Raw genomic sequence first — 57,671 nt, 5'->3', positions numbered from 1 at the left:
GGAGCAGCCGCAGCAGGGTGGGCCGGGTCAGGTCACCGTGGTCACGCTGAAGCCGGAAACGGTCACCTTGACCCGTGAACTGGCCGGCCGTGCCAACGGCTACCAGGTCGCCGAAGTGCGCCCGCAGGTCAGCGGCATCGTTGCCAAGCGCCTGTTCACCGAAGGCAGTGTGGTCAAGGCCGGCGATCCGCTGTATCAGCTGGATGACGCCGCCTACCGCGCCCAGGCCAACAGTGCCCGCGCGCAGCTGGCACGTGCCGAAGCCAGCGCCAACGCCGCCCGTCTGGCCGCGCGCCGCAGCAGTGAGCTGGTCAAGTCGCGGGTGATCAGCGTGCAGGACGACGAGAACGCACAGGCCGCCTGGAAGCAGGCCGAGGCCGACGTGCTCGCCGCCCGCGCATCCTTGGATGCTGCCAACGTGACGCTGGGCTATGCCCGCATCACCGCGCCGATCAGCGGCCAGATCGGCAAGTCCTCGGTTACCCAGGGCGCGCTGGTCAGTGCCGGTCAGGCAGAGCCGCTGGCCACCATCAACCAGCTTGATCCGATCTACATCGACGTCACCCAGTCCTCGGCCGAGCTGCTGCAGCTGCGCCGCGAACTGGCCGCCGGTCGCCTCGAGGGCGCCTCGGAACTGCCGGTCGACATCGTGCTGGAAGATGGCAGCACCTTCGGCCACAAGGGCAAGCTTGAGTTCTCCGAAGTCAGCGTCGACCCGGCTACCGGCAGCTACCTGATGCGCGTGCGCGTGGACAACCCGGACCAGGTGTTGATGCCAGGCATGTTCGTGCGCGCGGTGCTGGGCAGTGGTGTGCGCCCGAACGCGCTGCTGGTGCCGATGCAGGGCATTGCGCGTGATCCCAAGGGCGACACTTCCGCGATGGTGGTGGACGCCGAAGGCAAGGTTGCCGTTCGCCCGGTCAAGGTCAGCCGCACCATTGGTGACAAGTGGCTGGTCGAGGACGGTCTGAAGGCAGGCGACAAGGTCATTGTCGAAGGCTTGCAGAAGATCGGCCCGGGGATGCCGGTGCAGGCCACCGAGAAGGGTGCCGAAGCCGCCAAGCCAGCCGCCGCGCCTGCTGCGGCGCCGGCTGACAAGCAGTAAGCGGAGAACTACATGGCACGCTTCTTTATCGACAGGCCCATCTTTGCGTGGGTCATCGCCATCATCATCATGCTTGCCGGCGCGCTGGCAATGCTCAAGCTGCCGATCTCGATGTATCCCGAGGTCGCGCCGCCTGCGGTGTCCATTTCCGCCAGCTACCCGGGCGCTTCGGCCAAGGTGGTCGAGGACTCGGTGACGCAGATCATCGAGCAGAACATGAAGGGCCTGGACGGCCTGATGTACTTCTCCTCCAACAGCTCCTCCAACGGCCAGGCCAGCATCACCCTGACCTTCGAGAGCGGCACCAACTCCGACATCGCCCAGGTGCAGGTGCAGAACAAGCTGCAGCTGGCGATGCCGTTGTTGCCGCAGGAAGTGCAGCGCCAGGGCATCAACGTTGCCAAGTCCAGCTCGGGCTTCCTCAACGTGCTGGGCTTCGTCTCTGAAGACGGCAGCATGGATGAGAACGACATTTCCGATTACGTCGGTTCCAATGTCGTCGATCCGCTGAGCCGCGTGCCGGGCGTGGGTTCGATCCAGGTATTCGGTGGCAAGTACGCCATGCGCATCTGGCTGGATCCGACCAAGCTGCAGACCTACAAGGTGTCGGTCGACGAGGTCACCGCTGCAGTCAAGGCGCAGAACGCGCAGGTCGCCGTGGGTCAGTTGGGTGGTGCACCGGCCGTCAAGGGCCAGCAGCTCAACGCCACCATCAATGCCCAGGATCGTCTGCAGACGCCGGAGCAGTTCCGCAACATCGTGGTCCGTACCGAAACCGACGGCTCCACCCTGAAGCTGGGCGACGTTGCCCGTGTCGAACTGGGCGCGGAAACCTACGACTTCGTTACCCGTTACAACGGCAAGCCGGCCTCCGGCCTGGCCATCACCCTGGCTACCGGCGCCAACGCGCTGGAAACCGCCGAGGGCGTGAGCAAGACCCTGGACGAGTTGAAGGCCAACTTCCCGGCCGGCATGAAGGCAGTGATCCCGTACGACACCACGCCGTTCGTGAAGGTGTCGATCAAGGGCGTGGTCAAGACGCTGCTGGAAGCCATCGTGCTGGTGTTCGTGGTGATGTATCTGTTCCTGCAGAACTTCCGCGCCACCTTGATCCCGACCATCGCCGTACCGGTGGTGTTGCTGGGCACCTTCGGCATCCTCTCGGTGCTGGGTTTCTCGATCAACATGCTGACCATGTTCGCGATGGTGCTGGCGATCGGTCTATTGGTCGATGACGCCATCGTGGTGGTGGAGAACGTCGAGCGCATCATGTCCGAGGAAGGACTGTCGCCGCTGGAAGCCACCCGCAAGTCGATGAGCCAGATCACCGGCGCGCTGGTTGGTATCGGCCTGGTGTTGTCGGCGGTGTTCGTGCCGATGGCCTTCATGAGCGGCTCCACCGGCGTCATCTACCGGCAGTTCTCGGCGACGATTGTGTCGGCGATGGCCTTGTCGGTGCTGGTCGCCATCGTGCTGACTCCGGCGCTGTGCGCCACCATGCTCAAGCCGCTGAAAAAGGGCGAGCACCACGTTGCACATAAAGGTATCTCGGGCCGTTTCTTCAACTGGTTCAACAACGGCTTTGATCGCACCAGCGGCACCTACCAGCGCGGCGTGCGCGGCATTCTTGCCCGTCCGGGTCGCTTCATGGCGGTGTTCCTGGCGCTGGCGGTGGTGATGGGCCTGCTGTTCGTGCGCCTGCCCAGCTCGTTCCTGCCCAATGAAGACCAGGGCATCCTGATGGCGCTGGTCAATGCGCCGGTCGGCGCCACCCAGGAACGTACCCTGGAGTCGATCTACAAGCTGGAAGACCACTTCCTCAACAACGAGAAAGACGCCGTTGAATCGGTGTTCTCGGTGCAGGGCTTCAGCTTCTCGGGCATGGGCCAGAACTCGGGCATGGCCTTCGTCAAGCTCAAGGACTGGCACGAACGTAGTGCCGATCAGGGCGTAGGTCCGATCACCGGCCGCGCGATGGCCGCACTGGGCCAGATCAAGGACGCCTTCATCTTCGCCTTCCCGCCGCCGGCCATGCCGGAGCTGGGTATCGCCTCGGGTTACACCTTCTTCCTGAAGGATAATTCCGGGCAGGGCCATGATGCGCTGGTCAATGCACGTAACCAGTTGTTGGGCATGGCCGGCGAAAGCAAGCTGCTGGCCAACGTGCGCCCGAACGGTCTGGACGATACCCCGCAGCTGCGTCTGGACATCGACGTGGCCAAGGCCGGTGCGCATGGTCTGTCGCTGGACACCATCAACAGCACGCTGGCTACCGCCTGGGGTTCGAGCTACGTCGATGACTTCATCGACCGTGGTCGCGTCAAGCGCGTCTACGTGCAGGCCGATGATGCCTTCCGCATGAATCCGGAAGACTTCAACCTGTGGACGGTGAAGAACTCCTCGGGCGAGATGGTGCCGTTCTCGGCCTTCGCCAGCCAGCGTTGGGATTACGGTTCGCCGCGTCTGGAGCGTTACAACGGTGTTTCCGCACTGGAAATCCAGGGTGAAGCCGCACCGGGCGTAGCCTCGGGTGACGCGATGCTGGAAGTGGAAAAGCTGGCCAAGCAGTTGCCGGCTGGTTTCACCATCGAATGGACTGCCGTGTCCTATCAGGAACGAGAGGCTGGTTCGCAGACGCCACTGCTGTACACGCTGTCGCTGCTGATCGTGTTCCTGTGCTTGGCTGCGCTGTATGAAAGCTGGAGCGTGCCGACTGCGGTGTTGATGGTTGCACCGCTGGGTATTCTCGGTGCGGTGCTGGCCAACACCATGCGCGGCATGGAGCGTGACGTGTACTTCCAGGTGGCGATGTTGACCACGGTGGGTTTGACCTCGAAGAACGCGATCCTGATCGTCGAGTTCGCCAAGGAGCATCTGGAGAAGGGGTCGGGCGTGATCGAAGCGACGATGCACGCGGTCCGCGACCGTCTGCGCCCGATCATCATGACTTCGCTGGCCTTCGGCCTGGGCGTGTTGCCGTTGGCGATCGCCTCCGGTGCGGGTTCGGGTGCACAGCGCGCTATCGGTACCGGCGTGTTGGGCGGCATGGTGGTGGGCACCTTGCTCGGCCTGTTCTTCATCCCGCTGTTCTTCGTAGTGGTGCAGCGCTTGTTCAACCGCAAGCAGCTGGCCAGGAACGGCGACCTGCCGCAGCAGTAAGCGGGCAGGGTAGTTGCAAGCAAAAGGCGCCGAAAGGCGCCTTTTGTTTTTTTAGCCCCTCTCCCGCTTGCGGGGTGAAAGAGGGGCGTTTACAAACCATCGGTTTGTGCCCCTGTTGAACGAACTTGCGCCAGCGCAAGGGCCGGGGCGCGGAGCGGGGGTTGGGGTGAGGGCAGCTCTGGGCCTGGGAAGCCTGAAAGCCAACCCCTCCCCAACCCTCCCCTTTGCTGCGCAGAAAGGGAGGGGGCTAGAAGCAAGGCAAAAAAAACCGGGCTGGGCCCGGTTTTTTTATGCTTCGTTGTCCGCCAGCTCCAGTAACTGAGCCTTCTCAACCGCGCCCAGGCGCTGGGCAAATACCGCCAGGCGGTTGCAGAGCTCGGCCTGATGTTCCGGATGTGCCGCTACCAATTCACGTTGAACCTGTTGGTAGGCATCCCAGAACGGGGCCGAACAGCGATGTCGTGCGTACTGCTGTCGCAATTGCTCCCCAGCACGCTGGAGGGATTGGCGACTGCTGTGTTGGATGGGCGTTGTATACATCGCTTCACCTCGATGGCAGTGCCCCTGTACCCCGAGCATACCGCTGTTTATCTTACGATCTGACTACAGCGTCTAATTTCCCTATGAGATTAATGGGGATTTGTTCAGATTACGTCACATTATTCGCCGATATCTTCATTCCAGACGTCCGGGTTCTCCGCGATGTAGCGGCCCATCATCTCGATGCAGCTGGCGTCATTCAGGTCGATGACGTTCACGCCGTTCTCGCGCAGCCAGTCGATGCCGCCGGGGAAACTGACCGATTCACCCACCACCACCGTGCCGATATTGAACTGCCGGACCAGGCCACTGCAGTACCAGCACGGGGCCAGGGTGGTGACCATGATGGTGTTGCGGTAGCCGCGCTGACGCCCGGCCTTGCGGAAGGCGTCGGTTTCACCATGGATGGACGGGTCGCCTTCCTGGATACGGCGGTTGTGGCCGCAGCCGAGCAGGCGGCCATCGTTGTGATACAGCGCCGCGCCAATCGGGATGCCGCCTTCGGCCAAGCCCTGGCGGGCTTCGGCGATGGCGGTTTCAAGCAGGGCGCGGTAGTCCGGGGTGGTGATCATGCAAGGTCCTTGTGGTGCCGTGGCGATCATCATAGCGGCCGGATTCAGCCTGCTGGCGCCGCAATCGGGCTGTCGGTGCGATAATCAGCGGCATGAGCGAATCCCCCTACAAGACCGGCACCACCCACTTCGGCTTCCGCGATGTACCGGCCAAGGACAAGCAGAAGCTTGTCGGCCAAGTGTTCACTTCCGTGGCCGACAACTACGACGTGATGAACGACCTGATGAGTCTGGGTATTCATCGGCTGTGGAAGCGTTACTTCGTCGCCACCGCGCAGGTGAAGCCGGGTGATCGGGTGCTGGATCTGGCCGGCGGTACCGGCGATATCGCGGTGCTGCTGAAGGAGCGCATCGGCGCCGAGGGCAGCGTGGTGTTGGGTGATATCAACGCTGGCATGTTGTCGGTGGGTCGCGACCGGTTGACCAACCGTGGCCAGGTGTCGGGCTTCGAGTGGGTGCAGCTCAATGCAGAAGCGCTGCCGTTCCCGGACCAGAGCTTCGATCTGGTGACCATTTCCTTCGGTCTGCGCAACGTGACCGACAAGGAAGCCGCGCTGCGCGAGATGTACCGCGTGCTGAAGGTGGGTGGTCAGGCGCGCGTGCTGGAGTTCTCGGAAGTGACGGTGGATTGGTTCAAGCCGATCTACGATTTCCACTCGTTCAAGGTGCTGCCGAAGTTGGGCAAGCTGTTTGCGCGTGGTGATGCTGATAGCTACCAGTACCTGGCCGAGAGCATCCGCAAGCACCCGCCGCAGGAAGAGCTGAAGGCGATGATGACGGAGGCAGGTTTTGGCCGCTGTCATTACAAGAATCTGAGTGCGGGTATTGTTTCGATTCACTCGGGTTACAAGCTTTGAGGCTTGGTTGCTGGGTGGGTTGAGGAAAGGGCGGCCATTGGCCGCCTTTTTTGTATGTGGGACGGTGCTGCTGGTTTTGTCTTTTGTTGTGAGGCCCCTGCCGAGCATGGCTCGGCACTACAGTGGTCCGCGCGCGCTGAGTCTTCGCGAGGATGACGGCAAAAAGGCCAAAGCGAATGCCAATGCCGCACTGCCGCATCCGCCAACGCCTTTCAGGTTTAAAATCAGCGGTTGTTCCCTGAACCGGTTCCAGATCAATGCGTTCTTCGTTCCTGATGCTGCCCCTGGCCGTGGCGCTCGTCGCCGGCTGTGCCAAAGAACCCGCAGCCCCCACCGTCGACCCCGTCGCCCAGAAGCCCGCCGCCGCCGTGAATACTGTCAGCCGCAGCCACGATGAAAGCTCCTACGCCGAACCCGAAAAGGTCGTCATCAAGGACCTGGCGCTGGATCTGAAGGTCGATTTCGACGCCAAGCAGATCGGCGGCACCGCGACCTATACGCTGGAGTGGAAGGACAAGGCTGCCAAGCAGCTGCTGCTCGATACCCGCGAGTTGACCGTTGAGAAGGTCGAGGCCGTGGCCGCCGATGGCGCTGCCACCCCGCTGCAGTTCGTGCTGGCACCGGCCGACAAGGTGTTCGGCAGCAAGCTGAGCATCGAAACCCCGGCCCAGCCGACCTCGGTGCGCATCACCTACCACACCGCGCCGACCGCCTCCGGTCTGCAGTGGCTGGAGCCGTCCATGACCGAGGGCAAGAAGCTGCCCTTCATGTTCAGCCAGTCGCAGGCCATCCACGCCCGTTCCTGGGTGCCGTTGCAGGACACCCCGAGCGTCCGCTTCACCTATAGCGCGCATGTCACCAGCCGCCCGGACGTGATGGTGCTGATGAGCGCCGACAACGACCCGAAGGCTGCACGCGATGGCGACTACGCCTTCAAGATGCCGCAGCCGATTCCGTCTTACCTGCTGGCCATCGCTGCTGGCGACCTGGTGTTCGAGCCGATCTCCGAGCGCTCCGGCGTGTGGGCCGAGCCGACCATGGTCAACAAGGCCGTCAAGGAATTCGAAGACACCGAGAAGATGATCGGTGCCGCCGAGAACCTGTATGGCGAATACCGCTGGGGCCGTTACGACATGCTGGTGCTGCCGCCGTCGTTCCCGTTCGGTGGCATGGAAAACCCGCGCCTGACCTTCGCTACCCCGACCGTGATCGTTGGCGACAAGTCGTTGGTGTCGCTGGTCGCGCACGAACTGGCGCATAGCTGGTCCGGCAATCTGGTGACCAACGCCAGCTGGAAGGACATCTGGCTCAACGAAGGTTTCACCACCTACGTGCAGGGCCGCATCACCGAGGCGCTGTATGGCGCCGAGATGGCCGAGATGGAGCGCGAGATCGACCAGACCGATCTGCTCAACGAAGTGAAGGACATGAGCCCGGCCGACCAGGCGCTGGCACTGCCGCCGCTCAACGAGCGTGACCCGGACGATGCGCTGAGCCAGGTGGCCTACGTCAAGGGCGCATGGTTCCTGCAGTTCCTGGAGCAGCGTTTTGGTCGTGCAGTGTTTGATCCGTTCCTGCGTGGCTGGTTCGACGACCATGCTTTCCAGAGCGCCAACACCGACCAGTTCGTCGAGTACATGAAGAAGAACCTGCTGCCGAAGAATCCGACGGCGGTAACCGATGCAGAGCTGAAGGCATGGCTGGAAGAGCCGGGCATCCCGGCGTTCGCCACCAAGGCCCGTTCGCGGAACTTCGCCGTGGTCGACACCGCCCGCATCGCCTTCCTGGGCAGCGACTCGCTGCCGAACAGCCAGGTAACCCGTGAGTGGAACACCCAGGAATGGGTACGTTTCATTGATGGCATGGGCGAGAAGCTGCCGGTCGAGAAGCTGGCGCAGCTGGACAAGGGCTACCACTTCACCGGCACCCCGAACGGCGAGATCGCGATGCGTTGGTACCCGCTGGCAATCCGCAGCGGCTACACCGAAGCACAGGCTGCTGCTGGCGAGTTCATCCAGAAGGTCGGTCGCCGCAAGCTGGTGCTGCCGATCTACGCTGAACTGCTGAAGACGCCGGAAGGCCTGGCCTTCGCCAAGGAAGTGTTCGCCAAGGCCAAGCCGGGCTACCACCCGATCACCACCGCCTCGGTGGAAGCGATGATCGCCAAGGCGGAAGCTGCACCGAAGCAGGAAGCTGCGCCGAAGCAGTAATCGGTTGTAGCGCGGGATAAGACAACGGCGGGCGCAAGCCCGCCGTTGTTGTTTGTGTTGTTTGTGGTTTGCTTTGCTTTGCTTTGCTTTGCTGTTGTTTTCATGCCGTCATCCTCGCGAAGGCGGGGATCGCTCTACGCTTTGGCTTTGGCCTTTGCACTGGCGCGAAGCTGGAGCAAAAGCAAGAGCGATTCCCGCCTTCGCGGGAATGACGGCATTAAGGGCGTAGAGCAAAACCCAAGAGCCTGGTGCGCTCAGTTTCCAGCCTTCCCCGAAACAACCGGCAATCCCTTCAACACCGACTTATCAATCTTCGCCGCCACACCAACACTGCGCCCCGCAAGATTGACCACGCTGTACTGCACCGCCACGCCCAGCACCTGGGTTGCCTGTGACATATCCAAACCATAGGACTGGCGTAGCCACTGCAGCATCCCCGAGGTTGCCAAACGCAGCGCATCGTCGCTGGAGCCACCTTGCCCCAAGGTCATGATCTGCGTGGGTGATTCAACGCGAGGTGTGGCGATGGACTGCTTCTTGATCAGTTCAACCTTCAGCACCACATCCAATGATGTTTCCAGCGCCCATTGGCTGGTTTCACCGTCGCCCTGCAGGGCATGACCGTCGCCGACATACAGCAATGCGCCGGGCTGCTGCACCTCAAGGTAAATCGTATTGCCTTCGACCACGGCGTTGAAATCCATGTTGCCGCCGAAGTCGCTGGTGTCGCCGGTAGAGAACGGTGGATAGCCAAAACCGGGAGCAACGGCGAGGCCGCCGAGCATCGGCTTGACCGGGATTTCAAAGTGCTTCAACGCGCCGCTGGCGCCCTGCGGTCGCGCCATGCCGCGCACGCGATCCAGTTCCCAGCGCACCGGATTGCCCAGCGCCGCGGTCTCGGTGGCGATGCGCGGTGTCTTCAAGCGGCCGACGATGCCGTCGAGGCTGTCGGCGTAGTCGCGGTTGAGCTTGAGCGAACGGATGGTGATCGCCAAAGTATCGCCTGGCTCGGCACCGGCGACGAAGAACGGCCCGACCTGTGGGTTGCCGAACAAGGCGCGGGTGATGCCGTGCTCGTCGACACCGCCGGAATCCAGGGTCTTGGTCTGTACCGAATCGCCGGGCCATATCACCAGCGCCGGGGCGCGATCGGCGCTGAAGGTGTTGGAGTAATCGCTAGGCGTGAAGTCGTGCAGGCGCGGTGCCTTGTCCGGCCGTGACGGCACCCGCCGAGCGGTGAAATCATGTGCTGCACGCGCGCTGTGGTTATTGGTGTCCGGCTCGTCGCTGCGGCCCTGCATACGGCTGCCATCGATGCGGCCATCGTAGTGATAGACCTGGCCGTCGCTGCCGGTTGCGGTGAACTTCAGCTGCGTGCCGTTCAAGCTGCCAGCAATCGGGTCACCGCCCAATGTTCCGCTGACGCGCGTGCCTTGCACGTCCAGATTCAAGGTCTGCTGGGCGCTGTTGCCCCATAGATCGGTGGCCAGGATCCATTGATCGGCAGCGAGGGCATGGAGCGGGAGTACGGACAACAACAGCGATGACCATCTCAGGGAAGTGCGCACGTTGCCTGTGTCTGCGAAGGGCCCGGTGGGCGTGTTCGCGGAGTGTACGAATGGGTGCCTTGCCGTCGCAGTGTCAAAGGTAACTACATCTGTAGTCATCCTGGCTACTCTTACAGCCGAGCGATGATCCCTGCGGCAGGCTGCCGGGGTGGGGGCGCGCCGTACTCGTACTCAGGGCGTTAGCGCGCGCACCGCCAGGAACATGTCCACGCAGTCGTGCATTACCCGCTGCTGTGCACTGTGATCCAGAGGCGCGGCACCCATCGTGATCTGCGGCCAGAACGCGAACGCCTTGACCATGCCCTGCAGCTGGTGGGCGGCATCGGCCGGGGCGATGTCGTCGCGCAGGCGGCCATCGGCCTGGGCGGCGCGGATCCAGGTGGTCAGCCCCTCTTCCTTCTCGGCCAGCTTGTCCATCATTGCGCGCGCCCGTTCCGGTGCATGCACCAGCTCGGCCATGGCCACCCGCGACAGGTCGATGAAGCTGGCATCGCTGAGCAGGCGCAGCTTCTGCGCGACGAAGGCCAGCAACTGCTCGCGCAATGGCCGGGCCGGATCGTAGGCGAGTGCGTCCAGCGACTGACTGGCTTCCCACAGCTGCCAGAGGATGGCGGTGAACAGCTCGTCCTTGCTGGCGAAGTGGTTGTAGACCGTGCGCTTGGAGACTTCGGCGGTGGCGGCGACGCGGTCCATGCTGGTGCCGGCAAAGCCCAGTTCGCGGAACTCGGCCACCGCCGCGCGCAGGATGGCCTCGCGTTTGCGGTCGGTCAGGCGGAGCGGGCGCTTTGATTCGGTCATCCATCCATTTTACACCGTTCAGTTTACTTTCCTTGAAATGGAAGTAGACTCGCCGGTGTACTTTTAACGGCAAGCCCAGCCATGAAGCGTCGCCTGCCTCGTTTTCTCCTTCTCATTACGGTGCTGATTGCCATGTCCATTGGCCTGCTGACCTGCGGTGCGCATCCTGCCGCTTCCTACGACCAGTCGCCGCAATACGGCGAGGGGCGCTTCCACAACGTGGCCAAGCAGGTTCCGCTCGGCTTCGTGCGTGGCGCCAAGGTGTGGTGGCGCTTCCTGTTCGAAAAACCGGCCGATGCGACGCCGCAGGTGGCGATTCCGGTACATGCCTTGACCCGGCAGGCGCTGCTGGACGCACCGGACGACAGCCTGTGGCGACTGGGTCACTCGACCATGCTGATGAAGCTGGATGGTCACTTCTGGCTGACCGACCCCGTGTTCTCCGAGCGCGTATCGCCGTTCTCGTTCATGGGGCCGAAGCGTTTCCATGCGCCGCCGCTGTCGATCGAGGAGTTGCCCGAGATCACTGGCGTCATCATTTCGCACGACCACTACGATCACCTCGACCACGACGCGGTGTTGGCGCTGGCACCGAAGGTGCGGCACTTTGTCACTGCGCTGGGTGTGGGTGATCGCCTGCTGGCCTGGGGCGTGCCGCAGGAAAAAATCACCCAGCTGGACTGGTGGCAGGAAACGCGGGTGGAAGGGCTGAAGATCGCGGCCACGCCTGCACAGCATTTCTCCGGTCGCGGGCTGTCCGATGGCAACCGCACCCTGTGGGCATCGTGGGTGATCGATACCGGCCGCACGCGGATCTTCTTCAGTGGCGACAGTGGTTATTTCGATGGCTTTGCGAAGATCGGTGAGCGCTACGGCCCGTTCGATCTGGCGATGGTCGAGACCGGTGCCTATGACGCGGATTGGCCGGGCGTACACATGCAACCGGAGCAGAGCCTGCAGGCGCATCTGGATGTGCGCGGCAAGGTGATGATGCCGATCCATAACGGCACGTTTGACCTGGCTTTGCATCCCTGGACCGAGCCGTTCGAGCGGATTACCGCATTGGCGGCGGAGCAGGGGGTTGTGTTGACTGCGCCGCAGATGGGCGAGCGGCTGGATATCCGTGCGCCGGCGCCTTCTACGCATTGGTGGCGGGTTGGCGAGGAGTGATGGTTGCGGTTGTTGCCGTTGCAGTTGCTGTTGCTGTTGCTTTCAATGCCGTCATTCCCGCGAAGGCGGGAATCGCTCTTGCCTTTGCTTGTGCACGAAGTCAGGGGCAAAGGCCAGAGCCAGAGCGATTCCCGCCTACGCGGGAATGACGGCATAAGAGCCAAAGCCAAAAGCGATCCTGATTCCGCTTCCCCACTCCCCAACATGCTCTAAAGTGAACCCCATCGCGCGTCCATTCCGCGCCACGTTCACTGGAGCTGTTTGATGAAACCCCTGATCCTCGGCGCGCTTTGCGTCTTCGCCCTGGCCGCCTGCAGTAACCCGGAGGCCGAGCGCCAGCAACAAGAGGCGGCTGCCGCCCAGGAACGCGCCAAACGCGAGGCCGACGCCGAAGGCATCGGCAAGCTCTACGACGCTGCGATCACCGCCACCGATTGGGAAAAAGCGCGCATCCACGGCGCCGCCTTGCTCGATCAGTTCCCCGATTCGGAAACCGCCAAGCGCATCGAGCCGGGCTTTGCCGAGGTCCGCGAAAAGGCCGCTGCAGCCGGCGAGCTGCGCCGCATGCAGGCCTTGTGGAGCTACAACCAGGTGCCGGTCAAGGGCGGTACCCAGCGCTCGGCGGCGATCCTCAGCAAGGACCGCGTGGAAGTAGACAGCACCGGCCCCAAACAGGTGAATCTGGTGTTCCGCGATCACCCGGAGTGGAAGCGCCACGCCTATCTGGTGCTGCAGTCCAGCGACTTCGCCAAGGTTTGCTACCGCGCCTGCCAGGTCAAGGTCAGCGTCGACGGCGCGCCTGCCCGCAACATGGCAGCGCATCGCCCGGATACCGATGAAGCCATCGCCATGTTCATCGATGACAACCGCGGCCTGTGGCGGCAGGCACGCAAGGCCAAGGTCATCGAGATCGAGTTCCCGGTACTGGCCGGCGGCACCCGCAAGGCGGTGTTCGAGGTTGGCGGGCTGGACGGCAGCCAGATGCCGAACTGGGATTGATGCCGGTGCTCGCTGATACGGCGGGGCGTTGCGACGTGGCCGCCAGCCGTCATTGGGTGTTTGACATGGACGGCACCCTGACCGAGCCGGTGCATGACTTTGAGTTGATCCGGCGTGAACTGCGGATTCCAACCGGCGCGGACATTCTTGAGCATCTGGCCAGCCTGCCGGCGCAGCATGCCGCGGAGAGCCATGCCTGGCTGATGCAGCACGAGCGGGAACTGGCCGAAGCGTCGGTTGCGGCGCCGGGAGCCGTGGCCTTGATCCGCGCGCTGCATGCCGATGGTTGCCGGTTGGGCATCCTTACCCGCAATGCGCGCGAGCTGGCCGAAGTGACCTTGGCGGCGATTGGTGTGGCGGAGTGTTTTGCTGTCGATGAGATCATCGGTCGCTGGGAAGTGGAGCCCAAGCCGTCACCTGCTGGATTGCAGTTCTTTGCCGAGCGTTGGGATGTAGCACCGGCAGCGATGCGGATGGTGGGTGATCATTACTACGACCTGGCCACCGCGAAGGCTGCTGGTGTGCCGGGGATTCTGATCAATGTGCCGGATGATCCGTGGCCGGGCATGGCGCAATGGCAGCTGCGCGATTGCGCGCAGTTGTTGCAGCAGTGGCAGGCCGCAGGCGGTTTGTAGGAGCGGCGTAAGCCGCGAAGCTCGCACACCATCAGATTGCCGAATTCGCCTGCAATCCAGCATCACCAGCTTCGCGGCTTACACCGCTCCTACAGGTGTCATGCGGCCGACGTATGGTGGGTGAGGCCTCTGCCGAGCATGGCTCGGCACTACCGTTTCCCGCTGAGGGCCATGCAAAAAAAACGGCGCCGAAGCGCCGTTTTTCTTAGAGGCCGTAGCCGAACTGCTGCTTGAACTGGTCGTTGAACTCGGCGAAGTCGAAGCGCTGGTTCTGCGTGCCCGGGTGCTCCACCTTCAGCGCGCCCATCAGGTTGCTCATGCGGCCGACGGTCAGCCAGTCCATGCCCTTCTCGATGCCGAAGATCAGGCCGGCGCGGAAGGCGTCGCCACAGCCGGTTGGGTCGACCACACGGCGCTCGTGCGCCGGCGGGATGTCGAAGGTCTTTTCCGGGGTGTGGATGATGGCGCCGCGCGGGCCCTGGGTGGTGATGTAGGCCTTGGTCCGGGCGACGATGTCGGTCTCGCTCCAGCCGGTGCGCTGCTGCAGCAGGTTGGACTCGTAATCGTTGACCACCACGTAGTCGGCCTGCTCGATGAACTCGCGCAGTTCCGGGCCGTTGAACAGCGGCAGCGCCTGGCCCGGATCGAAGATGAAGGGAATGCCGCATTCGACGAACTCGGCAGCGTTCTGGATCATGCCTTCGCGGCCGTCCGGGGCAACGATGCCGAAGGTGACGCCCGGCACGTCGCGCACGTGGTTGTCGTGCGAACGCATCATCGCGCCCGGATGGAAGGCGGTGATCTGGTTGTTGTCGTGGTCGGTGGTGATGAAGCACTGCGGGGTGAACATGTCTTCCAGCACCCGCACCTGGCTCAGGTCGATGCCCATGCGCTCGAAGTGCTCGCGGTACGGACCGAAGTCCTGGCCCACGGTGCCCATCGGGATCGGGCTGCCGCCCAGCAGCTTCAGGTTGTAGGCGATGTTGCCGGCGCAGCCACCCAGCTCGCGGCGCATGCGCGGCACCAGGAACGACACATTCAGGATGTGCACCTTGTCCGGCAGGATGTGGTTCTTGAACTGGTCCGGGAACACCATGATGGTGTCAAAGGCAAGGGAACCACAGATCAAAGCGGACATTGCGAACAGGCCTATACGTAAAAGGAAAAAGCCGCCGCGCACGCGCAGGCGACCCGGCGCGACTGCGCGCCAAAGTGCGTAAGGTTACCGGCTGCGGCGGTCCACGGCCACAAGCAAGGATGTACCGCAGCTGCCCGGAGTGGTCGAAAGCCCAGAATTCACTAGGATTTTCCTTGCTCGGGCGGGGGTGGGTTGATAGGCTAACTGCCCTCATTTTCTGCCCATTTTTTCGCCAACCGGCGTGGGCGCGACACCCCTCAGGATCACTTCCCAGATGTTCAAGAAGCTGCGTGGCATGTTCTCCAATGACCTGTCCATTGACCTGGGCACGGCCAACACCCTTATCTATGTGCGCGGCCAGGGCATTGTGCTGAACGAGCCGTCGGTCGTGGCCGTGCGTCAGGACCGTGCCATCGGTGGCACCCGCTCGGTGGCTGCCGTCGGCGCCGAAGCCAAGCAGATGCTCGGCCGTACCCCGGGCCATATCACCACCATCCGTCCGATGAAGGACGGCGTCATTGCCGACTTCACCTACACCGAGGCGATGCTCAAGCACTTCATCAAGAAGGTGCACAAGTCGCGCGTGCTGCGCCCCAGCCCGCGCGTGCTGGTCTGCGTGCCGGCCGGCTCCACCCAGGTCGAGCGCCGCGCCATCAAGGAATCGGCCGAGGAGGCCGGTGCGCGTGATGTGTTCCTGATCGAAGAGCCGATGGCTGCTGCGATCGGTGCCGGCATGCCGGTCACCGAGGCGCGTGGTTCGATGGTCATCGATATCGGCGGCGGCACCACCGAAGTCGCGGTCATCTCGCTGAACGGCATCGTCTATTCGGCCTCGGTGCGCATCGGCGGCGACCGTTTCGACGAGTCCATCACCAATTACGTGCGCCGCAACCACGGCATGCTGATCGGTGAAGCCACCGCCGAGCGCATCAAGGTGGAGCTCGGCTGCGCCTACCCGCAGGCGGAAGTGATCGAGATGGAAATCTCCGGCCGCAACCTCGCCGAGGGCGTGCCGAAGATGATCAAGATCAGCTCCAACGAAGTGCTGGAAGCCCTGCACGAGCCGCTGTCTGGCATCGTCTCGGCGGTCAAGCTGGCGCTGGAGCAGACCCCGCCGGAGCTGTGCGCCGACGTCGCCGAGCGCGGCATCGTGCTGACCGGTGGTGGCGCCCTATTGCGTGACCTGGACCGCCTGATCTCCGAAGAAACTGGCCTGCACGTACAGGTGGCCGACGATCCGTTGACCTGCGTGGCCCGCGGTGGCGGTCGTGCGCTGGAGCTGGTGGACATGCACGGCAACGAGTTCTTTGCGCCGGAGTGATCCGCAGGGAATGGGGGCTGGGGATCCGGCAATGGGGAGCAGGGTGTCCTGCAGCTCGTTCCACTCTCCAGCATCCGCTTCCCCAAGCCAACGGCGTGACACCAGTCGCGCCGTTTCCATACCCGATTCTTCATTCCCCATTTCCAGCCTTCTGTCGTGCCCCCTTACGCCGGTCCTCCCGTAGCTTCCCGTCAAGGGGATGCCAGCAGCACGCTGCGTCTGCTGGCGTACCTGGCCTTGGCCATCACCTTGATCGTGCTGGATGACCAGGGCGGCTGGATGTCGCGTCTGCGCGCCCAGGCCAATGTGCTGGTGCAACCGATCTGGGCCCTGGCTGGTGTGCCGGGCCGGGTAGGGGCATCGGTCAAGGACAACGCCGCCAGCCATAACCAGCTGGTCAGCGAAAACCGCGAACTGCGCAACCAGCTGCTGATCGCCAACGCGCGACTGACCCGTCTGCAGACCGCCGCGCTGGACAATGCGCAGCTGCGCGAGCTGCTCAACGTGGCCGAGCGCAATGGCCTGGACGTGCAGCTGGCGCCCATCCTCGATATCGATCTGGACCCGGTCAAACAGCGTCTGGTGCTGGATTCAGGCAGCCGCGCCGGCGTGCATGTCGGCCAGGCGGTGATCGATGCCGGTGGCCTGATGGGCCAGGTGATCGCGGTGACGCCAGCGCATTCGACGGTGCTGTTGCTGACCGATCCGGACCATGCGGTGCCGGTGGCGGTGGCACGCAATGGCGTGCGGCTGATTGTCTACGGCCGCGGCGACCGGCTGGAACTGCGTGATATTCCGCTCAGCGCGGGCGTGGAGGTCGGCGATGAGATCGTCACTTCCGGTCTGGGCGGGCGTTTCCCGGCCGGCTTCCCGGTCGGCAAGATCCTGAAGCTGCGTCCCGACGATACCCACGCCTTCCTGGTCGGCGAGCTGGAGCCGGCGGCCAAGTTGGACCGTGGCCGCAACGTGCTGCTGCTGCGTTCGGTACCGGCGCTGCCGCAACTGCCCGACAGCACTGCAATCGAATCGGCGCCGGAAGCCGCGGCCGCGGGCGGTCCATCCGCCGCCCCGGTCAACCGCATGGGCGCGGCAGCTGCGGTTGTTCCTGCCGCCAGCAACGCCACCAGTCCTCAGGCTGCGGCTCCCACGCAGGCCCCGGGCAGCGCGCCAGTGGTGACCGAGCCGGCAGTTGCAGGCCAGGCGCCCGCCCCGGCGACAACGCCAGCCAACGAATCCGCAAGCCCGGCAACACCAGTGACCACTGACAACCCGACCCCGCCGCAGGTACGGCCATGAGTCGTCTGCGCACCAAGGGCTGGGTGATGCCGGTCAGTTTCGTGCTGGCCTTGCTGCTGGCGCTGATTCCGCTGCCCGAACTGCTGTTGCCGGCACGCCCGTATTGGCTGGCGCTGGTGCTGGCGTACTGGGTGATCGAAACCCCGGACAAGGTCGGGCTGGGCTTCGCCTTCAGCATCGGCCTGCTGGCCGATGTGATGTTCGGCGGCATTCTGGGTGAGCAGGCGCTGCGGCTGGTGGTGATGGCCTTCATCCTGCAGCGCTTCCGTGCGCGTATCCGTTTCTTCCCGCTGTCGCAGCAGGCCTTGGCGATGGGCGGGCTGCTGTTCAATGACCGCGTGATCGATGCTGCCATCCACCTGCTGGTGGGCGAGCCGATGCTGCCGTGGAGCTACTGGGTGGCGCCGCTGCTGGGCATGGCCTTGTGGTTGCCACTGTATGTGCTGCTGGATGCGGTGCGGCTGGGCAAGCGCGGGCGCTGACGATGGCGTCGCGCCGCCAGCACAAGAACACGCATGCAGAGGCCGAGCAATTCCGGCGCCGTGCCGCGATCGGCTTCCTGGGTGTGCTGCTGACCCTGGGTTTCCTGGCCGGCTGGTACTTCAAGCTGCAGGTGCTGGACCACGACATCTACGCCACCCGCTCCGAGGCCAACCGCATCAAGGCGCGGCCGGTGGTGCCGGGGCGTGGCCTGATCTACGACCGCAACGGTCGCCTGCTGGCCGAGAACGTGCCAGCCTTCCGCCTGGACGTGACCGCCGACAAGGTCCAGGACATGGACGCTACCCTGGCCGGGCTGCAGAAGATCTTCTCGCTCAGCGAAGAAGACATCGAGCGCTTCAAGCAATCGCGCAAGGCGCGCCGCGGCTTCATGCCGGTAACGCTGAAGCTGCGGGTCAGCGACGACGAGATGGCGCGCTTCGCGGTGGACCGCTGGCGCTACCCGGGCGTCGAGCTCGAGCCCTATCTGACCCGTCGCTATCCCTACGGCGATCTATTCGGCCACATCATTGGCTACGTCGGCCGGGTCGATGACAAGGATCTGGAAGAGCTGGGCGAGGGCAATGCGGCGCTGACGCACATCGGCAAGTCCGGGTTGGAACGTTTCTACGAGACCCAGCTGCGCGGCAAGATCGGCTACGAGCAGGTCGAGACCAATGTGCAGGGCCGTGCGATCCGCACGGTTGGGCGGGTGCCGGCGCAGTCGGGGACCGATCTGCGGCTGTCGATCGATGCCGACCTGCAGCGCGCCATGGTGGCGGCGTTCGGTGAGCAGGAAGGTTCGGCGGTGGCGATCGATCCACGCACCGGCGAGATCCTGGCCATGGTCAGCCTGCCGTCGTTCGATCCCAATTTGTTCGTCAACGGCATTTCCCACGCCGACTTCAAGGCACTCAACGAGAATCCGTCGCGGCCGCAGTTCAATCGATTGGTGCTGGGTGGTGTGGCCCCGGGTTCGACGGTGAAGCCCTTCCTCGGCCTGGCCGGCCTGGACAGCGGTCTGCGTCGACCTGAAGACAAGATCCTGTCGCGCGGCATGTTCTACCTGCCTGGCGTGAGCCGTGGCTGGGGCGACGCCAACCGTGGCGGTCATGGCTGGACCGATCTGCGCAAATCGATCACCCAGTCGGTCAATACCTATTACTACCAGCTCGGTATCGACATGGGCATCGAGCGCTATGACGACTACATGGGCAATCGCTACGGCTTTGGCCAGCCCACCGGCATCGATCTGGCCGGCGAGATCGGCGGTATTCTGCCGTCCCCCGCAGCCAAGCTCAAAGCCAACAAGGAGCGCTGGTATCCGGGTGACACGGTCAATGCCAGCATCGGCCAGGGCTTGTGGAAAGTGACGCCATTGCAGCTGGTGCGCGGTGTTGGTGGCCTGGCTACCGGCCAGCTGCGCACGCCGCACCTGGTGATGGAGCAGCGCGCCGGCTTCGACCACGACTGGGCGCCGACGCAGCAGCCAGCGAGCCGACCGATCAGCCCCAATCCAGCCAATGTGCAGGCAGTGCGCGAGGGCATGATGGGCACCATGCAGCCCGGCGGCAGTGGCTGGCGGTCCGCCGCCGGTGCGCAGTACCGCATGGCTGGCAAGACCGGTACCGCGCAGGTCATCAGCCGCAAGGGCACGGCCGCGTTGAATCCGCGCAGCCTGCCGATGCACCTGCGCCACCGCGCGCTATTCGTTGGTTTTGCACCCGCCGAAGAACCGGTGATCGCGATTGCCATCGCGGTGGAAGGCGGCGGCTACGGCGGTTCGGCCGCCGCGCCGATCGCACGCAAGGTGTTTGATGCCTGGTTGCTCGGGGTGATGCCCGAAGGCCTGCAACCGCTGGATGCCGAACGCGGCACGGTGGCGGTGGGCGTGACGACGTTTGATACCGAAGATGCCAGCTGGCGTGCGCGCGGTGAGCTGGTAGCACCGCAGTTCGCCGATCTGCCAATCATGGTTGGCGCTCCCGCGCCGCAGCCAGGTGTGCCGCCGCAGCCTGCGCCCGACGCGCTGCCGGGCGTTGCGCCGGCAGCTGCGCGTCCGGCGGCACCAGCGGCAACGACAGCGGAGTTGCGCCGATGAGGGATTTCCTGCGCTGGGCGTTGGAGATGGGTCAGCGCCTGACCCGTGGCCTGGACTGGCCGCTGCTGTTTGCCTTGCTCGCCTTGATGGTCATTGGCCTGTCGGTGCTGGACAGCGCCGGTGGCAGTGGCCTGGTGATGGCGCAGGGCGCGCGCTTCGCGGTGGGCCTGGTGGCGATGTGGGCGATATCGCGGGTGTCGATCCTGCGCATCCGCGCGTGGACGCCGATGATCTATGCCTTGTCGATGTTGCCGCTGCTGGCGGTGTTCGTGCTCGGCACCGGCAAATACGGGCGGCAATGGTTGAACCTTGGCCTGTTCTATCTGCAGCCGGCCGAATTGTTGAAAGTCAGCCTGCCGATGATGGTGGCCTGGTATCTCAACCGCATGCCCTTGCCGCCGCGTATCCCGGTGGTATTGGTGGCAGCGGTGATCATTGGTGTGCCGACTGGTCTGGTGATGTTGCAGCCGGACTTCGGCACCGGCGTGCTGATCGCCGCCAGCGGTGCCTTCGTATTGTTGCTGGCCGGCCTGCCGTGGTGGTGGGTGGGCGTGGGCGTTGGCGGCGTTGCCGCCGCCGCGCCGGTGGCCTGGTTCTGGCTGCTGCGGCCGTACCAGAAGGACCGCATCATGATGTTCCTCGACCCCGAGAGTGATGCTCTCGGCGCGGGCTGGAACATCATCCAGTCCAAGATCGCTATCGGTTCCGGCGGCCTGACCGGCAAGGGCTGGGGGCTGGGCTCGCAGTCGCACCTGAACTTCATTCCCGAACAGACCACCGACTTCGCGTTCTCGGTACTGAGTGAGGAGTACGGCTGGATCGGTGTGGCGGTGGTGCTGGCCTTGTATCTGTTCGTGATCGGCCGCTGCCTGTGGATCGCGGTGGACTCGCGCGATACCTATTCGCGGCTGCTGGCAGGCGCGACCGGTCTGGCGTTCTTCGTCTACATCCTGGTCAACGGCGGCATGATCTCCGGCCTGTTGCCGGTGGTGGGTGTGCCGATGCCGTTGATCAGCTATGGCGGCACCTCGGCGGTGTCCTTGCTGGCCGGCTTCGGGCTGGTGATGGCGGTGCGTGCGCACCGGCCGGTGCACGGCGGCTAGCGCAACGCTGTTGCGCGGATCATCTATTTATCCGCGTCAATATTGCGAGCTTTGATCCAGATCAAACACCTGGCTTTACTAAACCTTCACACTACGCCCCGTCACCGGCGCGCTATCCGCGCTGTGGCCGCCGGCTCGCCGTATGGGGCTGCTGGCAGGTTGGCATCTGGCGGGATGACGGGGGGAGCCGTCGTCCCGGGTCCCCCGGACGCTGACGCGAGCGCCGGTCATCTCAGCGGGATGGGGAGATGACCGACGCTCCTTTTTTTTGCCCCGCCGACTTGGCTACGCGCTTTTCCATGCAGGCTTGCCGGTCTGCGGCAGGCAGCATCGCGCTGCCTATTCATCGGGTAGCGTGAATCCGAAGGATTACGGCACCGCTGGGCGAAGCGTATTTTTCGCTTCAATCTTGTTGTGTTTCATGGTGTTATTGCGGGAAATTCATCTTTGACCTGCTAATCTCGCCCGATGATTAGACGCGCCCTGGTTTGCTGCCTCACCCTCGGCATGGTTGCCTGCGCAACCCAGCCGAAGTCTCCTACACCTCTGCCGGCCCCGGCGGAAACTCCGGTCAAGCCGAGCACCGGCCCGGCCGAAGCCGTACCCGAGGCCAAGGCCGCGCTGCCGCCGGTCGACCTGACGCCGGTGCCGTTCGAAACCGCCCGCGCCAACTTCGTGCGCGATACAGCGGCCAAATACCGCATCGATCCGGCCTATATCGAAGCAACCCTGGCGCAGGCGCAGATCCGCGAGCCGATCATCGCCGCGATGTCGCGTCCGGCCGAGCGGGTCAAGCCGTGGAACGAATACCGGCCGATGTTCATCACCCAGGCGCGTATCGACGGTGGCCGTGCATTCCTGGCGCAGCACCGCGATGAACTGATGCGCGTGCAGGAACGCACCGGTGTGCCGGCCGAAGTGATCGTCTCCATCATTGGTGTGGAAACCAGCTACGGCCGCAATACTGGCAACCACCGCGTGCTCGATGCGCTGTACACCCTGGCCTTCAAGTACCCGCGTACCGGCGACCCGGCCAAGCTCGAGCGCGAAGTGCGCCGCGAGCTGTTCTTCCGTGACGAACTGGCCAAGCTGTTCGAACTGAGCGCACTGGAAAAGCTCGACATCACCTCGCTCAAGGGCAGCTATGCCGGTGCGATGGGCATGGGCCAGTTCATGCCGTCCAGCTACCTGGACTTCGCCGTGGACGGCAATGGCGATGGCCGCCGTGACCTGTTCAACAGCTATGACGACGTGTTCTCGTCCATTGCCAATTACTTCGTCAAGAAGGGTGGCTGGATCCGCGGTGGCACCGTTGCGGTGCCGGCGACGCTGCAGGCAGGTTTCGAGGAGTTCAATCCCACCGATTGGACCCCGACCTACACCGTTACCGAACTGGCGGCGCGCGGCTACCAGCCGGTCACGCCGGTGCGGGCGGTCAACGCCAAGGCTACCCCGGTGACGCTGGAAGGCAGTGACGGCAAGCAGTACTGGCTGGGCTTCCAGAACTACTACGCGATCACCCGTTACAACATCTCCAAAATGTACGCGATGGCCGTGTTCCAGCTGTCCCAGGCCATCGCCGGCAAGGAGCTTCCCCCGGCATGAACATCAAGTGGCTGGTCCCTGCGTTGATCGTGCTCGGGCTGGCCGCCTGCAGCAGCGCTCCGAAGAAGTCGTCATCCGCTACAGCGGGCGCAAGCGCTGCATCGCGTCCGGCGACGGTGGTGCACGGGCGTGGCAGTGCACGCGGTGAATGCCCTGAAGGCTCGCCTTATGCCAAGGCTCAGGAAGACCTGTCCACCCGTGGCAACTACACCGCTGGCGGCCTCTACAAGCCCGGAGTGAGCGACACCACGCCGAGCTATGTGCCCAATGTGGACTGCATTCCCGAGCCGTTGGTGACCAACGAAGCGCGCTCGGCGGTCGGCAATCGATCGCCGTATACGGTGCTGGGCAAGCAATACCAGATCATGGATCGCGTCGATAACTACGTGGAGCAGGGCACCGCCTCGTACTACGGGCAGAAGTTCCACGGGCGGCTCACCTCCAACCGTGAGGTGTACGACATGTACGCCTTCACTGCCGCGCACAAGACCTTGCCGCTGCCGAGCTTCGCGCGGGTGACCAACCTGGACAACGGCGAGTCGGTGATCGTACGGGTCAACGACCGTGGCCCGTTCCACGAAGGTCGTGTGATCGATCTCAGCTATGCCGCCGCAGTGCGGCTGGGTATCACCCAGCGCGGCACTGGCCGGGTCGAAGTGCATGGCCTGACCCCGGGTAGCGAGAATCTGCAGGCCTCCGGCGACAGCCGTCGCGCCCGTCGTGAACGCGCTGCGGCGACGGTTGTCGCAGCGGCACCGCGGCCTGCAGTGGCTAGCCCCAGCCGCATGGACCAACTGGTCGAGAAGCTGCCTGCCGCACCGGCACGTCCGGTTGCCGGCAATGCCGACCATTTCGACGCCTGGATGAAGGACAACGGTGTGCGTGTCGCCACCGGTCGTCCAGCCACCACCAGCGCTGCCAGTACCGTTTCTGCGCCGGTAAGCGTCCAGGCCCTGCCTGTATCGTCGGAGTTGCTGCAGTTCACCCCGCCGCCGGGCGCCGCGGTTGCAGCAGCGGCTCCCAAGGCCGTGGCGACGCCACAGCCAGATGCTGCTTCCCGCGCGCTGGGCTCGATCCTGCTGCAGGTGGCCAGTTTCTCCAGCCGTGACAATGCTGCGCGGGCCTTGGGCCAGCTGGCATCCGCGGGTATCGTCGGTGCCAGCCTCAGTGACATCGTCAGTGGTGGCCGTACCTTGTGGCGCCTGCGCGTACCGGCCAGCGACAGCAGCAGTGCCACGGAACTTGCCGGTCGCATTGCCGGTCTTGGATTTGGCCTGCCGCAAGTGGTCCGCGATTAACCCCAGCACACCGGGGTGCCGCCAGCTGGCTGGTGTCGCCCTACAATGACCCCCCGAATTTTTCTTCCTCGTCCATCAGGAACCGCTGTCCGATGAAATTCCGCTTTGCCGCCGCTGCACTGGCCACCACGCTCGTCGTGGGTCTGGCCTCCGCCCAGACGCCCACCCCGACGCCGACGCCCGCGCCGGCCGCAGCTGCCGCTCCGGCGCAGGTGGCCACGCCGCCGGCCCCGGTTCCGACCACCTCTTCGGCATGGGTGCTGATGGACTACGCCACCGGCCAGGTGCTGGCAGGCGAGAACATCCATTCGCCGCTGCCGCCGGCCAGCATCACCAAGGTGATGACGTCCTATGTGCTGGCCGCGGAAATGAAGAACGGCAAGATCAAGCCTGACGATCAGGTGATGATGAGCGAGCGCGCCTGGCGCGAAGGCGGCGCAGGCACCGACGGCAGCTACAGCGGCTTCCCGGTCAACCAGACCGCGCGTCTGGAAGACATGGAAAAGGGCATGGCGATCCAGTCCGGCAACGATGCGGCCATCGCTTTGGCCGAACACGCTGCCGGCAGCCAGGAAGCATTTGCTGCCCTGATGAACAGCTATGCCGCCAAGATCGGCATGAAGGATTCGCACTTCGTCAACGCACACGGCCTGAACGCCGAGGGCCACCAGTCCAGCGCCTACGATCTGGCGCTGTTGGGCCGCGCCTTCGTGCGTGATTACCCGGAGACCTATGCGTACAACAAGATCAAGGAATTCACGGTAGGCAAGATCACCCAACCGAACCGCAACCTGCTGTTGTGGCGTGACCAGAGCGTGGACGGCATCAAGACCGGTCACACCTCGGCTGCCGGTTACTGCCTGCTGAGTTCTGCACAGCGTGGTGATCAGCGTCTGGTGGCGGTGTTGATGGGCGGTGCATCGGAGAAGCAGCGTGCTGATGACAGCCTGGCGCTGTTGAACTGGGGCTTCCGTTTCTTCGAAACCCATCGCATGTATGAAGCGGGCAAGGCGGTGACCACGCAGCATGTGTGGAAGGGCGCGGCCGACGAGGTGCAGTTGGGTGTGGCGCAGCCGATGTTGGTGAGTGTGCCGCGCGGCCGTTACAACGATCTTAAGCCGTCGATGGATGTGCCGAAGCAGTTGGTGGCGCCGATTGCCGCAGGTCAGCAGATTGGTACGGTCAAGGTGTCGCTGGATGGCAAGGTAGTTGCCGAGGCGCCGTTGGTGGCCGTGCAGGCGGTGGAAGAGGGTGGTTTCTTCAAGCGGCTGTGGGATGCATTCATGATGTGGTGGAAGTCCGAGTAAGGGCTTTCACCGGCTGAAAAGCCGAGCGGCGTTGCGGTGTTCTGTCGACTGGATTTGGGTCGATGGGGTGCAGCAACGCCGCTTTTGTTTTGCCTGTTGAGTGACGCATCTCCGCTCAGCCCCCGTTCCTTTGCCAAGCTCCGCTGAGCGCCCTTCCTTTGCCAAGTGCAGCTCTGCGCCCTCCCTTTGCCGCAGGCAAGGGGAGGGTTGGGGAGGGGTAGCTTTAGGCGTTGAAGTTGCCGTTGCCGTTGCCGTTGCTTTTGACTCACCGGGCCCCTTCCGCAGCGACGGAGCCAGTGGGAAGAACCCGAAGGGCGACGTGCATGGATGCACGTTGTTTTTCGCCACGACAGGGATGTCGTGTCGAAAAATCCCGCTGGCGGAGTGAACCCGCGTCGCGTAGCGACGTGGGCGCGTAGGCAGGGTGTGCTTGACCAGCCATTCGGCTGTTGAAAAGTGCCTCTTTGGGCCACGTTTCTTTGCACAAGCAAAGAAGAGCTCTTTAACAGCCGAATGGCTGGTCAAGGTGCGCTCGCGCGCCGAAGGCGGGCGAAAGCTCTGCTCTGCTCTGCTCTAGCTTTGGCTTTGGCTTTGGCTTTAGCAACTGCAACTGCCGAAGCTTTCACTCCCCTTCGGGGAGCGAGCTACTTTTCTTTGCTTGTGCAAAGAAACGTGGCCCAAAGAAAGCACACCCTGCCTCCGCGCCCACGCCGCTGCGCGACGCGGGTTCACTCCGCTGGCAGGATTTTTCGACGATACATCCTTGTATCGTCGAAAAACGACGCACATCCATGTGCGCCGCCCCGTTCGGGGTCTTGTCTGCCAGCTCCGTCGCTGCGGAAGGGGCCCGGTAAGTCAAAAGCTGAAGAGCGAAAGCCGAAGCAAAAGCAAAAGCAAAAGCAAAAGCAAAAGCAAAAGCCGGAGCAACGGCGCCCTCACCCCAACCCCTCTCCCGCACGCGGGAGAGGGGCTAGTGCACTAGCAGCCGACGCATTGCTAGCCCCTCTCCCGCGTGCGGGAGAGGGGTTGGGGTGAGGGCGCTTTTATGCTTTTCTCTTTCCACATAGCGCAGCAACTGCGCTGCGCCGGCAGCTGCAATCAGAGCGTCCGGCTGATGGTGAAGCTGCCGAATACCGGCGTCTCTTTCTGTCCGTCGAATTCGCGGGTGCGGTGGTAGCGGGCCAACGCGAACTTCCACTTGCCGCGCATCACTGCCACGCCATAGCCGATGTCACCGACAAACGGGCGCTTGTCCACGCTGTGGCTGTTGCGGAAGGTGTTGCCATCCAGGGTGATGTCGCGCACTACCCAACGCGCATCGCTGGTGACAAACAGATGGCTTGACCAGCCTTCACTGCGACCACGACGAGTGGGTGCAGTGTTCTCGCCGGCGGGTCGCATCGGCGAGCTGCCAAAGTCATCAGGCAGTTTCCAGCCGAAACGCACTTCGCCACCAACATTGGCGTACGTCGCAAGGTTGCCGATGGCACCACCCCAGTGGCTGACCGCGTCCCAGCCCCAGCCTGCATCATTGCCTTCTGCAGGCCATCGCTGCATGCGCTCATGCAACAACTTGAACACCGGTTCGTCGTGCAACTGGTTGTCCCAGCCCATGAACTTTTCGTCGCCCAATACGCTGTGTACCGCGTCCTGCACCTGCTTGCCTTGCGCAGATGGACCAATCATTCCCAGCGCCAACTGAGTGGTGCGCAGGTGATTGCCGTTTCGCGCGTTGTAGCCGAAGTTGACCATCAACACCGCCGCATACGGGCGGTCATCTTTGATCAGATCGCTGCGGGCGCTGTCGGTCGGCGTATACAAGCCCTGGCCGAAACTGAAAATCATGTTCTGTTGCTGGAATTCTCCTGGATGCAGTCGCTCCAGGTGACGATTCATCCAGCGCGCAAGACGCGGTAGACAGGGGTCGTCGGTGTAATCCTGAAGATTCGGCGAGACCAGGGTGAACATCGCGCCATTGGTATAGCCTTGATCCTGCTGGGCACCGCCCAGCAAGTCATTATCGACGCGGAAATTGATCGCTGGTGGGTGATCGCTCAGCGCGCTTTGTGCGCACTGTCCAGCTGCCAGCGCAGGTGTGCTGACAAATCCACCTGCCATCAGCAGCAGCAATCCAACACCGGATTTCATTTGCAACTCTCAACGCCAGCAGAAGTGACACGCAGCTTAGTAGTCTGCTGTTGAGCGGCATATCGCTACCGAGCGGACAGATTGTTGTGAGTGTGGCGATGGATTTTTTCATGCGAGTGCGCACACGGTGCAATCGCAAGAGTGCTGTCAGGTGCAGTAGGGGGCTTGCAACCGATGTAGGTCAGTTGCAGGTCATCCCTATTCATTAATGTGATTTTCGTGAAATTGGTAATTGATCCTGCATGACACGCACTCGCAGATAGGAAAGCCGCTACCGACCGCTGCGGTGCCGCTGGCCGTGGCCACCGCCGTCGATGGCTCAGACGAAGCGTTCGAACCAAGTGCCGGCGTGCAGCAGCTGGCCACTGGCGGAACCTTGGTACTGCGCCGCATGGCACGCCTGTTGCCCGGTGCCAGCAACCAGGCCACGGTGGTGGCGGAACTGGAAACCGGGATGCTGTTGTTCCCCACGGGTGGCGCCGACGGCAGCATGTTCAACGTCGAGGACGAAATGGGTAACAAGGGCTGGGCGCCGGCAGCGGCGGTGGAAACCGCACAGTAGGTCAGTGGGCGAAGGTCGCAGGAGCTCCCTGTGGCCCTCTTTGAGACGGTTCTGGGCGGTTGTCTGCGCCTGTAAGGAGATCCCTCTCACAAAAACGTCATGCATCCTGAGGCCCGTCTGGGTTAGGATTCCGGCGGACCGGACCGTGCTCGTCTGCTAGGTAACATCAGGGACAGAGTCTTACCGCAAGGTCTCAAAGCCAAAGGAACGCACCTCGTAAGGTGCAGGTTAAATGGGGAAGTATTAGATGCGTAACGTTTTTTCGCCGCTCACTGCAGCGGTCATTACTCTGGGCATCGCTGCGGCTGTCAGCAGCCAGCCGGCCCAGGCAGCATTCAAGGCCAAGGGCACCCAGGCACAGGAACAGCGTCAGCAAGCTGCTGCGCAGATTCCAACCTGCCAGCGTCCGATCGGCACCTTGTCGGTGATCGAACCGGAAGATTCCACCAACTGGTGGACTGGCCAGCAGTTGCCGGCGCCTTCGCGTCTGATCAAGGCTTTCGTCAACCGTTCGCGTTGTTTCACCCTGGTGGACCGTGGTGCTGGTATGGCTGCGGGCCAGTTCGAGCGTGAGCTGGCGGCCAGTGGCGATCTGCGTGGTCGTTCCAACGTCGGCAAGGGCCAGATCAAGGCCGCTGACTACGTGATGATTCCGGATCTGGTCTCGCAGAACAGCAATGCCGGTGGCAATGCCATTGGTGGCCTGCTGGGCGGCCTGATCGGTGGCCGAGCGGGTGCGATCGTTGGCGGTTTGAATTTCACCAGCAAGACCGCTGACGTGGTGTTGACCGTGACCGACGTGCGTTCGTCGGAGCAGGTCGCAATCTCCGAAGGTTCGGCGCGCAAGAGCGATATGGGCTTTGGTGCCGGTGGTGGCCTGTTCGGCGGCAGCGGCCTGGGCGCGGCTGGCGTTGGCGGCTATGCCAATACCGAAATCGGCCAGGTGATCACCATGGCCTACCTGCAGGCCTATACCGACATCATCGCCCAGCTGGGTGGCTTGCCGGATAACGCTTCTGCCGCAAATGCGCAGCAGGCGGTGACGGTGACCCGTGCGGGTCGTCTGCTGGCCAACGCCCGTGGTACCGGCGCGCCGGTACGCACCCTGGAAGCCGGGATGATGCTGTACCCGACCGGCACCAAGGAAGGCGTGATGTGGGAAGTCGAGGATGAGCTGGGCAACCGCGGTTGGGTGTCGTCCACCTTGCTGCAGCTGTCCAAGTAAGCCGGGTTACCCCGCAGAAAGGCCGCGCAAGCGGCCTTTCTGGTTTCTGCCGGACCTGTAGTGCCGAGCCATGCTCGGCAAGGCGCTGGCTGGCAGACACAAGCGGCGTCAGCCGCGAAGCTGACCACCTGCATCAATGGCAATGCCCGCAACCTGAACATCCACGAGCTTCACGGCTGATGCCGCGCCTACAGCGAGCGTTGCTGGTAAAGCCCCTGCCGAGCATGGCTCGGCACTACAGGGGGCTTTGTTCATGGAAGGCTGTAAATCGGCTGTGGCCTTGGGTTTGTGGGCGTTCGCCCCGATAATGGCGGCATGGAAATCAAGTCCGACAACCCTGAACACGGCTTCCAGTTCCCCGGTACCTTTGAGCTCAGCGCCATGGGCGCAGCCAATATCGGTCTGGAAGCTGAACTGCCCAAGTTGCTGCAAAGCGCCGGTATCGAGGTACTGGAAGAGCGCATCAGCTGGAAAGAATCCTCCAACGGCAAGTACGTTTCGGTGCGCATCGCCTTCAAGGCGGAGAGCCGCGAGCAGTACGACGCCGCCCACGCGGTGATGCGTGACCATCCGGAAGTGAAGTGGACGCTGTAACCACCTGCGCTGCTGAAGTGCCGAGTACACCGACGGGTAAAGCGCCGCGTCCGGCGTTGCTGCGGGACCTGGGCCGACAGGGCTATGAACCTGTCTGGCACGCCATGCAGCAGTTCACAGATAGCCGTGACGACACCACCAGCGATGAGCTGTGGGTAGTCGAGCATGACCCAGTATTCACCCTGGGCCAGGCCGGCAAGCCCGAGCACGTGCTGGCGGCCGGCGATATCCCGGTACTGCATGTGGATCGCGGCGGCCAGGTGACCTATCACGGGCCGGGCCAGATCGTGGTCTACCCGCTGCTGGACCTGCGCCGGCTCGGTATTGGTGTGCGCGATTACGTGTGCCGGATCGAGCAGGCCATCATCGATACGCTGGATGAATGGAACATCGGTGCGGAACGCATGGATGGCGCGCCCGGTGTCTATGTTGGCGGGGCCAAGATCGCCGCGCTTGGCATCCGCGTGCGCCGCGGCTGCAGTTTCCATGGGCTGGCGTTCAATGTGTCGCTGGACCTGGAACCCTTCCACCGCATCAACCCCTGCGGTTACGCCGGGATGCAGGTGACCTCGGTGCTAGACTTGGGCGGTCCTTCGGGCATCGAAGCGGTCAAGTCGGTGCTGCTGTCCCATCTGGCCCAGCAGTTCGGCCTGGCCTTGCAGCCGACGCCCGAACTGCCCGATCTGACTACGCGGCTCTGAGACCGCTGATAACGCCATGACTGAAACCACCACGCGCTCCATCCCCCTGCAGGTCGTGCAGGGCGACATCCCGTCCGCGCCGTTGCAGGCCGGTGTCAAACAGCTTGGCGGCGACAAGATCAACCGCTCGCCGGTGCAGTTCGCCGACGCGCCGGTGCTGCGCAAGCCTTCCTGGATCCGCGTGCGCATTCCTTCGGGCAATGCCGTGGCCAACCTCAAGGCCAAGCTGCGTGAGAACCGTCTGGTGACGGTGTGCGAGGAAGCCAGCTGCCCGAACATCCACGAATGCTTCGGCCATGGCACCGCTACCTTCATGATCCTGGGTGAGGTCTGTACCCGTCGCTGCTCGTTCTGCGATGTGGCCCACGGCCGGCCCAAGCCGCCGGATGCCAACGAGCCGGCCAGCCTTGGCCAGACCGTGGCCGACATGGGCCTGAAGTACGTGGTGGTGACCAGCGTCGACCGCGATGACCTGCGTGACGGCGGTGCCCAGCACTTCGTCGACTGCATCACCGCCATCCGCGAAAAGTCGCCCAAGACCCGCATCGAAGTGCTGACCCCGGACTTCCGTGGCAAGGGCCGCATGGAGCGCGCGCTGGAAATCCTCGCGCAGAACCCGCCGGACGTGTTCAACCACAACATCGAAACCGTGCCGGACCTGTACCGCAACGTACGCCCGGGCGCGGACTACCAGTGGTCGCTGACCCTGTTGAAGAACTTCAAGGCACAGCATCCGAACGTGCCGACCAAGTCCGGCATCATGCTCGGCCTGGGTGAAACCTTCGAGCAGGTGCAGGCCACCCTGCGTGACCTGCGCGCGCACGACGTGGAAATGGTGACCATCGGCCAGTACCTGCAGCCGACCGCCCATCACCACCCGGTGCTGCGTTACTGGACGCCGGAGGAGTACAAGGCGTTCGAGGATTACGGCTACGAACTGGGCTTCACCCACGTTGCCTCCGGCCCGATGGTGCGTTCGTCCTACCACGCCGACCAGCAGGCGGCCGGCGCCGGCGTCGCTGTCTGAACCAGACCCCAGCATCCTGCTGCGGCCCACTGCCGCAGCCGGGATCGCGTCAAATCCAGCACCGTGACTGCAGCGATTCACAAACTGCTACGGACCGGCAGCTACTCTGCAGCTGAGCAAGGTGACAAGTGCCGAAACTTTCGGCACTGTCGGCATGTCGTACTTGCCCGCAGTCTCCCCACAACATTCGGTGCCACGAGTACTTTGATGAACTACCGAGTTCCCGTTTTCCTGCTGGCCCTCGCGCTGACCGCTCCCGCCGCCTTGCTGGCGCGCGCCGATACGGCCTTGCCCTCGGCAGCGACCATCGACCAGGCCACCACCTCCAAGCTGGTCTACGGCTTGTTGTCGGACAGCCGTTACGCCTACCGCCCGCGCCAGCTGGATGCGGCGACCTCACAGGACGTGTTCAAGCGTTACCTGGAGTCCTTGGACAGCGGCAAGCAGTTCTTCACCAAGGAGGACGTGGATCGCTTCGCGCCGTTGGCAGCTCGAACCGGCGACGCCATTCGTTCCGGTGAGCTGGACCCGGCCTATCAGGTGTTCGCGGTGTACCGCCAGCGGGTAGGCGAGCGCGTGGCCTATGCCCGCCGCCTGCTGCGCCAGGAACCGGATTTCACCATTGAAGAACGCTTCAACTACGACCGCAAGGACGTGCCGTGGGCGACCAACGCCGAGCTGGACGAGCTGTGGCGCAAGTCGGTCAAGAACGACTGGCTGCGGCTGAAGCTTGCCGGCAAGCCGGCCGCTGACATCCGCAAGACCCTGGACAAGCGTTACGACACCCTGCTCAAGACCATCAATGAGCTCAAGGGCGATGACGTGTTCTCGTTCTACATGAACGCCTACACCAGCGCCGTCGACCCGCATACCGATTACTTCACCCCGCGTACGGCCGAGAACTTCAACCAGGCCATGTCGTTGTCGCTGGAAGGCATTGGTGCCCAGCTGCAGCGCCAGGACGACATGGTGGTGATCCGCGAAGTGGTGCCGGGTGGTCCGGTGGCGATGGACGGCACGCTCAAGGCCGGTGACCGCATCGTTGGCGTTGGCCAGGGCCGTTCCGGCCCGATCGAAGACGTGATCGGCTGGCGCATCGATGATGTGGTCGGCAAGATCCGCGGCGCCAAGGACACCCAGGTACGCCTGGAGTACATCCCGGCCGCCGAAGGTGTGGACGGCAAGCACCGCATGTTGACCCTGACCCGGCAGAAGATCCGTCTGTCCGAGCAGGCCGCCAAGGGCGAGACCATGACCATTCCTGCTGCCGCTGGCCAGCAGGAGCGCCGCATCGGTGTGGTCAAGCTGCCAACCTTCTACCAGGACTTCGAAGGCCGCCGCCGCAATGCCGCTGACTACGCCTCCGCTACCCGCGACGTGGCCAAGCTGCTGGCTGGCTTCAAGGCCGACAAGCTCGACGGCGTGGTGCTGGACCTGCGCAACAACGGCGGTGGCTCGCTGGATGAAGCCATCGAACTGACCGGCCTGTTCATCGAACAGGGCCCGGTGGTGCAGGTGCGTGAATCCGGCGGCCGCGTCACCGTCAACAACGACCGCAACCCGGCGGTGGCCTGGGACGGCCCGCTGGCGGTGCTGATCAACCGCGGTTCGGCCTCGGCCTCGGAGATTTTCGCCGGTGCCATCCAGGACTACGGTCGTGGCCTGGTGATCGGTGAAACCACTTTCGGCAAGGGCACCGTGCAGAACGTGGTGCCGCTGGACCGTTGGCCGGCCAGTGAGAAGGAGCGCTTTGGCCAGGTCAAGCTGACCATTGCCCAGTTCTTCCGCGTCAGCGGCTCCAGCACCCAGCACAAGGGTGTAGTCCCGGACCTGGCCTTCCCGGCCAGCGTCGATGCCAGCGAGTTTGGTGAAAGCACCTACGACAACGCTTTGCCGTGGACCCGCATCGCCGCCGTGCCGCACACCCAGTACGGCAACTTCGCACCGATCGTGCCGCGTCTGGAAACCCTGCATGCCACCCGTATCCGCGCCGACCGCGAATTCCAGTGGTGGGAGGAAGATGTGCAGCAGTTCCGTACCGAGGCCGCCAAGAAGTACGTCTCGCTGAACGAAGCTGATCGCCGTGCCGAGCGCGACAAGCAGGAAGCACAGCGCAAGCAGCGCCAGCAGATCCGCAAGGACCTGGGCCTGCCGCTGGACCCGCTGGCCGAGGACAGCACCGATGACGGCCTGACCGGCAACGAGCGCGACATCGTCAAGGATGCAGCCCGCGAGAAGGCTGCCGAGAAGCGTCCGGACCCGCTGTTGAAGGAGTCGGCTTCGATCCTCGCCGATGCCTTGAATGTGCTTGAAAAGGACCGCCCGCTGTCGGCACAGGTATTGCCGCAGTCGACCGGTCCGGGCCGCTGGGCCGACTGAGGAAATACCGTGCTGCGCACAGCCGAGCTGAGCGCAGTGACAACAGCTTCTGCAAGCTTTAAACGCCGTCAACGTAGCCCTACGTTGGCGGCGTTATGCTGTGGGTCTATGCTGACTGTGGAGGTGCCCATGCGCCGACATCTGCTGCCTGCGCTGGCCGCCGTGAGCCTGCTGCTCACCGCCTGCGGCGGCAAGGCCGTCAACAGCACCTTGCTGCGCGAATCCTTCGATTCGGGCGATACCTATACGCGCAGCATCGATGCCGCACCGGCGCAGGCCTGCGAGGCAGCGCGGCGCGCACTGTTGGGCCAGGGCTATGCGATCACCCGTGCCGATGCCAGCAACGTGGAAGGCAACAAGAACTTCCAGCCCAAGGACGAGGTGCACGAGCAACTGGTGTTGCGGGTGTCCTGCGCCGCACAGGGTGCCGGCAAGGCGCAGGTGTTTGTCAGTGCGGTGCAGGACCGCTATGCCTTGAAGAAGTCGCCGACCTCGGCCAGCGTTGGCGTCGGTGCCCTGGGCTCGGTGTCGCTGCCGTTTGGCAGCAATGATGACTCGCTGGTGCGGGTTGCCAGCAGCACCGTGCAGGACGCGCAGTTCTACCGTAATTTCTTCGGGCGCCTGCAGTACTACGTGGAGCAGGCGGCGGCCGCTATCCCAGTGGAACAGGCACGATGACGGTTGGCTGGTGCGCTGCCCATCGGCACGTTGCCGAGCCTGCGTGGGAACACGCCGTTTGTCAGTCGAACGGTGCTGCACAAGCTGCACACCACGATTTCCCAGCACTGGTTGCAGGCCCCTCCGTGGGTCTGTCGGGCAGGACCTTTACTACCGTAGGAGGAGCTTCAGCATGCAATTGGGAATGATCGGGCTGGGTCGCATGGGCGCCAACATGGCGCAGCGCTTGCAGCGTGCGGGGATTGCAGTCACCGGTTTTGATCCGGGTGAGCAGGCGCGGGCGCAGGTGGAAGAGCACGGAATCGCCACGGTGGATGCATTGTCGGCGCTGGTGCAGGCGCTGCCGGCGCCGCGCGCGCTGTGGCTGATGGTGCCGTCCAAGGTGGTCGATGCCACCCTCGACAGCCTGCTGCCGCTGCTGTCCGCCGGTGATGTGGTGATCGATGGCGGCAACTCCTGGTACAAGCAGTCGCAGCAACGTGCTGGACGCTGCGCTGAAGCCGGGGTCGCGTTCGTGGACTGCGGCACCAGCGGTGGCGTCTGGGGGCTGCAGGAAGGTTATTGCCTGATGATCGGCGGTGCAGCCGAGGTGGTGGAGCGCTTGTCGCCGCTGTTCAAGGCGTTGGCACCGGCGGCTGACCGCGGCTGGGCCCATGTAGGTCCGGTGGGTGCCGGACACTTCAGCAAGATGGTCCATAACGGCATCGAGTACGGAATGATGCAGGCCTATGCCGAGGGCTTTGCGTTGATGGACAAGAAAGCCGAATTCGCACTGGACGTGGGCAAGGTGGCCGAGGTCTGGCGGCATGGCAGCGTGGTGCGTTCATGGCTGTTGGACCTCAGTGCCGACGCGCTGCAGAAAAACCCCGCGCTGGATGGCATCGCTCCCTACGTTGAGGACTCTGGCGAGGGCCGTTGGACTGTGGCCGAGGCCATCGAGCTGGATGTGCCGGCACCGGTGATCACCTTGTCACTGCTGGAGCGGTTGCGCTCGCGGCAGGCAAATTCGTTCAGCGACCGCATGCTGGCGGCGATGCGCAATGAGTTCGGCGGGCATGCGATCAAGCCAGCTGGTGAGGCGGGCTGAGTCTTGCTGGCAGACACGGCAGGCGCTCGCACAGGTCCTGTTAATAGGGGGTGCACGGGTACACGTATTCGTGCAATCCTTGGCCGGCAGTCAGCGATGCTGTCGTGCTGGTCACGCTGTCATCGATTGACCCCGGATCGACATTGTCGATGAACTCCGGGCCGTCGCGACACGCGCCGGTCCGTCAGCACGCAGGGGAAGCGATGGCGACACGATTGACCGACGATGACTGGAGTCGCTGGCGCCTGTTCGGGCTGGGGCTGGCAGCGTTGTTGATCATCGTGGTGCCGGCATTGACCCTGCAGCGGCTTTCCAGCGACAGCGTCCACGCTGCCAACTGGGTTGCCCATACCCAGGCAGTGGGCGCGCGCCTGTACAACCTGCAGGCGGATATCCGCGAGGTGGAGTCGGCGGCGCTGACCCTGTCCAAAGGCATCGATTCGCCGGCGCTGCAGGAGCGCCTGCACACAGCTGACCGCATCGGCATCAATCTTGGAGAACTGGCTCAGCTGGTCCGCGACAGCCCTGAGCAGCTGGTGCGTATCGGCAAGATGGAGTCGATGCTGGAGCGGCGCATGGCGCTGGCCAGGGAGATCGCCGCCAGCACCGATTCGCCCCGGCAGCGTGAGCTGATCGAGGAAATGACCTTCCAGTATCCGATCCGGCAACTGGTGCAGGAGCTGCAGCAGCATGAGGATGCGCTGTTGGTCGAGCGTGCCGCGCTGGCACAGCGCCAGCAGCAGTTGGCATCGATGGTGACCTGGACAGCGCTGGCGGTGCAGTTGTTGTTGCTGGGTCTGGTGCTATGGCTGCTGCAGCGGCAGATTGGCCGCCGCGCCGACATCGAGCGGCGCCTCAGCAAGGCCAGCGCCCGCGCCAATGCCGTGCTGCAGACGGTGCGCGAGCCCATCGTGCTGCTCGACCACAAGCTGCGTGTGGTGCTGCACAACACTGCATTCACCGAGCTGTATGGCGTTGACGATGCCGATATCAGCCTGCGCCAGCTGCAGGATATCGGTGACGGTGCATGGGAGGACCCGCTGGTGCGCCAGCGCCTGGCCGATGTACTGCTGCGCGGGCGCGAGCTGTGGGATTTCGAACACCAGCAACGCAGCGTGGATGGCATGCATCGGACCATGCTGATCAACGCCCGGCGCATGGCCTTGCCGGATGCCGAGGATGACGTGGTGTTGATGACGATCAGCGATGTCACCGTGCAGCGCGCCGTGCAGCAACACGTGGAGGAGCTCAATCACCAGCTCGAAGGCAAGGTCGAGCAGATGGCTGACGTCAACCGTGAGCTGGAAGCCTTCAGCTATTCGGTCTCGCACGATCTGCGTGCGCCACTGCGGCATGTGGCTGGCTTTTCAGACAAGTTGAAGCGGCATCTGGGCGAGGCGATCGACGGCAAGACCCAGCACTACCTTGATGTGATCAGCAGCTCGGCGCAGCTGATGGCGGCCTTGATCGATGATCTGCTGGTTTACTCGCGGCTGGGACGTGGCGCGATGCGTCTGCAGCGGGTGGACATGCAGTCGCTGGTGGCCGATACCCGCGCCTTGCTTGATTCAAATCTGAAGAACGAAGCTGGCGCGGACGGCAAGGTGCGCGAGGTGGAGTGGAAGATCGGCAGGCTGCCGGTATTGATTGGCGATGAAAACATGCTGCGCCAGGTCTGGCTGAATCTGCTCGCCAACGCGGTCAAGTACACCGCGGCGCGCGACAAGGCGGTAATCGAGGTCAGCGCCAAACAGCTGCCTGACGGCAGCCATCAGTTCAGCGTCAGCGACAACGGTGCTGGTTTCGACATGCAATACGCGAGCAAGTTGTTCGGTGTATTCCAGCGCCTGCACAAGGCTTCGGAGTATCCCGGCACCGGCATTGGTCTGGCCAGCGTACGTCGCGTACTGACCCGGCACGGCGGCCGCATCTGGGCCGATGCGCAGGTGGATCAAGGCGCTACTTTCAGTTTCGTTCTCCCCCAGGCAACCGCAACCGAAGCATCCAACAAGGACACCGTGGAATGAGCCCCCTGCGTACCATTCTGATTGCCGAAGACAGCGGAGCCGATGCCGAGATGGCGATCGACGCGTTGCGCGATGCTTCCCTGGCCAACCCCATTGTGCATGTCGAAGACGGGGTTGAGGCAATGGACTTCCTGCTCAGGCGCGGCGCGTTCGCCCAGCGCGAGGAGGGCCTGCCGGCCGTACTGCTGCTGGACATCAAGATGCCACGCATGGACGGCCTGGAGGTGCTGCGGCTGATACGCGCCGATGAGGATCTCAAGCGCCTGCCGGTGGTGATCCTGTCTTCTTCGCGCGAAGAAAGCGACCTGGCCCGTAGTTGGGATCTGGGCGTCAATGCCTACGTAGTCAAGCCTGTGGACATCGATCAGTTCTTCCAGGCGGTGCGGACGATCGGCACCTTCTGGGCGTTGATCAATCAGGCACCGGAGCACGAGTAAACACAGATGCCGAATCAGGGAGCGCCATTGGGGCCGTTGCGAATCCTGCTGGTGGAGGATTCGCCTGAAGATGCCGAGCTGGTCGTCGACCAGTTGCTCGAGGCCGGTCTGCAGATCGAGTTCGAGCGCGTCGACAACGAGCCGGCGATGCGCGACGCCTTGGCCGAGGGCGTGCCAGATGTGGTGCTTTCCGACCTGAGCATGCCGGGCTTCTCCGGCTACCAGGCGCTGCAGATCCTGCGTGAGTTGCATCCCAGGGTTCCCTTCATTTTCGTCTCCGGCACCATGGGTGAAGAGACCGCGGTGGAAGCGCTGCAGCAAGGCGCCAATGACTACATCATCAAGCACCAGCCGGCCCGACTGCCGTCGGCGGTGGCACGCCTGGTTCGCGAGACCCGCAGCGAGCGCGAGCGGCTGCGGGTTGAAGATGAGTTGATGCGCGCGCAGCGGCTGGAGAGCCTGGCGCTGCTCGCCGCTGGGCTCAGCCATGACCTGCGCAATATCCTGCAACCGCTGCTGATCATTCCGGACCTGATCCGTGACCGCAGCGACGATCCCAAGATCGTCCGCTTGGCCGATGTCATCGCCGAATGCGGACGCCGTGGTCATGAGATGGTCGAGTCGATGCTGTCGTTCGTGCGTGGCTCACGCCAGCCCAGCGAGCGGATCGTGTTGCAGCGCCTGTTCCAGGCGGTGGGCATGCTGCTCAAGAGCAGTTTGCCGCGTGATACCGAGCTGCATCTGGAAGTGTCCGACGATCGCATGGCGATCGAGGCGAACTACACCGAGCTGCAGCAGGTATTGCTGAATCTTGCACTCAATGCCATCCAGGCGATGCCCGACGGTGGCAGTTTGAGTCTGGTCGCCGAGCGGGTCGTCGGCGAAGAGGACAAGGTGCGCATCCGCGTCAGCGATGATGGCATCGGCATGGATGCAGCCACGGTACAACGCTTGTTCACCCCCTTTTTCACCACCAAGGTGGAAGGCACCGGGCTGGGTCTGGTGTCCTGCCATCGCATCGTTGAAAGCATCGGTGGGCAGATCCAGGTGCGTAGCGAGCTGGGCGAGGGCACCACCTTCGAGCTGCTGCTGCCGATGTGTGAATGCGCTGGCAGTGAAGATGTCGAGCCGCTGGAAAGAACCCGCGTCGGCCATGGTGAGCGCCTGCTGGTTGTCGATGACGAGGCCACGCGTTTGTCGCTGCTGGGCAATGCCTTGTCCAGCCAAGGTTATCGCATGCGCCTGGCCAGCGATGGGGCGGTGGCAATGCGGCATCTGCAGGAGGCGGGACTGCCGGATGTGGTGCTGGTCGACAGTGGCATTCCTTTGCTTTCGGCCGGGCAACTGCTGGCGGAGATGCAGGCAATGGGCTACCGCGGCCCGGCAATCGTGCTGGAGGATGCCAACGCGCCGGCATTCGCTGATGGCCAGGCGCCGTCGGGCATCAGCGTGCATGTACTGCCCAAGCCCTTGGAGATGCAGCGGGTGTTCCGTGCGGTAGCCGATGCGTTGGGTGTGGGCTGAAGGCAACACAAGGGGCATATGCGGGTTGGTAATGGCTGGCCTATCATGTGCGCCCCCCTCCTACGATGCGGTGCTCAAGCTCGTCCATCGTGGCGCGGGCGGGCCCGCAGGCAAACCAACTCATGACCACCGTGCTCCTCAGCCTGGGCAGCAATCTGCAACCGCAGCATTACCTGCAAGCGGCCGTTGCCGTATTGCGCGAACGTTTTGGCGCGATCAGCGTCTCCCCGGCGTACCGCACCCCGGCAGTGGGTTTCGACGGCCCGGACTTCCTCAACAACGCAGTGATGCTGGATACCGACCTGCCGTTGGGCGAGTTGGATGATTGGCTGCACGCGGTGGAAGACGCGCATGGCCGCGACCGTTCCGGCCCGCGTTTCAGCGACCGTACCCTGGATATCGACGTGGTGTATTACGGCGACCTGGTGGTTGAAGGCCCGGGTCATCTGCGCATCCCGCGCCCGGAGTTGAAGCACGCCTTCGTGCTGAAGCCGCTGGCCGACATCGCCCCGGATTTCATCGACCCGATACGCGGCCTGAGCCTGCAGCAGATGTGGCAGCAGCACCCGCAGCACGGGCAGGCGTTCGATACGGTGGAGTTGTAAGGCTGCACCCGTAGTGCAGAGCCATGCTCGGCAGGAGCGTTACCGGTAAAGCCTCTGCCGAGCATGGCTCGGCACTACGGGTGCTGCGCCCCTTTTCGCTCTTGAGCCCCTCTCCCGCATGCGGGAGAGGGGTTGGGGTGAGGGCAGCTGTTCGCTGGTAAAGCCCCTTGCCGAGCATGGCTCGGCACTACAGGTGTTGCGCCCTTTTTTGCTCTTGAGCCCCTCTCCCGCATGCGGGAGAGGGGTTGGGGTGAGGGCAGCTTTTTGCCGGTAAAGCCCCTTGCCGAGCATGGCTCGGCACTACAGGTGACGCATGTGGGGCTCAGGTCAGCAGGCGGCCGCCGTCCAGGCGCAGGGTCTGGCCGGTGATGTAGCCGGCGTCATCCAGCAGCCAACGTACCGCCGAGGCGATCTCGTGCGGGGTGCCCAGGCGGTCCAGCGGGGTGCGCTCCATCAATTTCTGCTTGGCCGCTTCGCTCTTGCCCTGTTCGGGCCAGAGGATGGCGCCGGGGGCAATGGCATTCACGCGTACGTGCGGGGCCAGTTCCAGCGCCAGCGAGCGGGTCACCATTTCCAGCGCGGCCTTGGCCGAGCTGTAGGCCGGGTGCTCGCGCAGCGGCTGGGTGGCGTGCAGGTCGGTCAGGTTGACGATGGCGCCGCGCTGCTTGATCAGGTGCGGTGCGGCAGCCTGCGCCAGAAAGAACGGTGCGCGCGTATTCACCGCGAACAATTCATCCCATTGCTCCGGCTGTACCTGCCCGAACGGGGTAGGGAAGAAGTTGGAGGCGTTGTTGACCAGCGCGTCCAGCCGGCCGAACTGGCCGACGGTCTGTTCCACCAGGTCGGGCAGGGCGGCGACGTCGCGCAGATCGGCCTCCAGCGCCAATACGCTGCCCGCGCGCTCGCTCTCCAGATCGAAGGCCAGTGACTGCAGCTCCTCGCTGGATTGGTGCGCATGCAGGGCGATGCGGTAGCCATGGGCATGCAGGTGACGGGCAATGCCGGCGCCAATGCGGCGCGCGCTGCCGGTGACCAGGGCCACCCGTTGGGATTCTGTCATCTGGGATTTCCTTACTCAGCTATCCTGTGCATTGTCCTCGCAAACCGCCGCATCATGCATTCCGACCTGCCAACCCCCGATTCAGACGCGCTTGCCCACAGCGAGCAGCTGGCCGCGCACCTGCGTGCGGACATCCTTGCCCAAGGCGGTGCGGTGCCGTTTTCACGCTTCATGGAGTTGGCACTGTATGCACCGGGTTGGGGCTACTACAGCGCCGGCGCCAGCAAGTTTGGTGCGGCCGGTGATTTCGTCACCTCGCCGGAGATCGGCTCGCTGTTTGCTGCCACCACCGCCAATGCGGTGGCGCCGGTGCTGAATCAGCTCGGCCCGCAGGCCCGCATGCTGGAACTTGGCGGCGGCAGCGGTGCATTCGCCGAGATCATGCTCAAGCGCCTGCTGGAACTGGATGCGCTGCCCGAGCGTTACGCCATCCTTGAACCCAGCGCCGACCTGCGCGAGCGTCAGCGCGAACGCCTTGAGCGCGCGCTGATTCCACCGGTGTTCGCGCTGGTGGAGTGGTTGGATCGTCCCTTCGATGACGACTGGGATGGCGTGCTGTTCGCCAACGAGGTGATCGACGCGCTGCCGACACCACGCTTCCTCGCTGATGAAGGCGAGATCTACGAAGAGACCGTGGAGCTCGACGGCGAAGGCCGCTTCGTGCGCGGTGCACAACCAGCCGACCAGCTGATGCTGGGCGCGGTACGGCACGTGGAGCGTTATCTGGAGCGCCCTTTCGCGCAAGGTTACCGTTCCGAAGTGCTGCCACAGCTGCCGTACTGGATTCAGGCGGTGGCCGGTGGCATGCAGCGTGGCGCGATGCTGTTCGTGGACTACGGTTATTCGCGCAGCGAGTTTTACCAGCACGACCGCAACGATGGCACGATGCGCGCGTTCTACCGTCACCGCGTGCACAACGACGTGTTCCTGTGGCCGGGCCTGCAGGACATCACCGCATCGGTGGATTTCACCGCACTGGCTGAAGCCGGTACCAACGCCGGTTTCGATCTGGCCGGTTACAGCAACCAGGCCAACTTCCTGCTCGGCAACGGCATCACCGATCTGCTGCTGCAGGCCGAGGAGCGCACAGATGAAGTCGGCCAGCTGCGCCTGCGCGATCAGCTCAAGCGGCTGACCTTGCCAACCGAGATGGGCGAGCGCTTCCAGGTGATGGGCTTCAGTCGCGACGTCGACATGTCGGCCGCCTTCCTGCTCGGTGACCTGACGTGGCGGCTGTAAGCACCACGCTGAAACCACTGCGTCGCACTGGATTCTGGTTGGGCCTGTGGTGTTCGGCGGTGCTGGCGGTGATCGTGGTGTGCCTGATCCCGCCACCAGAACTGAACCTGCCGCAGAACAGCGACAAGGTCGAGCATCTGTTGGCCTACTTCATCCTGTCCGCCAGTGCGGTGCAGCTGTTCGGGAGCCGCAGCGCGCTGTGTTGGGTGGCAGCAGGTTTGGTTGCGATGGGCGTCGGCATTGAATGGGCACAAGGCGCGCTGACCGCTACGCGCATGGCTGATCCAATGGACGCCCTGGCCAACGCCAGTGGTGTGCTGATCGGCATGCTGACTGTGCTGACGCCGCTGCGGGATTTACTGCTGAGGTTGCAACGGCGTTGAGCCGATAGTGCGCCGACGGGCAGTGCTGCAAGCTGCTCTGGTTGCGGCTGCAACTTAATTCTTTAGATAAATCAGCCATTTCCGCTGTTATGGCACTTACGCAGGCGGCCCTTTGGCTGCTACGTTGCGCCATCACAGGCACCGTCGAGGTGCCGGTGATTTTGCAAAGTCGGTGCGGTGCGGGACGTGGGTGGAGAGGACTCACGTACCGCACCGCGCCTTCCCGGCGATTTCTCCCCGGGCCTTACTGCTTCGGCTGCAGACGCACCTGGTCCAGCACCCACATCTGCGGACGGGTATCGCCGCTGAAGGTCATGCACAGGTCGGTGATCTGCCCGGCACCAGCTTGCAGCGGCGCCTCCAGTTCAATGAAGCCATCCTTGCCCGGCTGCTGCGGCAGCGGCACGGTGGCCAGCACGCGGCCCTCGCAGCCTGCACGCACTTCAAATTCACCGTACTGGCTCACCGGCTTGCGGAAGCCGCGCTTGGCTTCCTCGGGGCGCAGCAGGCCGAAGTTGTAGGGAATGCGGCCGGCGCGGACCTTGACCGAGGCGATGTCCTGCAACTGCGCGTCTTCCCACAGCCAGCACGGGTTGAAGATGGTGACGTCGAAGTTGTCACGCTCACCGTGCAGCGGGTTGTCGTCGACCAGGCGTAGCAGCAGACGACCACCCTGCGGGCATTGCGCCAGGGTCTTGTCGGTGCGGGTCAGCAGGGACTGTGCATCGAAGTTCCATTGGCTGGGCTTGTCAGCCACCGGCTTGCCGTTGAAGAAGGTCAACGCGGTCAGCACGGTCGGCACCGGCAAGGTCAGCGCGCCGGGATAGGCCGGTGATTGCGCGGTAGGAGTGCTGCCGTCGGTGGTGTATCGGATGTCGCGGTAGCTGAGCGGGTTGGACAGCTCGACCGTCACCTTTTCAGCTGCACGATCATCCTGGCGCTTCATCGCCACCGACAACGCGGTCTGGCCATAGCCGATGCCCAATGCCTTATAGCGCTGCAACTGCGCCGGCAGGCGTGCAAGGAAGTCGTCGTAGCTCTTGTTCTGCAGCGGCGTCCAGGCGATCTCGGACAGTGCCGCCAGGCGCGGGAACACGTTGTGCTTGAGGTCCTTGCCGGTGCGGGTGTGTTCGGTCCACATGTTGGCCTGCACGCCGATCACGTGCTTGCGCTGCGCCGGGGTCAGCTCGGCCGGCACCGGATCGAACGCGTAGACGCGCTGCATCGAGGTGAACTTGGGACGGCCGGTAGGCTCTTCCGGCAGATTGGTCTGCAGGAAATCCAGGTACAAGGTATTGCCCGGCGTCATCACCACGTCGTGGCCGTGCGTGGCCGCCTCGATGCCGCCTTCGATACCGCGCCAGGACATCACCGTGGCCTGCGGCGGCAAGCCGCCTTCGATGATTTCGTCCCAGCCGATCAGCTTGCGGTCGTGGTCTTCCAGGTACTTCTCCAGCCGCTTGAGCATATGCGACTGCAGTGCTTCCTCGTCCTTCAGCCCCAGCTCACGGATATAGGCCTGCACCTGCGGCGAATCCTGCCACTGGTACTTCACTGCCTCATCGCCGCCGATATGGATGTACTGGCCGGGGAACATCTCCAGCACTTCGGCGAGGATGTTTTCCAGGAACTGCAGGGTCTCCTCGCGCGGGTTGAACAGGTAGGGGTTCACGCCCCAGTTGGCTGACGGTTTGGTCGGGCCATCGACCACACCGTGTTCCGGATAGGCGGCAACTGCGGCCTGCGCATGACCGGGCACGTCGATCTCCGGCACAACTGTAATGTGGCGTGCGGCGGCATAGGCCACCACATCGCGGATCTGCTCCTGCGTGTAGTAACCGCAATACAGGTGCGGCTTGCCATCAGCACCGACGCCTGCTTCGCCAGCGGCGGAACGGCAGCTGCCCACTTCGGTCAGCTTCGGGTAGCGCTTGATCTCCATGCGCCAGCCCTGGTCATCGGTGAGATGCCAATGGAAGGTATTGAGCTTGTGCGTGGCCATCGCATCGAGGATCAGCTTGATGTCGTCGATGCTCTGGAAGTGCCGCGCCGAGTCGAGCATGAAGCCGCGCCAGTTGAAACGCGGCGCATCCTCCACCTGTATTGCCGGCAGCGTGATGCTGTTCGACGGTGCTGCAGCAAGCAGCTGCCACAGCGACATCGCGCCATAGAACAGGCCGCGCGCATCGCCGGCTTCGACCAGCACGCCATCGTTGTTGATGCGCAGTGAGTAGCTCTCGGCCGATGCGTCGGCACTGGGCTTGCGAAGGCGGAACTGGATTGCGCCCTTGGCATTGCCGCTGCTCGTTGCCTGCAGATGCAGTGGCGTGGTGCGTGCGAGCAGCTGGGTGAAATGGGCGGCAACGTCGCCAGCGCCTTCAGTAGCGATCACGCGGGTGGAGGCGTCCACCACGAAGCGACCATTGCCAGGCTGCACCGATACCGGCCGCGGAATGATGCTGGCACCAGTTACTTCCACCGGCAGCTGCTGTGCGGGCGCGACAGTGGAAGCGGCCAATGCATGGCCGCTGGCAGAGGCAAGTGCAAGCGACAGCGCAGCATGCAGAGCGTGGGTGGTGAGTCGGTGTCGGGTCATCGTGGATCCTTGTTGTTGAAGGCTGGCATACGGCCAGCCGCTGTTGCGTTTGCGGTTGACGTAACGGTTGCTGCAATCCGTGGGGGGAGAGAAGTCGGGGTGGGGCGCAGGGCATTGGCCTGCGTATTGCTGGTGCTGGATTGGATCATCGCATCAAGTGCAAAGCCCATCAGCACGCCTTCGATATCGGCTGCGACAAGTACGTCGGCATGATGGGCAAGCGTACCGGCGACGCCCCACTGGAAGCCACGTCCCGTTGGTAACGCATGGGTAGCGAGCAGGCGCCCATCGCGGCGATCAAGTACACCTATGCCCGCGGCGTGATCAATAAAATAGGGATGGCCAGCGGCCATGCCGACCAGCAGCTGGTCACCCAGCGCCAGCGGTGTGCCCCAGCTCCAGCCACCGACGTCGGTGCGCCACAGCACGCGCCCGCTGACGATGTCGATGGCGCTCACCTTGCGCAGGTCGGATGAGCCGATATAGAGCGTGTTGCCCTCGAAGGAAGGTTCGGATTCGATCCACGAGGTCCAGAACTGGGTAAGCCACAGCGCGTTGCCGGTGTTGGCATCGATTGCATGCAGCACGCCGCTGCGGTCATTGCAGAACACGCGGCCGCGATGCACCACCGGTGCTGCGCCTGGACGTGCTGCCAGACGGTACTGCCATAACGGAGTGCCGGTGCGCGCATTGAGTGCCTGCACCACGCCTGCTTCGGTGACTGCGAACAGTTGGGTGCCGTCGCTGGCCAGGCCATGCTGGATGCGACCAGCAAGCTGTCGCTTCCAACGGCTGGCGCCGGTGTGCATGTCCAGCGCTTGCACACTGCCGTCGTTGCCGCCGATATAGATCTGGCCGTTGCCGAGCATAGGGCGTGGGCCCTGCCATTCCCAGGCCGCCGATTGCGGTTGTGGAGGCTCTCGGCTGCTGCGCGCGTCCTGGATCGAGGAGCGCCATTGCTCGCGGCCGGTCTTGCGGTCAAGCCGATGCAGGTAGCCACCATCGCTGTTGATGAAGACCGCATCGTCGGTGACCAGTGCGGTTGCATAGACCGGGTAACCCAATGCGCTGCCCCAGCGCAGGCTGCCATCGGCAAGATCGACGGCAAACAGGGTGCCTGCGGTGGTGCCGATATAGGCAACGCCATCGGCGACAACCGGCGATGCAAAAATCTGGCCGCCAAGGTGGGCTTTCCAGCGCGGGCCGGGCAAGGCCTGCGGTGATGTGCTGGCTGCGTTTTCGGTGGGTAGCGAGGCGGGTTCGCCACGTCGCAGGCGCAGGCGTTCGCCGCTGCCCAACAGGGTGCCCGTCAGTTCTTTGTCCTGCATCCGCAGCGCCATGTGCAGGGGGCGATGGATCAGGGTGTTGCCGTCGTCTAGATCCGCCTTGCCGTGCAGGGGTAGTGAGCGCAAATGGGCAATGGGCAGATCCAGGTGCATGTCATAGCGGCCGTTCGCATCAGCCTGCAGGTTCAGGCCGATGCTGACCTTCTCGCGCGGGCTGCCGATTTCGCCCAGCCAGTAGCCGGAGAGGTCATCAGTGGCATATGCAATGCTTGCCGGCAGCAACAGTATGCAGGCCAGTAGCGCCGCGAGCAGCGCGAGATGGCGTGGAAGGACATTGGTGATTGGCTGTTCCATGCAGTGGTGCCCGGTGCGTGCTGGTTGGCTGTCAGGAACCTGGCGGGAGCACTTGCTGCTCCCGCCAGGTGAGTGGCGTTAAGGCTTAGAAGGCGAAGCGCAGCGACGCCATGTAGCGACGGCCGCTCTTGTAGGCGCCGTTGAGCAACTGCTCGGTGCCGAAGTAGCTGTGGTACTTCTCGTCCAGAAGATTCATGCCTTCAAGGCCGATGCTCAGGTTGTCGGTGACCTTGTAGGCGACGGATGCATCCAGTGAGCGGTACTCCATCGTCCACACATCACGGCCGCCGCTGACGCGGGTGAAGTATTTGTCGCGCCAGTTGTAGGTGATGCGGGCGTTCCACGTGTCGTTCTCGAAGAACGGGCTCAGGTTGTACTGGTTCTTCGAGTTGAACGGCAGTGGTCGGCCGTTGGTGGCCTCGCCGTCGGAGTAGGTGTAGTTGGCGATGATGCCAAAGCCGGCACCGAGGTTCTGCTGCCAAGCCAATGAATAGCCCTTGATTTTTGCATCGCCTGCATTCTGCGGGCGATCGACAAGGAACTGTGCATCACGCAGCTGGTTGATGTTGTAGTGGGTCTCTTCCTTGGCGATGCGCAACACGTAGTCACTCACGTCGCGGTAGAAAATGGAGGCGGCCAGGATTGCATCCGGCGAGAAGTACCATTCGCCCGAGAAGTCGAGATTGGTGGAACGGTATGGCTTCAGGTTCGGATTGCCGCCGCCACCAGTCAGTGCCTGGTCGGAGAGGAACAGGTAGCTGGAAACGTCTGCATAGTTTGGACGCGCCATGGTCTTGGCTGCAGAGAAGCGCAGCACCAGGTCATCGCTGGCGTCATAGACCAGATTCAGGTTTGGCAGGACATTGCTGTACTTGCTGCTGCGGGTGACATAGTCATAAGAGGCCTCCGCCTGGGCCTGGGTCATTGTCGCCGTGGTACAGCTGGGGCGACCGGTGTTGCAAGCGTAGGCGCTTGAGTCCACGGCGGTGCGAACGTAGCGCAAGCCGATGTTGCCACGCAGGCGGTCGAAGCTGAAATCCGCCTGCAGGTATGCAGCCTTGATGTCTTCCTCGATGGTCCAGGTATTACGGACGAATTCGGAGTTGCCTTGCGTGGTGGGTACTGGGGGGTTCTGCCAGGGAGCCAGCCAGTCGTTGCTGGCGATATAGTCGGCAAGTGCCCAGCCATCGATGGTGAAGCGATTGCCCATGTCGCCAAAGCCGCTGAAGCCGTCCAGATAATTGCTGGGCAGGTCGCGTGGATTGAACATGTCGGTGGTGGCATCGCCCCAGCCCTGCACGGAGGCAAGTACAACGCCACGTTGGATCTGCCCGGTTTCATGCGCGCGTTGTTTGTAGCCGAAACGTAGCTGGTAAACCGGAGAGTCGAGCTTGAGGCCGAAATCCACCTGGCCGTAGGTTTCCTTGTCCAGAGTTGGCTTGTCGACCAGGTTACCGCCCCAGCCGGTGTTCCAGGTGGCTTGGCTGCTCGGATCCGCACCGTAGCCGCCATCCATCCGGAACAGCGTCGGATCGGTGAACGGGTTGCGTCCGCTGATGTTCAGCGTGCCCGGCGTGCCGGGGCCGTTGGCGATCGACCAGCTGTAGTCGGCGGGTGCAAGGAAGCTGCCATAGACCTGCTTGGGACCGCCTTGCGCCTTGGTGTGGCCAAGCTGGCCCGAGGCGAACCAGCGCTCGTCTGTCCAATCCACCTTGACATCGTAGGTCTCCGACTCGACCTTGGCGCGTCGGTTCTGCAGGTCGAACACCATGCGGCCGCCCTTGTGGGTGGCGCCGGTGATCAAGCCGTCCTTGATGGTGATGTCGGTCAGTGAGCCCAGACTGCCATAGGTATTGCCTTGCCAGGCAAACATCGACTGCGCCATATGATCGAAGTTGGCATCGATCTTCAGAGCGGTTGCCTCGATGTTGAGTTGTTCCATCGGCTTGAACTGCAGCGATGCGGAATACGTATTGCGCTTGCGCTTCTGCTCGAAGAAGTGTGCGCTCATCGAGCTTGGGCCCACCGCGTTGGGATTGGCATTCAACGCATCGGCGCATGCGCCCTTGCAGTTGCCAGTGGCGATGGAGCCTGCGGCGCCGTCCAGGCCGTCGCGGTAGTGCTTGGCCAGGACGGTGCCATAGGACTCGATGCCATCGCGGCGGATGCTCTCGTTGCTCGACTGGGCCGAGAGGATGAAGCCAAAGTTGTCTGCGGCGTTTTTCCAGCCAAACGCGGCCGACGCGCTGGGGTCGGTTTTTTCCACGCGATCATTGCGCGCATAGCTGACGCGGCCGGTGATGCTGATCTGCTCTGGCATGTCCAGCGGTTTGCGCGTGGCGATGTTGACCGTGCCGCCAATGGAGCCTTCGTCCATGCGCGCTTCCGGCGATTTGAACACTTCCACCTTGCCGACCAGCTCCGGTGCCAGCAGTGAGTAGTTGAAAGTGCGGGAGGGGAAGTCGGACATGTTCCAGTCGCCAGAGGCGATGGATTGGCCGTTGAGCAGGGTGCGGTTCAAGGCCGGGTCAACGCCGAGGATGCTGACGCGCTCACCCTGGCCATAGGCACGGTCGATGGTGACACCGGGAATGATGGTCATGGCTTCGGCGACGTTGGTCGCCGGGAACTTGCCCACGTCCTCGGCGGTGATGACATCGACAATGGCATCGGCATTGCGCTTGGTTTCCAGCGACTGCTGCAGGCTGGCGCGGATGCCGGTGACGACCACGCGATCAAGCTCGGTTGCATCCTTCGGTGCTTCCTGGGCGGCGGTGGAGAAGCTGATTGCCAGACAGCTGACGATGGCGGCAGTTAACGGTGACTTGCGGTGTTTCAAAGGTCTCTCTCCCTTTGCTGATGGATGGCCGGCAAATGCTGCTGGCCAGTGAATCCCGCATCCCTTCGGGCCTGCGGAGAAACATCGCGGCTGCCGTATCGGCCGGCCACGTCGAACGCGGTGTCAGTCCAGAAACAGGCCGGTTGCAGCAAAAGCAGAGAGCGCTCGAAGACGGGCGCTGTTGGAAGTGGATCGGATGTACTGCCGGCCTTGCTTGTCCACGTCATGTCTCGATGGGTGGGTGGGGCGGGTGACTACCGTCGTTCAGCTCGTGGTGGAGTTTGCGTGCATTGCGTTTGAATTTGCAAAAATAATTTTCACGAAAAACGTATGCTTTGAAAACTTAGTTTCAATCAAATAGTGCTTAATTTAAGTGCTAAATTGAATGAAAGGGAATATTCATTCATTCCGATTGCAACTTTTTTGTGCGAATTAAGTCTTGAATTGAAAATTATGTTTATCTTCAATTCATTGGTAATACAAATTCTGTTTATTGGCTCCCCGGGCTGCTCCGGCGTATCGGCTGGCCATCCGGGCGTTCAAGGGTGGAGCTCGGTGCCGTGCGCGTGCGTTGGCGCGGTGGCGTTTGCAAAGCGCGTTGAGTGGAGTGAGTGATGTCGGGTTGCGTATCGCGGGCAAAAAAAAGCGGGCCTGGAAATCCCAAGCCCGCTGGAGAAAAAGACAACAGAACCAATGAAGCGGGAGTGGCTACGCTTTAGAAGGCGAAGCGCAGCGTGGCCATGTAGCGGCGGCCGGTGCGGTACAGGCCGCGGATGACCTTCTCGGTGTTGGCCACGCCCGGAACTTCGGCGTAGGAGCGGTATTCGCTGTCGAGCAGATTCATGCCGTCCAGACCGAGGGTCAGGTTGTCGGTCAGCTTGACGTTGATGTTGGCATCCAGCGAGTCGTAGTCATCGGTGACCAGGAAGTTGCCGCGGTCGGCCTGCGTGTAGTACTTCGAACGCCACGAGTAGGTGACACGTGCACTCCAGCGCTCGCTCTCGTAGAACGGGCTGAAGTTGACCTGGTTCTTGGAGTTGAACGGCAGGCGGTTGCCAGCATCAGCCTTGGCATCGGCGTAGGTGTAATTGGCCAGTACGCCCAGGCCATTGTCAAAGCTGGTCTGGAAGGCTGCGGAGAAGCCCTGGATCTTTGCGCCACCGGCATTGTTCGGACGCGAGATGTCGTACTCGGTGTCCTTCTTCTGCGACTGGTTGTAATGGGTTTCCTTCTGCGTGGTGACCAGAATGTAGTTGTCTACCTTCTTGTAGAACGCAGTACCGGCCAGGATGGAGTTCGGTGCGAAGTACCACTCGGCCGAGAAGTCCAGGTTGGTGGACTCGTATGGATCCAGGTTCGGATTGCCGCCGCCGCCGGTCAGAGTCTGGTCGCCGATCCACAGGTAGCTGGACATATCGCCGTAGTTCGGGCGGGCGATGACCTTTGCAGCGGAGCCGCGCAGCACCACGCTGTCGGTCAGGTCGTATACGACGTTGAGGTTCGGAAGGACGTTGTTGTACTTCTTCTTGACCGTGTTCAGTACATAGCCGTCGACCGGGCACGGGCTCTTGAGTGCGGAGCAGGTATAGCCAGTGCTTTCCGATTCGGTCTGTACCAGGCGTACACCGGCGTTACCGCGCAGACGGTCGTAGCTGAAATCAGCCTGGATGTACGCTGCGTTGATGTCTTCCTTCACCGACCAGGTGTTGGAGGCATAGGACGGGTCGCTGAAGGTGCTCGGCGTCGGCATGCTCTGCCACGGTGCCAGCCACTTGCCGCTGTTGATGTAGTCGGCCAGTGCCCAGCCGTCGATCATGAAGCGGTTGCTCAGATCACCAACGTTGCCGAAGCCGCTGAGGTAGCTGTCCGGCACATCCTTGGGGCTGAACTGATCAGCGGTCAGGTCGCCATAGCCCTTGATCGACGCCAGCGACACGCCAGCCATCGACTGCGCGGTTTCGTGTTCGCGACGCTTCACGCCGAAACGGATCTGGTAGACCGGCGAATCCAGGGTGATGCCGCCGTCGGCCTGGATGTACTTCTCTTCATCCCTGGTCGGCTTGGTGACGATGTTGCCGCCCCAGCCTGCGCCCCAGTTGGTGGCGCTCGGCGGATTGGTGTGCCAGCCGCCCGCAGGGCTGCCGCCGTCAAAACGGTAAGCGGACGGATCGGTGAAGGGGCTACCCGGTTGGCCGGGCTTCATGTGGTTGGCGACGTCGGAGATCGGGTCGGTCTGGTAGCCGTGGAAGTTCAGGGACGGGGTCTTGCCGCTCAGGTCGTAGCTGTAGTTCGCCTTGTTGAGGAACTCGCCGAACACCTGCTTGCCGGTGCCGCCAGTGGCCTTGGACGTGCCGGCGTGGGCCGATGCGAACCAACGCTCGTCCTTCCAGGTGAATTTCAGGTCGTAGGAGTCAGTGTCCACGGTGGCCTGGCGGTTCAGCAGGTCATACACGGTCAGTGCGTTGCGGAACGAGGCCTTGGTCATCACGCCGCCATCGACGGTGACGTCGGTGAGGCTGCCCAGCGAATTCCATGGATTGCCATTGAAGGCAAACATGGAGTGGGTCATGTTGTCGTACTTGGCCTTGACGTTGAGTGCGTTGAACTCGATGTCCAGCTTGTCGGTTGGTTTGAACTGCAGGGCGACGGACAGGGTGTCGCGCTTGCGCTCCTGTTCGAAGTAATGCGCGCTGATCGCGTTCGGGGCCACCGCGTTCGGGTTCGCCAGCAGGGTCTGCGCGCAGCTGCCCACGCAGCTCGGCGGCATGACGGTAGCTGGATCGGTCGACCAGTCGGTGGTGGTGGTGGTGATCGAGTTCGGCGAGCCGCCCTTGCCGTTGATGTAGTCCTTGCCGCTGACCGTGCCGTAGGACTCGATGCCGTCGCGACGGATGTTCTCGATCGAGCGCTGTGCGGACACGATCACGCCGAAGTTGTCGGCCTGGTTCTTCCAGCCGAACATCGCCGACACCGACGGATCGCCGGCTTCGACGCGGTCGTTGTACAGATAGCCAACCGCGCCGGAGATGGTGGTGCCACTCAGGTCCAGCGGCTTGCGGGTGGAGACGTTGACGGTGCCGCCGATCGAGCCTTCTTCAAGCCATGCTTCCGGCGACTTGTAGACTTCGACCTTGCTGACCAGCTGCGGTGCCAGCAGCGAGTAGTTGAAGGTACGGCCCGGTTGGTCCGAGATGAACCAGTCGGCCGACGCGATGGTCTGGCCGTTGAGCAGGGTGCGGTTCAAGGCCGGGTCGGTGCCCAGGATCGAGACTTTTTCGCCTTGGCCGAAGGCCTTGTCGATGGTCACGCCGGGGATGATGGTGATGGCTTCGGCAACGTTGGTGGCCGGGAACTTGCCCACGTCTTCGGCGGTGACCACGTCGACGATGGCATCGGAATCACGCTTGGCATCCAGCGCCTGCTTCAAGCTGGCGCGGATGCCGGTGACGACAACGGTGTCCAGTTCGGTGGCTTGCTTGCCGGCGTCCTGCGCGTGCGCGGAAAAGCTCAGGCAGGTGACGATGGCGGCGGATAGTACGGACTTGCGATATCTCATGATGTCTCTCCTCATCATTGATGGATGCCGGCGAACTGGCCGGAACTTGTGTCACTGGAAGCTGGGCATGAGCGGGCTGCTGCATGCGCCGGGTCTACTGCGGAGTGCGGTGCGCTGGAATTGATTTCCCTGCGTCCCAGGTACCAACTGGCGGCGCCGATGACGCCCAGTTGCCCGTGCTCTACCAACTTCACGGGGATGCGTTGCAGTGCCTCGCGCATTGGTCCCTTGTTGAGGAAGCGTTCGGCGAAGCTGCTGTTGATGAGGAACTGGCTGATCTTCGGCAGGATGCCGCCAGCCAGATAGATGCCACCTTGGGCGCCATACAGCAGCGCCATATCGCCGGTGGTCGAGCCGAGAATCGCGCAGAACAGCTGTAGCGCCTGCTCTGCAACCGGGTCGCTGCCGTCGCAGGCGTTGGCGCTGATTGCATCGGGCGTGGCGTGCACGGGCGTGATGTCGCGCACGGCGCACAACGCGTTGTACAGATTGAGCAGGCCAGGGCCAGACAGGGCATGTTCGATGGCGACATGGCTGCGCCCGCGCAGCATGTGCTGCAGCACGGCGACTTCCAGCGGGGTGCTGGCGCTCAAGGAGGCCTGTCCGGCCTCGGTGGCCAGTACCATCGAGCGGCTGCCATTGGGAATCCACAGCGCCGCGCCCAGGCCGGTGCCGGGGCCGACGATCAATACAGGACCGTCGCCGCTGGCTGGGCCGCTGAGTTGCAGTGCATCGCTGTCCTTGATGTGGGCGGCGGCATGGGCAACAGCTTCGAAATCATTGACCAGGTGCACGGCGGCGAAGCCGAGGTCATCGCGGATGCGGTTGCACGACAGCGGCCACGGCAGGTTGGCTGAGATCACCGTGCCATCGGGCAGGGCATAGCCAGCGCTGGCGATGGCGCACTCGCGCACGGTGGCGCGGTCGACCGGGAACTCGGCAAGGATCGTGCTCAGGTCCGGGTAGTCGGCACAGCGGTACTGGTGATAGCCGAGCACCTGCATGGGTGCGCTGGCGCTGCTGCCCGGCTGAACCAGGCCTACGCGGACATGGGTGCCGCCCACATCGGCGGCCAGCAATGGCGCGGCAGATGCAGGAGTGGTCAGCTTGGTTGTTGGATTCAGGCTGGCTACCACGCACGTCCCCTGGAAGTTGGCGCGACACCTGTGATGGCGTTGCGGCATGCGGAGTGTCATGGCTTCGTGACAACGATGTCAAGGCGCACTGCAAAAAATTTTCACTCTTCACGTGCTGTGGGTTGTGCTTATATATCAATGATTTTAGTGATTATTTTCATTTCACATGAAATCCATAGAAGCTTTTTAACTGAGTTTTTCAAAGTGGCTGAAGTCCTGTGAAATTTTTTGGCAGGCCAAGAGAGCTTGTGGGAGCGGCGTATGCCGTGAAGCAGGCAGCAACGAAATTGGGAACTTTCAGGCACCACGGAAGGCGGTGGGCATCGGTGAGTCGATGTACAGGGTTGTTGCCGACGATCGGATCAGTGGCTTCGCGGCTTACGCCGCTCCCACAACGCTCCCCGAACTCGTGAATGTCCAACGGTCTGGCGGCAAATGGCAGAAGGCCACCGCATGCGGTGGCCTTCTGCTTGCATCAAGCCGCTGTGTGGATTACTTGGCCGGTTCGAGCTTGATCCAGTCCAGCGTCCACATGTTGGGGCGGGTGTCGCCGGTGAAGCGTACGCACAGGTCGCCGCGTGTTGCCGGCGCGGTGATGCTGGTGTCCAGCTCAAGGAAGCCATCGGCATTCGGCTCGGCCGGCAGCGGCACCGAGGCAAGCGGCTTGCCTTCGCAGTTGGCCAGGATTTCCATTTCGCCGTGCGCAGTACGTGCCGGTGCGAACTTGCGCGACGGTTCGTCGTGGGCCAGCTGGAAGTTGTACGGAATACGGCCGGCGCGCACCTTGATGCGGCTGACGTCCGACAGATCAACATCGCTCCACAACCAGCACGGGTTGAAGATGTTGACGTTGAACACCTCGCGCTTGCCCTCGGCCGGGCCATCGTCTTCCAACCGCAGCAGCAGCTTGCCGCCATTCGGGCACAGGCCGAGTTGGCTGTCCTCGCGGACCAGCAACGAGGCGGCATCCAGCTTGAAAGTGCTGGCAGCAGCCAGCGGCTTGCCGTCGAAGAACGCAGCGGTCTGCACCTGTACCGGCACCTTCAACTGCAGCGGCTGTGCGTACAGCGGCGAGCTGGCGCTGACCGCGCTGCCATCCAGCGTGTAATGCACCGGGTAGCCCAGCGGGTTGTTGAGGCTTACCTGCACCGCGCCGGTGCGGTGTTCGCCCTTGTCCTGCATGTCGACCTGGAACGGCGTCTTCGCATAGGCGATGTTCATCGCCTGGTAGCGCTGCAGCTGCTGCGGTAGGCGCTGCAGGAAGTTGCCGAAGTTGCGCTTGTCCTGCGGGCTCCAGCCGGTTTCGGCGACGGCGGCCAGACGCGGGAACAGGTTGTGCTCCAGGTTCTGGTCGTTGCGGGTGTGTTCGTTGAACATATTGGCCTGCAGGCCAAGGATGTGCGCGCGCTTGTCCGCTGCCAGCTCGGCCGGTACCGGTTCGAACTCGTAGGCCTTCTGCAGGGTGATGGTGGTCGGGCGGCCCGGCGGCTCGTTCGGCGACTCGGTCTGCAGGTAGTCCATGTACATGTGGGTGACCGGCGACATCACCACGTCGTGGCCTTCGCTGGCGGCCTTGAGCCCGCCTTCGGTGCCGCGCCAGGACATCACGGTCGCTTCCGGCGGCAGGCCGCCTTCAAGGATCTCGTCCCAGCCGATCAGGCGGCGGTCGTGCTGCTCAAGGAACTTTTCCAGGCGCTTGATGATATGGCTCTGCATTTCCATTTCATCCTTGGCGCCGAGCTCGCGCATGCGTTCCTGCACGCGCTTGGAAGCGATCCACTGGTCCTTGACCGCTTCGTCGCCACCGACGTGCACGTACTTGGACGGGAACATTTCAATCACTTCTTCCAGCACATTCTCCAGGAACTGGAAGGTGCTTTCCTCGGTGTTGAACAGATTCTGGAAAACGCCCCACTGGTTGTCGATGACCAGCTTCTGATCGGTGGTGCCCAGTTCCGGGTAGGCGACGATGGCAGCGGTGGCATGGCCGGGCACGTCGATTTCCGGGATCACCTGGATATGGCGCTCACCCGCATAAGCGATGATTTCGCGGATCTGTTCCTGCGTGTAGTAGCCGCAGTACTGGCGCGGTTCACCGGTGGCGGCATTGATGCCGGCATCCCCCAGCGGCACGCGGCAGCTGCCGATTTCGGTCAGCTTCGGATAGCGCTTGATCTCCATGCGCCAGCCTTGGTCATCGGTGAGGTGCCAGTGGAAGGTGTTGAGTTTGTGCTGCGCCATCGCGTCGAGCAGCTTCTTGATCTCGTCCATGCTCTGGAAGTGGCGTGCCGAATCGAGCATGAAGCCGCGCCATGGGAAGCGTGGGGTGTCATTGATGGTGGCAGCAGCAACGTGACCGGGCGTGTTGCCGGTCAGCAGCTGCGCGGCAGTGACCGCGCCGTAGAACAGGCCAACATCATCACCTGCGCTGATGTCGATGCCGGTGTTGGAAACCTTCAGTGCATAGCCTTCGGCGGTGTTGAGCGCCGAAGGATCGAGGCGGAAGCGGATCTGCGCCTTGCTGGCGTTGTCGGCCACGGCGAGGGTCGGGCCGCCGTTCTGCTTGAGCAGGGTAACGAATTGGGCGGCGGCGCGGCGCGCTGCCTCGTCGTTGCCGCCGACGCGGGCGGAACTCTGCAGCACGAAGTCCTTGCCGCCGTCAGCCTGATAGCTGGCGGGCAGGGGGACAAGCGAAGGGGCGGAGGTGGTGTCGGCGGCCTGTACCTGCAGGGCGGACATGCCCAGCAATACGCAGCTGCTGAGCCACGGCGCGCGGCTGCGCTTGTGGAAGGACTTCGTCATGGGCGGAGCTCCTGTTTGTGCTTGGGCGGCAGTGTGTAGTGCCGCATCGATCTTGTGTAGTGGGGGGGCGGCCGCCGCCGGGGGGGCGGGGGGGGTTGGGGGGGGGGGGGAGGCCCGGGGCCGGCAGGGGCGGGGGGGCGAGGCGGGCGGGGGGGCGCCGGGCC

Annotated in this window: 41 protein-coding genes (1 of these 41 running past the window's edge); 29 read left to right on the top strand and 12 right to left on the bottom strand. The window is 63.3% G+C overall.

Going from position 1 to position 57,671, the window contains the following annotated elements:
- Both ACVOLL_RS16180 and smeE read left to right on the top strand, forming a co-directional pair.
- Window positions 1–1,105, top strand: the 3' portion of a protein-coding gene (locus ACVOLL_RS16180; protein ID WP_481513814.1) for an efflux RND transporter periplasmic adaptor subunit. Its footprint begins 80 nt before the window's first position; 1,105 of the gene's 1,185 nt are visible here — the last part of the coding sequence; its start codon lies off the left edge, out of view; its stop codon occupies window positions 1,103–1,105.
- 12 nt (window positions 1,106–1,117) lie between these two features.
- Window positions 1,118–4,264, top strand: a complete 3,147-nt coding sequence (gene smeE / locus ACVOLL_RS16175; RefSeq protein ID WP_481513813.1) for a multidrug efflux RND transporter permease subunit SmeE — start codon at window positions 1,118–1,120, stop codon at window positions 4,262–4,264.
- Between the two features lie 659 nt (window positions 4,265–4,923).
- On the opposite strand, the gene ACVOLL_RS16170 is transcribed toward smeE, so the two are convergent.
- Window positions 4,924–5,376, bottom strand: a complete 453-nt coding sequence (locus tag ACVOLL_RS16170) for a nucleoside deaminase (protein ID WP_303747502.1) — start codon at window positions 5,374–5,376, stop codon at window positions 4,924–4,926.
- Window positions 5,377–5,468: 92 nt separating this feature from the next.
- Between ACVOLL_RS16170 and ubiE the strand changes: the two genes are divergently transcribed.
- Both ubiE and ACVOLL_RS16160 read left to right on the top strand, forming a co-directional pair.
- Window positions 5,469–6,233, top strand: coding sequence for a bifunctional demethylmenaquinone methyltransferase/2-methoxy-6-polyprenyl-1,4-benzoquinol methylase UbiE (ubiE, locus tag ACVOLL_RS16165; protein WP_346496869.1), 765 nt, complete (start codon window positions 5,469–5,471; stop codon window positions 6,231–6,233).
- 257 nt (window positions 6,234–6,490) lie between these two features.
- Window positions 6,491–8,443: a M1 family metallopeptidase gene (locus ACVOLL_RS16160; protein WP_481513812.1), complete on the top strand. Its 1,953-nt coding sequence runs from the start codon at window positions 6,491–6,493 to the stop codon at window positions 8,441–8,443.
- A 254-nt stretch (window positions 8,444–8,697) separates the two neighbouring features.
- Here ACVOLL_RS16160 and ACVOLL_RS16155 read toward each other — a convergent pair whose 3' ends face one another.
- The gene (locus ACVOLL_RS16155) at window positions 8,698–9,981 is read right to left on the bottom strand and encodes an acetamidase/formamidase family protein (RefSeq protein WP_481513811.1); all 1,284 of its coding nucleotides are present in this window, start codon (window positions 9,979–9,981) and stop codon (window positions 8,698–8,700) included.
- A 201-nt stretch (window positions 9,982–10,182) separates the two neighbouring features.
- The gene (locus ACVOLL_RS16150; protein ID WP_481513810.1) at window positions 10,183–10,809 is read right to left on the bottom strand and encodes a TetR/AcrR family transcriptional regulator; all 627 of its coding nucleotides are present in this window, start codon (window positions 10,807–10,809) and stop codon (window positions 10,183–10,185) included.
- Window positions 10,810–10,941: 132 nt separating this feature from the next.
- Between ACVOLL_RS16150 and ACVOLL_RS16145 the strand changes: the two genes are divergently transcribed.
- The 3 genes from ACVOLL_RS16145 (at window position 10,942) to ACVOLL_RS16135 (ending at window position 13,613) form a co-directional block, all read left to right on the top strand.
- On the top strand, window positions 10,942–11,979 hold the full coding sequence (locus tag ACVOLL_RS16145) for an MBL fold metallo-hydrolase (RefSeq protein WP_481513809.1): 1,038 nt from the start codon (window positions 10,942–10,944) through the stop codon (window positions 11,977–11,979).
- Between the two features lie 264 nt (window positions 11,980–12,243).
- A complete protein-coding gene (locus tag ACVOLL_RS16140) occupies window positions 12,244–12,978 on the top strand; it encodes a hypothetical protein (protein WP_481513808.1) in 735 nt (244 codons plus the stop codon).
- Complete coding sequence (locus tag ACVOLL_RS16135; protein ID WP_481513807.1) at window positions 12,978–13,613, top strand: HAD family hydrolase; 636 nt, start codon at window positions 12,978–12,980, stop codon at window positions 13,611–13,613. The genes ACVOLL_RS16140 and ACVOLL_RS16135 overlap by 1 nt, the downstream gene beginning before the upstream one ends.
- Before the next feature lie 205 nt (window positions 13,614–13,818).
- Here the strand turns inward: ACVOLL_RS16135 and ACVOLL_RS16130 are convergent, their stop codons facing one another.
- Window positions 13,819–14,751 (bottom strand): carbohydrate kinase family protein, encoded by a 933-nt coding sequence (locus tag ACVOLL_RS16130; protein WP_481510531.1) that lies wholly within the window; start codon window positions 14,749–14,751, stop codon window positions 13,819–13,821.
- 274 nt (window positions 14,752–15,025) lie between these two features.
- Here ACVOLL_RS16130 and ACVOLL_RS16125 point away from each other — a divergent pair, with 274 nt between their 5' ends.
- The 8 genes from ACVOLL_RS16125 to ACVOLL_RS16090 all read left to right on the top strand — a co-directional run bounded on the left by ACVOLL_RS16125 (window position 15,026) and on the right by ACVOLL_RS16090 (window position 25,262).
- Window positions 15,026–16,072 carry a rod shape-determining protein gene (locus ACVOLL_RS16125; RefSeq protein ID WP_005419402.1) on the top strand — a complete coding sequence of 349 codons (1,047 nt, stop codon included), beginning with the start codon at window positions 15,026–15,028 and terminating at the stop codon, window positions 16,070–16,072.
- Between the two features lie 156 nt (window positions 16,073–16,228).
- Window positions 16,229–17,368 carry a rod shape-determining protein MreC gene (gene mreC / locus ACVOLL_RS16120; RefSeq protein ID WP_481513806.1) on the top strand — a complete coding sequence of 380 codons (1,140 nt, stop codon included), beginning with the start codon at window positions 16,229–16,231 and terminating at the stop codon, window positions 17,366–17,368.
- The gene (gene mreD, locus ACVOLL_RS16115; RefSeq protein ID WP_481513805.1) at window positions 17,365–17,850 is read left to right on the top strand and encodes a rod shape-determining protein MreD; all 486 of its coding nucleotides are present in this window, start codon (window positions 17,365–17,367) and stop codon (window positions 17,848–17,850) included. The genes mreC and mreD overlap by 4 nt, the downstream gene beginning before the upstream one ends.
- A 2-nt stretch (window positions 17,851–17,852) precedes the next feature.
- Window positions 17,853–19,949 carry a penicillin-binding protein 2 gene (gene mrdA, locus ACVOLL_RS16110; RefSeq protein WP_481513804.1) on the top strand — a complete coding sequence of 699 codons (2,097 nt, stop codon included), beginning with the start codon at window positions 17,853–17,855 and terminating at the stop codon, window positions 19,947–19,949.
- The gene (gene rodA, locus ACVOLL_RS16105) at window positions 19,946–21,052 is read left to right on the top strand and encodes a rod shape-determining protein RodA (RefSeq protein WP_282271529.1); all 1,107 of its coding nucleotides are present in this window, start codon (window positions 19,946–19,948) and stop codon (window positions 21,050–21,052) included. Before mrdA ends, rodA begins: the two co-directional genes overlap by 4 nt.
- Before the next feature lie 468 nt (window positions 21,053–21,520).
- A complete protein-coding gene (gene mltB, locus ACVOLL_RS16100) occupies window positions 21,521–22,657 on the top strand; it encodes a lytic murein transglycosylase B (protein WP_481513803.1) in 1,137 nt (378 codons plus the stop codon).
- Window positions 22,654–23,955, top strand: a complete 1,302-nt coding sequence (locus ACVOLL_RS16095) for a septal ring lytic transglycosylase RlpA family protein (RefSeq protein WP_481513802.1) — start codon at window positions 22,654–22,656, stop codon at window positions 23,953–23,955. The genes mltB and ACVOLL_RS16095 overlap by 4 nt, the downstream gene beginning before the upstream one ends.
- Window positions 23,956–24,047: 92 nt before the next feature.
- A complete protein-coding gene (locus ACVOLL_RS16090) occupies window positions 24,048–25,262 on the top strand; it encodes a D-alanyl-D-alanine carboxypeptidase family protein (protein ID WP_481513801.1) in 1,215 nt (404 codons plus the stop codon).
- A 1,098-nt stretch (window positions 25,263–26,360) separates the two neighbouring features.
- Here ACVOLL_RS16090 and ACVOLL_RS16085 read toward each other — a convergent pair.
- Window positions 26,361–27,410 (bottom strand): lipid A deacylase LpxR family protein, encoded by a 1,050-nt coding sequence (locus ACVOLL_RS16085; RefSeq protein WP_481513800.1) that lies wholly within the window; start codon window positions 27,408–27,410, stop codon window positions 26,361–26,363.
- Window positions 27,411–27,642: 232 nt separating this feature from the next.
- Here ACVOLL_RS16085 and ACVOLL_RS16080 point away from each other — a divergent pair, with 232 nt between their 5' ends.
- The 12 genes from ACVOLL_RS16080 (at window position 27,643) to folK (ending at window position 40,256) form a co-directional block, all read left to right on the top strand.
- Window positions 27,643–27,972, top strand: coding sequence for a hypothetical protein (locus tag ACVOLL_RS16080; RefSeq protein WP_481513799.1), 330 nt, complete (start codon window positions 27,643–27,645; stop codon window positions 27,970–27,972).
- A 247-nt stretch (window positions 27,973–28,219) separates the two neighbouring features.
- Window positions 28,220–29,197: a CsgG/HfaB family protein gene (locus tag ACVOLL_RS16075; RefSeq protein ID WP_481513798.1), complete on the top strand. Its 978-nt coding sequence runs from the start codon at window positions 28,220–28,222 to the stop codon at window positions 29,195–29,197.
- A gap of 315 nt (window positions 29,198–29,512) precedes the next feature.
- Entirely contained in the window at window positions 29,513–29,791 is a 279-nt protein-coding gene (locus tag ACVOLL_RS16070; RefSeq protein WP_481513797.1) for a DUF493 family protein, read from the top strand.
- The gene (gene lipB, locus ACVOLL_RS16065) at window positions 29,779–30,492 is read left to right on the top strand and encodes a lipoyl(octanoyl) transferase LipB (protein ID WP_481513796.1); all 714 of its coding nucleotides are present in this window, start codon (window positions 29,779–29,781) and stop codon (window positions 30,490–30,492) included. The genes ACVOLL_RS16070 and lipB overlap by 13 nt, the downstream gene beginning before the upstream one ends.
- Before the next feature lie 16 nt (window positions 30,493–30,508).
- The gene (lipA, locus tag ACVOLL_RS16060) at window positions 30,509–31,519 is read left to right on the top strand and encodes a lipoyl synthase (protein ID WP_481513795.1); all 1,011 of its coding nucleotides are present in this window, start codon (window positions 30,509–30,511) and stop codon (window positions 31,517–31,519) included.
- 207 nt (window positions 31,520–31,726) lie between these two features.
- Window positions 31,727–33,898, top strand: a complete 2,172-nt coding sequence (locus tag ACVOLL_RS16055) for a carboxy terminal-processing peptidase (RefSeq protein ID WP_481513794.1) — start codon at window positions 31,727–31,729, stop codon at window positions 33,896–33,898.
- Between the two features lie 129 nt (window positions 33,899–34,027).
- Entirely contained in the window at window positions 34,028–34,576 is a 549-nt protein-coding gene (locus ACVOLL_RS16050) for a DUF2242 domain-containing protein (RefSeq protein WP_481513793.1), read from the top strand.
- Between the two features lie 10 nt (window positions 34,577–34,586).
- Window positions 34,587–35,663, top strand: a complete 1,077-nt coding sequence (gene gnd / locus ACVOLL_RS16045) for a phosphogluconate dehydrogenase (NAD(+)-dependent, decarboxylating) (protein WP_481513792.1) — start codon at window positions 34,587–34,589, stop codon at window positions 35,661–35,663.
- Window positions 35,664–35,866: 203 nt separating this feature from the next.
- Window positions 35,867–37,690, top strand: coding sequence for a sensor histidine kinase (locus ACVOLL_RS16040; RefSeq protein WP_481513791.1), 1,824 nt, complete (start codon window positions 35,867–35,869; stop codon window positions 37,688–37,690).
- A complete protein-coding gene (locus tag ACVOLL_RS16035; protein ID WP_481508709.1) occupies window positions 37,687–38,127 on the top strand; it encodes a response regulator in 441 nt (146 codons plus the stop codon). Before ACVOLL_RS16040 ends, ACVOLL_RS16035 begins: the two co-directional genes overlap by 4 nt.
- Window positions 38,128–38,133: 6 nt before the next feature.
- Window positions 38,134–39,651, top strand: coding sequence for an ATP-binding response regulator (locus tag ACVOLL_RS16030; RefSeq protein WP_481513790.1), 1,518 nt, complete (start codon window positions 38,134–38,136; stop codon window positions 39,649–39,651).
- Between the two features lie 122 nt (window positions 39,652–39,773).
- On the top strand, window positions 39,774–40,256 hold the full coding sequence (folK, locus tag ACVOLL_RS16025) for a 2-amino-4-hydroxy-6-hydroxymethyldihydropteridine diphosphokinase (protein WP_481513789.1): 483 nt from the start codon (window positions 39,774–39,776) through the stop codon (window positions 40,254–40,256).
- 322 nt (window positions 40,257–40,578) lie between these two features.
- On the opposite strand, the gene ACVOLL_RS16020 is transcribed toward folK, so the two are convergent.
- Window positions 40,579–41,316, bottom strand: a complete 738-nt coding sequence (locus ACVOLL_RS16020) for a pteridine reductase (protein WP_481513788.1) — start codon at window positions 41,314–41,316, stop codon at window positions 40,579–40,581.
- Between the two features lie 54 nt (window positions 41,317–41,370).
- Here ACVOLL_RS16020 and ACVOLL_RS16015 point away from each other — a divergent pair, with 54 nt between their 5' ends.
- Together ACVOLL_RS16015 and ACVOLL_RS16010 are read left to right on the top strand one after the other, a co-directional pair.
- The gene (locus tag ACVOLL_RS16015; protein ID WP_481513787.1) at window positions 41,371–42,555 is read left to right on the top strand and encodes a class I SAM-dependent methyltransferase; all 1,185 of its coding nucleotides are present in this window, start codon (window positions 41,371–41,373) and stop codon (window positions 42,553–42,555) included.
- On the top strand, window positions 42,543–42,938 hold the full coding sequence (locus ACVOLL_RS16010) for a VanZ family protein (protein WP_481513786.1): 396 nt from the start codon (window positions 42,543–42,545) through the stop codon (window positions 42,936–42,938). Before ACVOLL_RS16015 ends, ACVOLL_RS16010 begins: the two co-directional genes overlap by 13 nt.
- Before the next feature lie 244 nt (window positions 42,939–43,182).
- Here the strand turns inward: ACVOLL_RS16010 and ACVOLL_RS16005 are convergent, their stop codons facing one another.
- From ACVOLL_RS16005 to ACVOLL_RS15980, 6 genes are all read right to left on the bottom strand, one after another.
- Window positions 43,183–45,534, bottom strand: a complete 2,352-nt coding sequence (locus ACVOLL_RS16005) for a beta-N-acetylhexosaminidase (protein ID WP_481513785.1) — start codon at window positions 45,532–45,534, stop codon at window positions 43,183–43,185.
- Window positions 45,531–47,174: an outer membrane protein assembly factor BamB family protein gene (locus tag ACVOLL_RS16000; protein WP_481513784.1), complete on the bottom strand. Its 1,644-nt coding sequence runs from the start codon at window positions 47,172–47,174 to the stop codon at window positions 45,531–45,533. Before ACVOLL_RS16000 ends, ACVOLL_RS16005 begins: the two co-directional genes overlap by 4 nt.
- 85 nt (window positions 47,175–47,259) lie before the next feature.
- Entirely contained in the window at window positions 47,260–50,013 is a 2,754-nt protein-coding gene (locus ACVOLL_RS15995) for a TonB-dependent receptor (protein ID WP_481513783.1), read from the bottom strand.
- Between the two features lie 715 nt (window positions 50,014–50,728).
- Entirely contained in the window at window positions 50,729–53,569 is a 2,841-nt protein-coding gene (locus ACVOLL_RS15990) for a TonB-dependent receptor (protein ID WP_481513782.1), read from the bottom strand.
- A 14-nt stretch (window positions 53,570–53,583) separates the two neighbouring features.
- The gene (locus ACVOLL_RS15985) at window positions 53,584–54,705 is read right to left on the bottom strand and encodes a glucokinase family protein (RefSeq protein ID WP_481513781.1); all 1,122 of its coding nucleotides are present in this window, start codon (window positions 54,703–54,705) and stop codon (window positions 53,584–53,586) included.
- A gap of 492 nt (window positions 54,706–55,197) precedes the next feature.
- Window positions 55,198–57,507 (bottom strand): beta-N-acetylhexosaminidase, encoded by a 2,310-nt coding sequence (locus ACVOLL_RS15980; protein WP_481513780.1) that lies wholly within the window; start codon window positions 57,505–57,507, stop codon window positions 55,198–55,200.
- Window positions 57,508–57,671: the final 164 nt, after the last annotated feature.

The sequence above is a fragment of the Stenotrophomonas sp. STEN035 genome (genome assembly GCF_056759935.1).
Note: the sequence above shows the minus strand (reverse complement) of the source record. Positions and strands in the feature narration are given on the sequence as shown.

Excerpts from the sequence above, each read along its gene's own strand:
- smeE (WP_481513813.1), top strand. The coding sequence starts at position 1,118 with ATGGCACGCTTCTTTATCGACAGGCCCATCTTTGCGTGGGTCATCGCC.
- ACVOLL_RS16170 (WP_303747502.1), bottom strand. The coding sequence starts at position 5,376 with ATGATCACCACCCCGGACTACCGCGCCCTGCTTGAAACCGCCATCGCC.
- ubiE (WP_346496869.1), top strand. The coding sequence starts at position 5,469 with ATGAGCGAATCCCCCTACAAGACCGGCACCACCCACTTCGGCTTCCGC.
- ACVOLL_RS16160 (WP_481513812.1), top strand. The coding sequence starts at position 6,491 with ATGCGTTCTTCGTTCCTGATGCTGCCCCTGGCCGTGGCGCTCGTCGCC.
- ACVOLL_RS16150 (WP_481513810.1), bottom strand. The coding sequence starts at position 10,809 with ATGACCGAATCAAAGCGCCCGCTCCGCCTGACCGACCGCAAACGCGAG.
- ACVOLL_RS16145 (WP_481513809.1), top strand. The coding sequence starts at position 10,942 with ATGTCCATTGGCCTGCTGACCTGCGGTGCGCATCCTGCCGCTTCCTAC.
- ACVOLL_RS16140 (WP_481513808.1), top strand. The coding sequence starts at position 12,244 with ATGAAACCCCTGATCCTCGGCGCGCTTTGCGTCTTCGCCCTGGCCGCC.
- ACVOLL_RS16135 (WP_481513807.1), top strand. The coding sequence starts at position 12,978 with ATGCCGGTGCTCGCTGATACGGCGGGGCGTTGCGACGTGGCCGCCAGC.
- ACVOLL_RS16130 (WP_481510531.1), bottom strand. The coding sequence starts at position 14,751 with ATGTCCGCTTTGATCTGTGGTTCCCTTGCCTTTGACACCATCATGGTG.
- ACVOLL_RS16125 (WP_005419402.1), top strand. The coding sequence starts at position 15,026 with ATGTTCAAGAAGCTGCGTGGCATGTTCTCCAATGACCTGTCCATTGAC.
- mreD (WP_481513805.1), top strand. The coding sequence starts at position 17,365 with ATGAGTCGTCTGCGCACCAAGGGCTGGGTGATGCCGGTCAGTTTCGTG.
- mrdA (WP_481513804.1), top strand. The coding sequence starts at position 17,853 with ATGGCGTCGCGCCGCCAGCACAAGAACACGCATGCAGAGGCCGAGCAA.
- rodA (WP_282271529.1), top strand. The coding sequence starts at position 19,946 with ATGAGGGATTTCCTGCGCTGGGCGTTGGAGATGGGTCAGCGCCTGACC.
- mltB (WP_481513803.1), top strand. The coding sequence starts at position 21,521 with ATGATTAGACGCGCCCTGGTTTGCTGCCTCACCCTCGGCATGGTTGCC.
- ACVOLL_RS16095 (WP_481513802.1), top strand. The coding sequence starts at position 22,654 with ATGAACATCAAGTGGCTGGTCCCTGCGTTGATCGTGCTCGGGCTGGCC.
- ACVOLL_RS16090 (WP_481513801.1), top strand. The coding sequence starts at position 24,048 with ATGAAATTCCGCTTTGCCGCCGCTGCACTGGCCACCACGCTCGTCGTG.
- ACVOLL_RS16085 (WP_481513800.1), bottom strand. The coding sequence starts at position 27,410 with ATGAAATCCGGTGTTGGATTGCTGCTGCTGATGGCAGGTGGATTTGTC.
- ACVOLL_RS16075 (WP_481513798.1), top strand. The coding sequence starts at position 28,220 with ATGCGTAACGTTTTTTCGCCGCTCACTGCAGCGGTCATTACTCTGGGC.
- ACVOLL_RS16070 (WP_481513797.1), top strand. The coding sequence starts at position 29,513 with ATGGAAATCAAGTCCGACAACCCTGAACACGGCTTCCAGTTCCCCGGT.
- lipA (WP_481513795.1), top strand. The coding sequence starts at position 30,509 with ATGACTGAAACCACCACGCGCTCCATCCCCCTGCAGGTCGTGCAGGGC.
- ACVOLL_RS16055 (WP_481513794.1), top strand. The coding sequence starts at position 31,727 with ATGAACTACCGAGTTCCCGTTTTCCTGCTGGCCCTCGCGCTGACCGCT.
- ACVOLL_RS16050 (WP_481513793.1), top strand. The coding sequence starts at position 34,028 with ATGCGCCGACATCTGCTGCCTGCGCTGGCCGCCGTGAGCCTGCTGCTC.
- ACVOLL_RS16040 (WP_481513791.1), top strand. The coding sequence starts at position 35,867 with ATGGCGACACGATTGACCGACGATGACTGGAGTCGCTGGCGCCTGTTC.
- ACVOLL_RS16035 (WP_481508709.1), top strand. The coding sequence starts at position 37,687 with ATGAGCCCCCTGCGTACCATTCTGATTGCCGAAGACAGCGGAGCCGAT.
- ACVOLL_RS16030 (WP_481513790.1), top strand. The coding sequence starts at position 38,134 with ATGCCGAATCAGGGAGCGCCATTGGGGCCGTTGCGAATCCTGCTGGTG.
- folK (WP_481513789.1), top strand. The coding sequence starts at position 39,774 with ATGACCACCGTGCTCCTCAGCCTGGGCAGCAATCTGCAACCGCAGCAT.
- ACVOLL_RS16020 (WP_481513788.1), bottom strand. The coding sequence starts at position 41,316 with ATGACAGAATCCCAACGGGTGGCCCTGGTCACCGGCAGCGCGCGCCGC.
- ACVOLL_RS16015 (WP_481513787.1), top strand. The coding sequence starts at position 41,371 with ATGCATTCCGACCTGCCAACCCCCGATTCAGACGCGCTTGCCCACAGC.
- ACVOLL_RS16005 (WP_481513785.1), bottom strand. The coding sequence starts at position 45,534 with ATGACCCGACACCGACTCACCACCCACGCTCTGCATGCTGCGCTGTCG.
- ACVOLL_RS16000 (WP_481513784.1), bottom strand. The coding sequence starts at position 47,174 with ATGGAACAGCCAATCACCAATGTCCTTCCACGCCATCTCGCGCTGCTC.
- ACVOLL_RS15990 (WP_481513782.1), bottom strand. The coding sequence starts at position 53,569 with ATGAGATATCGCAAGTCCGTACTATCCGCCGCCATCGTCACCTGCCTG.
- ACVOLL_RS15980 (WP_481513780.1), bottom strand. The coding sequence starts at position 57,507 with ATGACGAAGTCCTTCCACAAGCGCAGCCGCGCGCCGTGGCTCAGCAGC.